General features: G+C 46.9%; 51 protein-coding genes and 1 tRNA gene (2 of these 52 running past the window's edge). 33 read left to right on the top strand and 19 right to left on the bottom strand.

Going from position 1 to position 57,671, the window contains the following annotated elements; translation table 11 throughout:
- A protein-coding gene (locus F8C67_RS04535) for a S46 family peptidase (RefSeq protein WP_151666624.1) crosses the window boundary here: on the top strand, positions 1 to 540 show its final stretch. It extends 1,614 nt beyond the left edge of the window; only the last 540 of its 2,154 coding nucleotides appear in the window; the start codon falls outside the window, past its left edge; its stop codon occupies positions 538 to 540.
- Positions 541 to 684: 144 nt separating this feature from the next.
- Here F8C67_RS04535 and F8C67_RS04530 read toward each other — a convergent pair whose 3' ends face one another.
- From F8C67_RS04530 to F8C67_RS04520, 3 genes are read right to left on the bottom strand one after another with little or no spacing between them, the layout of a single operon-like run.
- Positions 685 to 1,233 carry a DinB family protein gene (locus tag F8C67_RS04530; protein WP_151666623.1) on the bottom strand — a complete coding sequence of 183 codons (549 nt, stop codon included), beginning with the start codon at positions 1,231 to 1,233 and terminating at the stop codon, positions 685 to 687.
- Between the two features lie 57 nt (positions 1,234 to 1,290).
- Positions 1,291 to 1,812: a Crp/Fnr family transcriptional regulator gene (locus F8C67_RS04525; RefSeq protein ID WP_170266364.1), complete on the bottom strand. Its 522-nt coding sequence runs from the start codon at positions 1,810 to 1,812 to the stop codon at positions 1,291 to 1,293.
- A 13-nt stretch (positions 1,813 to 1,825) separates the two neighbouring features.
- Positions 1,826 to 2,479 (bottom strand): hypothetical protein, encoded by a 654-nt coding sequence (locus F8C67_RS04520; protein WP_151666621.1) that lies wholly within the window; start codon positions 2,477 to 2,479, stop codon positions 1,826 to 1,828.
- A gap of 117 nt (positions 2,480 to 2,596) precedes the next feature.
- Here F8C67_RS04520 and lepA point away from each other — a divergent pair, with 117 nt between their 5' ends.
- The 5 genes from lepA (at position 2,597) to F8C67_RS04495 (ending at position 8,492) form a co-directional block, all read left to right on the top strand.
- Positions 2,597 to 4,393, top strand: a complete 1,797-nt coding sequence (gene lepA, locus F8C67_RS04515) for a translation elongation factor 4 (protein WP_151666620.1) — start codon at positions 2,597 to 2,599, stop codon at positions 4,391 to 4,393.
- A 398-nt stretch (positions 4,394 to 4,791) separates the two neighbouring features.
- Positions 4,792 to 6,333: an acyl-CoA carboxylase subunit beta gene (locus F8C67_RS04510; RefSeq protein WP_151666619.1), complete on the top strand. Its 1,542-nt coding sequence runs from the start codon at positions 4,792 to 4,794 to the stop codon at positions 6,331 to 6,333.
- A 64-nt stretch (positions 6,334 to 6,397) separates the two neighbouring features.
- Entirely contained in the window at positions 6,398 to 7,375 is a 978-nt protein-coding gene (locus F8C67_RS04505) for a bile acid:sodium symporter family protein (RefSeq protein WP_223277510.1), read from the top strand.
- Positions 7,368 to 8,354, top strand: a complete 987-nt coding sequence (locus F8C67_RS04500; protein ID WP_170266363.1) for a 1-acyl-sn-glycerol-3-phosphate acyltransferase — start codon at positions 7,368 to 7,370, stop codon at positions 8,352 to 8,354. The genes F8C67_RS04505 and F8C67_RS04500 overlap by 8 nt, the downstream gene beginning before the upstream one ends.
- A 66-nt stretch (positions 8,355 to 8,420) precedes the next feature.
- Positions 8,421 to 8,492: transfer RNA gene (locus F8C67_RS04495), tRNA-Gln, on the top strand.
- A 321-nt stretch (positions 8,493 to 8,813) separates the two neighbouring features.
- On the opposite strand, the gene F8C67_RS04490 is transcribed toward F8C67_RS04495, so the two are convergent.
- Together F8C67_RS04490 and F8C67_RS04485 are read right to left on the bottom strand one after the other, a co-directional pair.
- Positions 8,814 to 9,128, bottom strand: coding sequence for a hypothetical protein (locus F8C67_RS04490; protein ID WP_151666617.1), 315 nt, complete (start codon positions 9,126 to 9,128; stop codon positions 8,814 to 8,816).
- Positions 9,113 to 9,370 carry a hypothetical protein gene (locus tag F8C67_RS04485; protein WP_170266362.1) on the bottom strand — a complete coding sequence of 86 codons (258 nt, stop codon included), beginning with the start codon at positions 9,368 to 9,370 and terminating at the stop codon, positions 9,113 to 9,115. Before F8C67_RS04485 ends, F8C67_RS04490 begins: the two co-directional genes overlap by 16 nt.
- Positions 9,371 to 9,721: 351 nt before the next feature.
- On the opposite strand from F8C67_RS04485, the gene F8C67_RS04480 reads away from it, so the two are divergent.
- Both F8C67_RS04480 and F8C67_RS04475 read left to right on the top strand, forming a co-directional pair.
- A complete protein-coding gene (locus F8C67_RS04480; protein ID WP_151666615.1) occupies positions 9,722 to 10,177 on the top strand; it encodes a helix-turn-helix domain-containing protein in 456 nt (151 codons plus the stop codon).
- Complete coding sequence (locus F8C67_RS04475; RefSeq protein ID WP_151666614.1) at positions 10,167 to 10,730, top strand: PIN domain-containing protein; 564 nt, start codon at positions 10,167 to 10,169, stop codon at positions 10,728 to 10,730. The genes F8C67_RS04480 and F8C67_RS04475 overlap by 11 nt, the downstream gene beginning before the upstream one ends.
- Here F8C67_RS04475 and F8C67_RS04470 read toward each other — a convergent pair.
- The 6 genes from F8C67_RS04470 to F8C67_RS04445 form a co-directional block, all read right to left on the bottom strand.
- Positions 10,727 to 11,782 (bottom strand): hypothetical protein, encoded by a 1,056-nt coding sequence (locus F8C67_RS04470; protein ID WP_151666613.1) that lies wholly within the window; start codon positions 11,780 to 11,782, stop codon positions 10,727 to 10,729. The genes F8C67_RS04475 and F8C67_RS04470 overlap by 4 nt on opposite strands.
- Entirely contained in the window at positions 11,782 to 13,233 is a 1,452-nt protein-coding gene (locus F8C67_RS04465; RefSeq protein ID WP_151666612.1) for an MBOAT family O-acyltransferase, read from the bottom strand. Before F8C67_RS04465 ends, F8C67_RS04470 begins: the two co-directional genes overlap by 1 nt.
- A gap of 33 nt (positions 13,234 to 13,266) precedes the next feature.
- Entirely contained in the window at positions 13,267 to 14,607 is a 1,341-nt protein-coding gene (locus F8C67_RS04460) for a hypothetical protein (RefSeq protein WP_170266361.1), read from the bottom strand.
- A gap of 296 nt (positions 14,608 to 14,903) precedes the next feature.
- Positions 14,904 to 16,193: a T9SS type A sorting domain-containing protein gene (locus F8C67_RS04455; protein ID WP_151666610.1), complete on the bottom strand. Its 1,290-nt coding sequence runs from the start codon at positions 16,191 to 16,193 to the stop codon at positions 14,904 to 14,906.
- A 70-nt stretch (positions 16,194 to 16,263) separates the two neighbouring features.
- Positions 16,264 to 16,920, bottom strand: a complete 657-nt coding sequence (locus F8C67_RS04450; RefSeq protein WP_223277509.1) for a response regulator — start codon at positions 16,918 to 16,920, stop codon at positions 16,264 to 16,266.
- Positions 16,913 to 18,826, bottom strand: a complete 1,914-nt coding sequence (locus F8C67_RS04445) for a tetratricopeptide repeat-containing sensor histidine kinase (RefSeq protein ID WP_151666609.1) — start codon at positions 18,824 to 18,826, stop codon at positions 16,913 to 16,915. Before F8C67_RS04445 ends, F8C67_RS04450 begins: the two co-directional genes overlap by 8 nt.
- Positions 18,827 to 18,946: 120 nt before the next feature.
- Here F8C67_RS04445 and F8C67_RS04440 point away from each other — a divergent pair, with 120 nt between their 5' ends.
- The 4 genes from F8C67_RS04440 (at position 18,947) to F8C67_RS04425 (ending at position 23,349) form a co-directional block, all read left to right on the top strand.
- Entirely contained in the window at positions 18,947 to 20,677 is a 1,731-nt protein-coding gene (locus F8C67_RS04440; RefSeq protein ID WP_151666608.1) for a M28 family peptidase, read from the top strand.
- Positions 20,678 to 20,935: 258 nt separating this feature from the next.
- Positions 20,936 to 21,343 (top strand): response regulator, encoded by a 408-nt coding sequence (locus F8C67_RS04435; protein WP_151666607.1) that lies wholly within the window; start codon positions 20,936 to 20,938, stop codon positions 21,341 to 21,343.
- Positions 21,344 to 21,499: 156 nt separating this feature from the next.
- Positions 21,500 to 22,615 (top strand): hypothetical protein, encoded by a 1,116-nt coding sequence (locus F8C67_RS04430; protein ID WP_151666606.1) that lies wholly within the window; start codon positions 21,500 to 21,502, stop codon positions 22,613 to 22,615.
- Between the two features lie 38 nt (positions 22,616 to 22,653).
- A complete protein-coding gene (locus F8C67_RS04425) occupies positions 22,654 to 23,349 on the top strand; it encodes a VIT1/CCC1 transporter family protein (RefSeq protein ID WP_151666605.1) in 696 nt (231 codons plus the stop codon).
- Here the strand turns inward: F8C67_RS04425 and F8C67_RS04420 are convergent.
- The gene (locus F8C67_RS04420) at positions 23,335 to 25,488 is read right to left on the bottom strand and encodes a hypothetical protein (RefSeq protein ID WP_151666604.1); all 2,154 of its coding nucleotides are present in this window, start codon (positions 25,486 to 25,488) and stop codon (positions 23,335 to 23,337) included. The two genes, F8C67_RS04425 and F8C67_RS04420, sit on opposite strands and share 15 nt — an antisense overlap.
- A gap of 127 nt (positions 25,489 to 25,615) precedes the next feature.
- Between F8C67_RS04420 and F8C67_RS04415 the strand changes: the two genes are divergently transcribed.
- The 7 genes from F8C67_RS04415 to F8C67_RS04385 all read left to right on the top strand — a co-directional run bounded on the left by F8C67_RS04415 (position 25,616) and on the right by F8C67_RS04385 (position 33,715).
- The gene (locus tag F8C67_RS04415; protein ID WP_151666603.1) at positions 25,616 to 26,041 is read left to right on the top strand and encodes a hypothetical protein; all 426 of its coding nucleotides are present in this window, start codon (positions 25,616 to 25,618) and stop codon (positions 26,039 to 26,041) included.
- A 14-nt stretch (positions 26,042 to 26,055) separates the two neighbouring features.
- Positions 26,056 to 26,757, top strand: a complete 702-nt coding sequence (locus F8C67_RS04410; RefSeq protein WP_151666602.1) for an SIR2 family NAD-dependent protein deacylase — start codon at positions 26,056 to 26,058, stop codon at positions 26,755 to 26,757.
- A gap of 74 nt (positions 26,758 to 26,831) precedes the next feature.
- Positions 26,832 to 27,293 (top strand): ribosome assembly cofactor RimP, encoded by a 462-nt coding sequence (gene rimP / locus F8C67_RS04405; protein ID WP_151666601.1) that lies wholly within the window; start codon positions 26,832 to 26,834, stop codon positions 27,291 to 27,293.
- Between the two features lie 13 nt (positions 27,294 to 27,306).
- Positions 27,307 to 28,545, top strand: coding sequence for a transcription termination factor NusA (nusA, locus tag F8C67_RS04400; RefSeq protein ID WP_151666600.1), 1,239 nt, complete (start codon positions 27,307 to 27,309; stop codon positions 28,543 to 28,545).
- 54 nt (positions 28,546 to 28,599) lie between these two features.
- Positions 28,600 to 31,575, top strand: coding sequence for a translation initiation factor IF-2 (infB, locus tag F8C67_RS04395; RefSeq protein WP_151666599.1), 2,976 nt, complete (start codon positions 28,600 to 28,602; stop codon positions 31,573 to 31,575).
- A 334-nt stretch (positions 31,576 to 31,909) separates the two neighbouring features.
- Positions 31,910 to 33,031, top strand: coding sequence for a BamA/TamA family outer membrane protein (locus tag F8C67_RS04390; RefSeq protein ID WP_151666598.1), 1,122 nt, complete (start codon positions 31,910 to 31,912; stop codon positions 33,029 to 33,031).
- A gap of 3 nt (positions 33,032 to 33,034) precedes the next feature.
- The gene (locus tag F8C67_RS04385; RefSeq protein WP_151666597.1) at positions 33,035 to 33,715 is read left to right on the top strand and encodes a hypothetical protein; all 681 of its coding nucleotides are present in this window, start codon (positions 33,035 to 33,037) and stop codon (positions 33,713 to 33,715) included.
- On the opposite strand, the gene F8C67_RS04380 is transcribed toward F8C67_RS04385, so the two are convergent.
- A complete protein-coding gene (locus F8C67_RS04380) occupies positions 33,712 to 34,245 on the bottom strand; it encodes a methylated-DNA--[protein]-cysteine S-methyltransferase (RefSeq protein WP_151666596.1) in 534 nt (177 codons plus the stop codon). The genes F8C67_RS04385 and F8C67_RS04380 overlap by 4 nt on opposite strands.
- Positions 34,242 to 34,937 carry a potassium channel family protein gene (locus F8C67_RS04375; protein WP_151666595.1) on the bottom strand — a complete coding sequence of 232 codons (696 nt, stop codon included), beginning with the start codon at positions 34,935 to 34,937 and terminating at the stop codon, positions 34,242 to 34,244. Before F8C67_RS04375 ends, F8C67_RS04380 begins: the two co-directional genes overlap by 4 nt.
- 502 nt (positions 34,938 to 35,439) lie before the next feature.
- Here F8C67_RS04375 and pdeM point away from each other — a divergent pair.
- Positions 35,440 to 36,078 carry a ligase-associated DNA damage response endonuclease PdeM gene (pdeM, locus tag F8C67_RS04370; protein WP_151666594.1) on the top strand — a complete coding sequence of 213 codons (639 nt, stop codon included), beginning with the start codon at positions 35,440 to 35,442 and terminating at the stop codon, positions 36,076 to 36,078.
- Here pdeM and F8C67_RS04365 read toward each other — a convergent pair.
- Positions 36,075 to 36,947 (bottom strand): fructosamine kinase family protein, encoded by an 873-nt coding sequence (locus F8C67_RS04365; protein WP_170266360.1) that lies wholly within the window; start codon positions 36,945 to 36,947, stop codon positions 36,075 to 36,077. The two genes, pdeM and F8C67_RS04365, sit on opposite strands and share 4 nt — an antisense overlap.
- A gap of 62 nt (positions 36,948 to 37,009) precedes the next feature.
- Here F8C67_RS04365 and F8C67_RS04360 point away from each other — a divergent pair, with 62 nt between their 5' ends.
- Both F8C67_RS04360 and F8C67_RS04355 read left to right on the top strand, forming a co-directional pair.
- Positions 37,010 to 37,984, top strand: a complete 975-nt coding sequence (locus F8C67_RS04360; RefSeq protein ID WP_151666592.1) for an HU domain-containing protein — start codon at positions 37,010 to 37,012, stop codon at positions 37,982 to 37,984.
- 29 nt (positions 37,985 to 38,013) lie between these two features.
- Entirely contained in the window at positions 38,014 to 38,535 is a 522-nt protein-coding gene (locus F8C67_RS04355) for an acyl-CoA thioesterase (RefSeq protein WP_151666591.1), read from the top strand.
- Here F8C67_RS04355 and F8C67_RS04350 read toward each other — a convergent pair.
- The gene (locus F8C67_RS04350) at positions 38,532 to 39,476 is read right to left on the bottom strand and encodes a DUF6427 family protein (protein ID WP_151666590.1); all 945 of its coding nucleotides are present in this window, start codon (positions 39,474 to 39,476) and stop codon (positions 38,532 to 38,534) included. The two genes, F8C67_RS04355 and F8C67_RS04350, sit on opposite strands and share 4 nt — an antisense overlap.
- A gap of 46 nt (positions 39,477 to 39,522) precedes the next feature.
- Between F8C67_RS04350 and F8C67_RS14280 the strand changes: the two genes are divergently transcribed.
- The gene (locus tag F8C67_RS14280; RefSeq protein WP_170266359.1) at positions 39,523 to 39,693 is read left to right on the top strand and encodes a DUF6341 family protein; all 171 of its coding nucleotides are present in this window, start codon (positions 39,523 to 39,525) and stop codon (positions 39,691 to 39,693) included.
- Between the two features lie 29 nt (positions 39,694 to 39,722).
- Here F8C67_RS14280 and purD read toward each other — a convergent pair whose 3' ends face one another.
- On the bottom strand, positions 39,723 to 40,991 hold the full coding sequence (purD, locus tag F8C67_RS04345; protein WP_151666589.1) for a phosphoribosylamine--glycine ligase: 1,269 nt from the start codon (positions 40,989 to 40,991) through the stop codon (positions 39,723 to 39,725).
- A gap of 136 nt (positions 40,992 to 41,127) precedes the next feature.
- Between purD and F8C67_RS04340 the strand changes: the two genes are divergently transcribed.
- Genes F8C67_RS04340 through F8C67_RS04325 form a run of 4 tightly spaced genes read left to right on the top strand, consistent with a single transcriptional unit; the run spans position 41,128 to position 43,441 of the window.
- On the top strand, positions 41,128 to 41,988 hold the full coding sequence (locus F8C67_RS04340; RefSeq protein ID WP_151666588.1) for a hypothetical protein: 861 nt from the start codon (positions 41,128 to 41,130) through the stop codon (positions 41,986 to 41,988).
- A gap of 9 nt (positions 41,989 to 41,997) precedes the next feature.
- Entirely contained in the window at positions 41,998 to 42,456 is a 459-nt protein-coding gene (locus F8C67_RS04335; protein WP_151666587.1) for an SRPBCC family protein, read from the top strand.
- 2 nt (positions 42,457 to 42,458) lie between these two features.
- Positions 42,459 to 43,007, top strand: coding sequence for a hypothetical protein (locus F8C67_RS04330; protein ID WP_151666586.1), 549 nt, complete (start codon positions 42,459 to 42,461; stop codon positions 43,005 to 43,007).
- The gene (locus F8C67_RS04325; RefSeq protein ID WP_151666585.1) at positions 43,004 to 43,441 is read left to right on the top strand and encodes a carboxypeptidase-like regulatory domain-containing protein; all 438 of its coding nucleotides are present in this window, start codon (positions 43,004 to 43,006) and stop codon (positions 43,439 to 43,441) included. The genes F8C67_RS04330 and F8C67_RS04325 overlap by 4 nt, the downstream gene beginning before the upstream one ends.
- Before the next feature lie 415 nt (positions 43,442 to 43,856).
- Here the strand turns inward: F8C67_RS04325 and F8C67_RS04320 are convergent, their stop codons facing one another.
- Complete coding sequence (locus tag F8C67_RS04320) at positions 43,857 to 44,948, bottom strand: T9SS type A sorting domain-containing protein (protein ID WP_151666584.1); 1,092 nt, start codon at positions 44,946 to 44,948, stop codon at positions 43,857 to 43,859.
- A gap of 886 nt (positions 44,949 to 45,834) precedes the next feature.
- Here F8C67_RS04320 and F8C67_RS04315 point away from each other — a divergent pair.
- The 6 genes from F8C67_RS04315 (at position 45,835) to F8C67_RS04290 (ending at position 54,303) form a co-directional block, all read left to right on the top strand.
- Positions 45,835 to 46,446: a redoxin family protein gene (locus F8C67_RS04315; protein ID WP_151666583.1), complete on the top strand. Its 612-nt coding sequence runs from the start codon at positions 45,835 to 45,837 to the stop codon at positions 46,444 to 46,446.
- A gap of 562 nt (positions 46,447 to 47,008) precedes the next feature.
- Positions 47,009 to 48,958: a sodium:solute symporter family protein gene (locus tag F8C67_RS04310; protein WP_151666582.1), complete on the top strand. Its 1,950-nt coding sequence runs from the start codon at positions 47,009 to 47,011 to the stop codon at positions 48,956 to 48,958.
- Positions 48,959 to 49,045: 87 nt separating this feature from the next.
- Positions 49,046 to 52,144, top strand: a complete 3,099-nt coding sequence (locus F8C67_RS04305; protein ID WP_151666581.1) for a protein O-mannosyl-transferase family — start codon at positions 49,046 to 49,048, stop codon at positions 52,142 to 52,144.
- 91 nt (positions 52,145 to 52,235) lie between these two features.
- Positions 52,236 to 52,772, top strand: a complete 537-nt coding sequence (locus F8C67_RS04300; protein ID WP_151666580.1) for an FKBP-type peptidyl-prolyl cis-trans isomerase — start codon at positions 52,236 to 52,238, stop codon at positions 52,770 to 52,772.
- Complete coding sequence (locus tag F8C67_RS04295; RefSeq protein ID WP_151666579.1) at positions 52,765 to 53,412, top strand: hypothetical protein; 648 nt, start codon at positions 52,765 to 52,767, stop codon at positions 53,410 to 53,412. Before F8C67_RS04300 ends, F8C67_RS04295 begins: the two co-directional genes overlap by 8 nt.
- A 6-nt stretch (positions 53,413 to 53,418) precedes the next feature.
- On the top strand, positions 53,419 to 54,303 hold the full coding sequence (locus tag F8C67_RS04290; RefSeq protein ID WP_151666578.1) for a DUF72 domain-containing protein: 885 nt from the start codon (positions 53,419 to 53,421) through the stop codon (positions 54,301 to 54,303).
- A gap of 51 nt (positions 54,304 to 54,354) precedes the next feature.
- Here the strand turns inward: F8C67_RS04290 and secA are convergent, their stop codons facing one another.
- On the bottom strand, positions 54,355 to 57,671 hold the 3' portion of the coding sequence (gene secA / locus F8C67_RS04285; protein ID WP_151666577.1) for a preprotein translocase subunit SecA. 49 nt of this gene lie beyond the right edge of the window; 3,317 of the gene's 3,366 nt are visible here — the last part of the coding sequence; its start codon lies beyond the right edge, outside the window; it ends in the stop codon at positions 54,355 to 54,357.

The raw sequence follows: 57,671 nt of genomic DNA, 5'->3' as shown, positions 1-57,671 counted from the left end.
AAAGGGTACAGACTATGGACTGCCGGTATTCGCGAAATGAACAGCGACAAGATGTACGCTCCCGACGCGAACTCAACCATGCGCGTAACATACGGTAATGTATTGCCTTACGAACCACGCGACGGTGTATACTACGATTTCTACACCACCATGGAAGGTGTTATCCAGAAGATGGACAACGAAGACCGCGAGTTCATCGTGCCAGATCGCTTGTACGAACTTTACAAGAACAAGGACTACGGCCAGTACGCTAACAAAGCGGGTGAACTTCCTGTTGGATTCATCAGCAACAACGACATCACAGGGGGTAACTCTGGTTCACCTGTAATCAATGGCGATGGCGAGCTTATCGGCTGTGCATTCGACGGAAACTGGGAGGCAATGAGTGGCGATATTTTCTTCGAGAAAGATCTCCAACGCACCATCTCAGTTGACATCCGCTACGTACTCTTCATCGTTGACAAGTACGCAGGTGCAGGTCACCTTGTAGACGAAATGACACTTGTTTATCCACGCAAGAAATTCCTCGGAATCTTCTAAGTGAAACGTAAACGAATTAGAAAGCCCCGGCCAGCTGGTCGGGGCTTTTTGGTTTATGAGCTAGGAGGCTTGACGGTTATTCAATCTGTTTGATTGTGTTTTTACAGCTCTCTCACAAGTTGGCAGAAAGACCACTTTAGAGATTTAAGCTCGCAACGCCTTACTCCCTTGCACCATATGACGTTCATTGTGATAGATCACCACCCTATACGTATCTCCAAGGCGTAATCGAATCCACTTACTAATGCTAATGGCCGTTTTAGTTTTTTGAATATTGATATCGCGTGACCTTTCCAGCAAGCGTATCATTCTCTTTTGCTGTTGAATAAAGTCTTCCAAAACGTCCGCTCGAACTCCGCTCAGCGAAGGATTCATATTCTTGAACGTATTCATCTTGTTCAATTTTTCTTTTGGAAGCATTGACTGGGCAAAATACTCTCCGAGCCACGAACTTACGAAGGTGGATTTCGGTTTTCCTTTCTCCGCATGCGAGATTTGATTTTCAATCTCAGGCAAGTAGAAGTCGCCATACCTATTCAAATGCTCTAGGCATTCCAAGGCGCTCCAGGATTCAGGTGAAGGTTTTTTATTCAGCTTATCAATTCCCAGTTGACGCCATTCCTCAGCTTGAGAAATAATGGCCTCAGTTCTACTGATAAGATCGGTTATGAGCAACTCTGCATTTCCTTTCATGATGTAAATCTTTGATACAAAGTTGCGCTGGGCGAGCTTCTGATTACTTGATTCAAATCAAGATTTTAGGATTCTTGATAACGTCTCAGGTGTCATTCTCAAGTAAGAAGCAATATACTTCAGCGGGACCTCTTGAAAGAGTTTTGGGCTTCTCGCTACTACTCTCTCATATCGAACAGCGGGCGATGGAATCAACAAATCACGCTCTCGTTCCATTTGTTGTGTAACAAGTTGACCAAGCATGAAGTCCCACATTTCGAGCATTTCGGCATCCGTTTTCATCAACCCCAGATAATCCTCTACCGTAGCTTTGCGAACCGTAGTAGTTCGAATAGCTTCAATGTAAAACTCCGTTGGCTTTTTTGTGATGAAACTATCGAGCGCAGTGATAATATCTCCAGAGTACGCTAATCGAGTAATGTACTCCTCGTCTTCATGCACGAAGAAAATCCGCATGGCCCCGTCCTCAATGAAATAGATATGTCGTTCCATTTCACCAGGACTGATAATACGTTCACCTCTACTGAGGGTCTCCGGTTCTTTTAGTATTCCCGCACTTTCAAGTTTTTCCAAAAGCATACTCGAAGATACATCATTGAACGCGTTGAAATTGAAAAGTAGATGCTGGCATTCCTCCTGGGGCGAAATCAATTTCTCTGTATTGATAAAGCTCATCAGCAGTAAAGAAAATAGAAGCTCGCAGCGTGTCACTTGGACCGAGCATGATAGGATTCAATTGTTGTTCGAAAGAACCTCTCGACACGGGGGCAGGCACCTCTCCAAACCCCGCCTGCGTATTTGGATCACCCGCTCCATCGATAATCAAATACAGGGCTCCCAAACTGAGAAGAAACAAGAGGACATCTCCTCCGCCACCTTTAGATCTCTTGTTCATTTCGAAGACTGCAGAGCTTGTAAGAGGAGAGCGCACTAGGCTTGAATCCACCCCAGGCAGAGCTGATCTGCGCATTGTAAATTGAAGCGGATCAACTTTCATCCACTTAGGTGACTTGTTTACAAGAAGAAAACTGAATTGCTCATACTTTTTGGTGACGGTATGAACTTGCATCATCATGTAATAGTCAGGATGCGATTCAAAGGCTTTGCCGTTGAATGCTGGACTCAAGAGATAGTTTGATTTATTCGGCTGAACGACCCAGCGGGTGCTGACATATCCATTGTTCGAAGAGCCACAAGATGCCAAGAGAAGAGATCCAGCCGTAAGCAGAGAGAGTACTTTTTTCATAACGTTTGGGTTTAGAATGAAAGAGACAATCATCATGCCGAACCCTTTTCAAAGAATATTCGTTAAGGCACTGAAAAAGCGTACTTTTGCGCACTTAGTATACGCTGAAGGAATACGATGAAGAACATTCGCAACTTTTGCATCATTGCACACATCGACCACGGTAAGAGCACCTTGGCCGACCGCATGTTGGATATTACCGCTACTGTAACCGAGCGCGAGAAGCAAGATCAGCTACTCGACAATATGGATTTGGAGCGAGAGCGCGGCATCACCATTAAGAGCCACGCCATTCAAATGAACCACAACTACAATGGCGAAGCGTACAAGTTCAACCTAATCGATACTCCAGGTCACGTTGACTTCAGCTACGAAGTATCTCGTTCAATCGCCGCTTGCGAAGGCGCACTTTTGATTGTTGATGCTACTCAGGGTATTCAGGCACAGACCATCTCTAACCTCTATTTGGCATTAGAGCATGACCTTGAAATCATCCCGATCCTCAATAAAATTGACCTCCCATCTTCGAACCCTGAAGAAATTGGAGATCAGATTATTGATTTGATTGGCTGTACCAGAGAAGATATCCTATTAGCCAGTGCAAAAACCGGTGAAGGCGTTGCGGAAATTCTCGATGCTATCGTAGAACGCATCCCCGCTCCTGAGGGAGATCCCGAAGCGCCACTTCAAGCTTTGATCTTCGACAGCGTGTTCAATTCATACCGCGGTATCGAAGCCATCTTCCGCGTGAAGAATGGTGTGATTAAGAAAGGCCAGCGCGTGAAATTCATGAACACCGGCAAAGAGTACGATGCCGATGAGATCGGGACACTCAAGCTTGTGAAAGATCCTCAGAAGCAAATTTCAGCGGGCGATGTAGGCTACATCATTTCGGGTATCAAAGAGGCTAAAGAAGTGAAAGTAGGTGATACTATCACCTCTAAAGAAAGCCCTGCAACCACTGCTATTGCCGGTTTCGAAGAGGTAAAGCCAATGGTTTACGCTGGTATTTATCCTGTTGATACCGACGAATTCGAGGAACTTCGCACTTCACTTGAAAAGCTTCAACTTAACGATGCATCTCTCACCTTTGAGGCGGAAACATCAGCCGCTCTAGGTTTCGGTTTCCGCTGTGGATTCTTGGGCATGCTTCACATGGAGATCATTCAAGAACGTTTGGAACGTGAATTCAACATGACCGTTATCACAACGGTACCAAACGTGTCTTACTACGCATACACGAAGAAGGATCCTGATGAGCGACTCATCGTAAACAACCCTTCAGACTATCCTGACCCGGCTATTCTCGAGCGAATCGAGGAGCCTTACATCAAAGCTCAGGTTATCACCAAAAGTGAGTTTGTTGGTGCAGTTATGACTCTTTGTATCGAGAAGCGCGGCGAAATAGTTGGTCAAACTTACCTCACTTCGGAACGAGTTGAACTCACCTTCGACATGCCTTTGGCCGAGATCGTGTTCGACTTTTACGACCGACTTAAGACCATCTCGAAGGGTTATGCGTCATTCGACTATCATCCAGTAGGATACCGTGCCTCGAACCTAGTGAAGGTCGATATCCTTCTCAACGCCGAACCTGTAGATGCATTGAGTGCGTTGATTCACAAGAGCAAGGCAGAAGACATCGGCAGAAAGATGTGCGTGAAGCTCAAAGAATTAATTCCGCGTCAGCAATTCTTGATCGCTATTCAGGCGGCTATTGGTGCAAAGATTATCTCCCGTGAAACCCTTTCGGCCCTAAGAAAAGACGTTACAGCGAAATGTTACGGTGGTGACATCTCACGTAAACGTAAGCTACTAGAAAAGCAGAAAGCAGGTAAAAAGCGCATGCGCCAGCTGGGCAACGTAGAAGTGCCTCAACAGGCGTTCTTGGCGGTGTTAAAATTGAATGATTAGGGTTCTGGCAGCGTTGCTGGCCAGAAAAGGATTGCTCTCCTAACGTCGAGCAAAAGGGTCATTCGCTTGCTGGCGAATGAAAGGCCTCGCTTTTTACTACAGCACGGCCTCATTCCTCGGTGGGCAGAACCAAGTTTGAAATAACTGCATAACAGCTCGGCTCAATCTCAGCTACCCAGTCCAACCCTCTAACCCTCTAACTCTCTAACCCTCCAACCCTCTCCCGAATCGGCTGCGCCTCTCGGGATTCCTCCCTTCGGTCGGAACATTTGTCCAAAAGTTCCATCAGTCTACAGGTCCATCAGTCTATAAGTCCATCAGTCTATAGGTCCAACAGTCTAAAAGTCCATAGGTCGGCAAGCCCCTATTTTATATCTTCGTCCCTCAATCCTATGACCATGAGTGAAAAATTCGATACCCTCAAGAAAATTCAAGAGGAGTCGCAGGTTGGCGGCGGCGAAAAACGAATCCAAGCACAACACGATAAAGGCAAACTAACCGCAAGAGAGCGCATCGAGCTTTTGCTCGACAAAGGTTCGTTTGAGGAAATTGGAGCACTCGTGCTTCACCGCTCAAACCTCTTCGGTTTAGATAAAATGAAGTTCTACGGCGACGGTGTGGTAACCGGCTATGGAACCGTTAACGGAAGATTGATTTATGTCTTCGCACAAGACTTCACCGTTCTCGGTGGATCTCTTGCCGAGGCACACGCCGAAAAAATCTGTCGCATCATGGACCTCGCCATGGAAAACGGTGCTCCCGTAATTGGATTGAATGATTCCGGCGGCGCTCGCATCCAGGAGGGAGTTGTTTCCCTCGGTGGCTATGCAGATATATTCTATCGAAACACACAGGCCTCTGGCGTGATCCCTCAAATCTCCGCGATTATGGGACCTTGCGCGGGCGGTGCAGTTTACTCGCCAGCATTGACCGACTTCATTATGATGGTGGAGAATACGAGCTACATGTTCGTTACTGGTCCAAACGTTGTAAAAACCGTAACCCACGAAGAAGTTACGAGTGAAGAACTCGGCGGCGCAAGTGCCCACGCTTCGAAGTCTGGTGTTACGCACTTCACCTATGCCAACGAAGTAGCATGCATCGAAGGAATCAAGAACCTTCTTTCATACATGCCTCAAAACTGTGAGGAAGACGCACCAGCGCTTCCTTACGAAGCACAAGACGAAACACGTCCGAAGTTGAACGACCTCGTTCCGGACAATAGCAACCAACCTTACGATATGCGCGAGGTAATTGGTGAAGTTGTTGACGGCGGCTCTTTCCACGAAGTGCACAAAGACTACGGCGAAAACATCGTTGTAGGATTCGCACGCCTCGGGGGAAAGTCTATCGGAATCGTTGCCAACCAGCCGGCATTCTTGGCTGGAGTACTCGATATTAAAGCCTCTCAGAAGGGCGCGCGATTCGTGCGTTTCTGCGACAGCTTCAACATCCCACTTCTCGTATTCGAAGACGTTCCTGGATTCCTTCCTGGCACCGACCAAGAGTGGAACGCCATTATTACCAATGGCGCTAAATTGCTCTACGCATTCAGCGAAGCCACTGTTCCGCGCATCACGGTTATTACACGTAAGGCCTACGGTGGCGCATACGACGTGATGAATTCGAAGCATATTGGTGCCGACATGAACTATGCTTGGCCATCTGCTGAGATTGCAGTGATGGGTGCAAAAGGTGCAGCTGAAATCATCTTTAGAAAAGAGATTGCCGCAGCTGATGACCCTGAAGCAAAGCTCGCTGAAAAGGAAGCTGAATATGCCGACAATTTTGCGAATCCATATCGGGCGGCTGCGAGAGGATATGTAGACGAAGTGATCCTTCCAGAACAAACCCGCACAAAGCTGATCAAGGCATTTAAGATGCTAGAGAACAAGGCGGTAAAGCTTCCGAAGAAGAAGCACGGCAACATTCCATTGTAAGCACACATTTGCGGTTGAGGAATAAAGTTGTTTTCTTGGAGAGAATCTACCAAGCAAGCTGACTGTGCCCCAAACTACCGGTACCCCATCTCTGGAGTCGTTGGATCAACTCCAGCTCAACCTCGATTCAGGAAATTTACTTCTCCTAAATCTAATTCTGGGGTTCGTGATGTTTGGGGTGGCTATCGGCATAGACCCATCCGACTTCAAAATGGTCATTAAAAAACCAAAGGCTGTGTTGGTAGGCCTTTCTGGACAATGGTTGATACTTCCCTTCCTAACTATACTACTCATTGCCCTCATGGGAAGTTACATTTCCACCGGTATGGCTATGGGGATGATTCTCGTCGCAAGTTGCCCAGGCGGTAACATTTCGAATTTCATGGTCCATCATGCCAAAGGAAACACCGCACTAAGCGTGAGCCTTACGGCATTTAGCACAGTGGGATCAATAATACTCACTCCACTTACCTTTCTCTTCTGGGGTACGATTTACACCTCGTGGATTGCGACAGACGCAGAAAACCCACTCCTACGTGAATTGAGTATAAATCCGATAGAAGTTGGAACAGCAGTATTCCTCCTCTTGGGTTTACCCTTGCTACTCGGCATGGGTTTACGAAGAATCGCTCCACATCTAGTTTCTCGATTGCACACACCCATGCGATGGGCGAGTATACTCGCATTTCTAGCCATTATCATCGTTGCTTTTAGCAAGAATCTTGAATCGTTTCTCGCATATATCCACCTCATTTTCGCCATTGTTTTAATTCACAATGCGGCGGTTTATTTAGGTGGATACACCTGGAGCAGAGCATTTAAACTGAAGCGAAGAGAGAGGAGATCAATCGCCATTGAAATGGGCATTCAGAATTCCGGACTTGGACTTGTACTCTTGTTAAATCCTACCATTTTCCCTTTGGAACTCCCCATTGGCGGTATGGCGGCAATAACCGCTTGGTGGGGCATTTGGCATATGGTAAGCGGACTCAGCATTTCGAGCTATTGGCGAATGCGCACTCAAACCGATGCCCATGAATAAGCCGAGTTTCGGATATCAAATACTATACGGCTACGTCAAGTGGATGTACCGTAAGTGTTACTGTAGGCATTACGAGGTTCATGGATTAGAGAACGTACCAAAGGAAGGAGCAACCTTGTTCGTCACCAATCACCAGAACAACCTTCCGGACGCCCTCTCTATTCTTTTTGCTTCCTCACGTAAACCTGTTTTTGTAGCACGGGCGGACTTCTTCAATCACCCTACGGCTAATAAACTTCTGCGGTTCCTGCGCATACTTCCAATGTATAGGGCCGATCATGGCAAGACGGCTATCAAGGAGAACTTACCTGCAACCATGAAAGAGTTGCACAATCATTTGCGTGATGGCGGCGCTTGCGTCATTATGGGTGAAGGGAGTTCAGCGCCGGAACGCAGCATTCGTCCGCTTAAGAAAAGTTGGGCACGCCTTGCCAACAGCCTAAAAGAGGATGGCATCCCCATTTGCGTCATACCCGCGGTAATGGAGTACAACGACTGGCAAGATTGGGGTCCGGATGTAAGCGTAACCTTTGGTGAACCGCTTGACATAAACTACACGTCAGACTTAAAAGAAGGTCAGCAATTGAGGTTGATGAAAGACGCTGCGGAAGAACGATTGTCGAAGATGGTCCGCAATGATGGTGAAATTGAGGCTTGGAGCAGAAAGGTTGGCGGAAAGTACAGTGGCTCCAGATGGACGTGGAAGGCATTGAGTTTAGCACTATTACCCCTTGCTTATCTCTACCTCGCGCCAATCCTACTACTAGCGAAAAGCAAAGTGAAAAACCACTCTAGACTCGATTTCAAATCTACGCTAGAGCTAGGTTTTATAGGCTTGGGCACTCCACTCTGGGTTATCTTCATGTGTGTGTTAGTAGCGCTTATTTGGACATGGAAATACGGTTTGCTAGCACTAATCGCCAGCCCTGTATTCCTATGGGCAGCGTGCAGGTCGTACATCGCCAAAACGAGGGAATAAAATTCCAATTCAAAAAACCTTTTTGGAATTGACTGTTTGTTTTATATTTGCCGTCCCAATCGAGGATGCCCGATGGTGTAATTGGCAACACAGCTGATTTTGGTTCAGTCGTTCTAGGTTCGAGTCCTAGTCGGGCAACAAGAAAGAGCAGCCGCACGAAAGTGTGGCTGTTTTTGTTTAGTACCATCGGGCCAAGCTCGCTTGAGCGAAGAGGGTGATAAGCAAAAACATAGCCTGAGCGGAGCGAAGGATGCTCTTTGTTGGGTACAATGCCCCAGATAAGGCCCTACCCATCCGACGCCAGGAGGATCGGGTTAATCCTAGTCAGGCAACAAGAGAAAGCAGAAACCCTGATTATCTCACTGATAGTCAGGGTTTTTCATTTCAGCGCACTTTTTATCGTGTCTTATTGGTGTCAAAATTTTGAATCAATCTGACACTTTTGAAGGCTCAAAACAATCAGATATACCATTCCAGGTGCCCTGACCTCTCCACACATAGAGGTATACCCAACTTCCCGGAGTCATCAAATGCAACAACAAGCTCAATAGCACCGTCTTCATAATTGAGCACTGGATAACGTTCTCTCAAAAGGTTGAAATTGTGCTTTAGCGATTCTAGATCCTCCATTGCCTTTGTCTTGCTGACATCCTCAAAATTCTGAACCTGAGTCCACCATGTGACAATTAAATATTCAGAGGAAGAAAGTCGAATGGTCATTGCATCCCATTTAAAAGGAACACCTTCGAATATCAAGTTTATTCTAGATTCCATAGAACTCCACCATTGGATTGAAGAAAACCATCGAGAAGGTCACGCTCGGCTTCCGACAAAGAATCTAAAAAGCACGAACCTTTGTCCGTACCTATCAGGTTGTAGCTAGGCGACTGCTGATAGCTCCAATTTTCCATCAAGCTCAGGACATCCATAATTTCTTGTCCAGTAACTTTTCTGATTGGCTCAATGCTTGAACTAATCTCATACTCAAAGAGGTTTAGACACTCTCTTTCAATCAAATCAAGGACAAGTTCAATTAAGAGAGAGTGTTTTTCCCCTAAGCCCAAATCTACACGTGTTATCTCGACAAAATAATCCGCCAAACAAATTGTGCCTTCTACTATCGAGACATAGAGAATGGAATTACTAATTGTCCTTTTGCTACAGAGAGATTGCATTTCATAAAACTACCAAAAACGAGTAACGAAAGAAAAAAGGTACAACGCCTCACTTTCTCTTGCTATTCTTGGATCGAATTTGCTCGCCCTCATCTCAACTCCTATCACCTCATTCCTTTAACCTGACAAATCGAAACCTGAAATATTCGTTTCGTTTATTTCGTTTATTATCTTTGATTCAAAGCCAGAGAAATGACCACTACAACAAGTTATCACAAACCCACGAAGGCTGAGCAAAAACTTGCACAGGCGTCGTATCAGACCTTAGCCCAATCACTTAAAGAGATGAAAACAAAGTCTCCCGAAGTTGAAATTGAGGAAACTCAAGAGAAAATGAAGATTCCGTTGTACGCACTTCAACTACTCGCTGAAATCCTCGATTCTATGAGCAAAGGGAAACCGATTTCCATAGTGCCTCTTGCAGCGGAGCTAACAACACAGGCAGCGGCGGAACACCTCGGGTGCTCAAGACCCCATCTTGTGAAATTGCTTGAAAATGGCGAGATCCCTTTCACGCTCGTAGGTAGACATCGCAGGGTGAAATTTGATGATGTCATGAAGTTTAAAGAGAAGATCAAGAAAGAACAAAAGGCCAAGTTGATAGAAATCATGAAGGCTGACGAAGAGGCTGGTCTTTATGATTCATAGTGTTCGATTTACATGTATTCTAGACGCAAATGTGCTATTCCCAATTGATGTGCGTGACGTCCTATTCTGGTTTGCACATTACGACATGTACACACCTAAATGGGGAATTCATGTTACCAAAGAGTGGGAAAAAGTGATGCATGAAAAAGGCCTTAGCGATGAGCAAATCCTGAATGCCATTCACCGCGCAAACGCAGCATTTCCAGATGCACTTGTAGAACATTATCACGAGCTAATCGATACAATCAGTTTACCGGACCAAAACGATAGACATGTTGTTGCCGCAGCCATTAAGACCAATGCCAATGTGATTGTCACGAATAACTTGAAGGACTTTCCAAATGAGTACCTCGCTCAATTTGGTCTTAGTGTAAAATCACCAGATGACTTCATAACAGACTTAATCGACCTCAATCATGAGCTTGCGTTACAAGCCTTCAAGGAAATGGTTCTCCACAGAACAAATCCTGACTTAGACGAATATGAGGTCCTTGACATCCTCAGAAATCGTGGACTAACACAATCCGCAAACTACCTACACTCGCTGATCTAATCCTTCCTAACCCCCTCCAAATCCGCAGCTCTCAAAAACACCATCTCCGCAACACTCTCCGACCCGGCCTCTGACCAATGCGTGTTGTCAAACTTGTAAAATGGCACCTGATCGATTTGCGATTGTATGAAGCTTAAGGTTGGGAGATATCTCGGATGATTCATAGCTTCAAGGTTAGACAACAACGGAGTAGTCGCCGGATACGAATCATCTAACATGTAGGGCCGATAGACCGTAAATTTATCTGGAGCTGGCAGGAAGTAGAGCGCAATCCCCCGTCGATCAGCCTTGTCCATCAACACCTTCAAACACTTCACAATGGAGTCTTCTGGCGACTCAATATTCTCCCACCAAACACGCTCATCCAACTCTCCTTCGTAGAACATCAATGTTGTAGGCTCATGCATAAAAAGTGGCCTATCAATCTGAGTTACGTAGGTCTGCGACCACAACGGCTTGTCCGAGAATAAATACATCAAATTGGTAAGCGGAACTTTTACCGTATTGCCAGAGAAGAATTGCACAGGGTCGCGCCGAACGGCCGTGCGTGCTCGAGTAAATTCGGCATGAACATCTGAATAAGTGCGCGTCATGGAGTCTGGAGCGAAGCGAACGGCGCGCTGAATCAACATGCGCTCAACACATTCTAGAATGATATAATCCACCTTTACTGAGTCGAAAAAGTCGCCATTAAGCAGATTATCTAACTCCTGAAATGGACTTCGCATCTCAGAGTGCTGATAAGTCAACGTTGTAACTCGACCCTCCATAAGCTCGCCCATCTTCTGCTGAAATCCACTCCTCTTCTGACGTGTAAATGAATCGCCGATAATGAAGTAATCGAATTCCCTTTCGCCTCGATTGAAAACATTAGAGAGCTCGCCGTACATCTTTGGAACTCCCGCTGTATCAGGCGCATGTCTTGCCGAACTATAAATCAACCCAATCCGCTCTAACTCGTTGCTGGTATCAGCATAATAGCGCTCATTTACCAAGTGTAAAATCACAAATGGCAACACGAACAAGGCCGATTTCCAAACCAGTTTTATCATCAGAATTGAAAATAAATAAACTGTTGATCTTTACCCGCGAAGGCGAAAATGAATGCCATGAGCGCGAAGTAAACCGCATACCTCAATGCGGGATTCTTAAGCCGGTTGGACAATTCCTCAATCGCATACTTCCGCCTTCTTCCGATCCATTCAACCCATACGAAGGTCAAGACCAGAGGTACTAACCAAACAAGATCTCTATAACCCGAATAGTGTGGCACGTCAATCAGACTCACATCAAACAGACTCGTGAAGTAGGCGAAGGCCTCGCCGATGGTATCCGCCCTGAAGAATATCCATGCCAAGGTTGTAAGCACAAAGGTTCCCATCATCGATAAGAGTTCCGTCAGAGAGGGAAAAACCGACCCTTCTGCCACTACATTCAGGTGGCTGCGGTTCTTGTTCGACAATAGCAGAGGTATGAAAAGGATTGCATGAAGTGCACCCCAAGCGATGAATGTCCAATTAGCTCCATGCCAAAATCCACTCACCAAAAAGATGATGAACACGTTCCGTATTCTCTTACTCCTCCCCACCCTGGATCCTCCCAGTGGGATGTACACGTAATCTCGAAACCAGGTTGAAAGTGATATATGCCAACGCCTCCAGAACTCAGCAATATCTCTACTGAAATATGGGTTAGCAAAGTTTTGCATCAAATCGAAACCGAGTAGCCTCGCCGTCCCAACAGCAATGTCGGAGTAGCCTGAGAAGTCGCCATAAATCTGAAAAGCAAATAGAATGGCACCTATCGCAAGCGAACTACCCTCCAAATTGGCAGAGTTCGCAAAGATGATATCGACATACTCACCACATGTGTCAGCGATCACAACTTTTTTCACCAACCCCCAAAGTATCTGTCGTAAACCGTCTACTGATTTCGAGTAATCAAACCTACGCGCCTTTCCAAATTGCGGGAGTAAATGAGCTGCTCGTTCAATCGGGCCTGCCACCAATTGTGGAAAGAAGGCCACATAGGTGGCAAAGGAGATGAAGTCACTCGTGGGTTCAATCTTTCTCCTGTACACATCAATGGTGTAGCTCAAAGTCTGAAACGTATAGAAGCTAATTCCAACCGGCAGGATGATATCCAACGTTGTGGATTGGACATCTAATCCGATTAGGGCGAAGGCATCGACGAAACTCTCGATGAAAAAATTGAAATACTTGAAGAAGCCGAGTAATCCGAGGTTAACTATCAAGCTAACCCAGAGCCATTGTTTACGTCTGGAATTTGAGTGCGTTGACTTCATCCCCTGACCCGCAAGAAAGTCTACAACTGTGCTAAGTGCGATTAACGCTAAAAACCGATAATCCCACCATCCGTAGAAAATGTAGCTGGCAATCAACAAGAGGACATTCTGAGCTCTCATATTCTTCCCAAAAACCCACCAATAGAGTCCGAAGACCACAGGCAAAAAGATGGCAAACTCAAGGGAATTGAAAAGCATCCTGAAAGATAGAATTATTACGCCTTGCGCAAACTACAAGTCGGTAGCCACAAACAAGGCAACTCCATATGCCGCGCCATACCCTTCTACAGTATGACGAGTAAGTGAGCCTATGTCGGAAAACTCGTGAAACTCCATCCTTGTGGTATAAAAGCCCGTTAGGCCATAGCTGCAGTTCCTACTCAGAATCTTGGCGGGCAACTTTAATCGTACACCGCCTTCAGCGATGCCCACTAAGGCAGAATACATCTCTGGAGTTTGGGCTTCCATTCCGGAATATCGGTGCTCGGTCCTCCAACCCGTTCTCAAACTCACATAAGGTAGAATTTGAAATTTGTTTTTGATGGCAAACGGGGTGACCTGAAATCCTCCACTAAACTGCCGATCGTGACCATGCGCTTGAGGAAATCCATCAAGCCTTTTCCACGTCATAGACCAAAACTGATGATGAATATCGAATGAGAAATATTTTGAGCCGAAGGCAGGAATCAAAAACCTTTGATAAAGTCCATTTTGATGACTTACCATTCCTAACTCAAATGTGAAACTCTGTTTTGAGAATTCTCCAGACAACTGGTTTGGTTCAAGTGCAAAGCCCAAACTCCCGGTTGAGAAACTCATATTCGGATAGACCTCAAACTTGTAGAGTACACCACCGATTTGAGTAGAAACCCCATAAAAGAAACCGCGTTCCAGCCTCGAAGTGTAAACCTGGGTGAGATACTCACTTTCTGATTGATAATTGTAGCCTGTAGAAATCAGCACTCGATCCGCCCATTTACTTTGGATGTAATAGGAAGCCTCGGCTCTAAAGGACTGAATATAACCCGGCACGTAGTGATAGTTGACAGAGCCTTGTAGACCGGATGAGATGTTTGACGAGTAATCGCCGAGCGGTATGGTGCCTCTAACCTGCAGCCCAAATAGCGGGGAGTTCAAGTTGGCATCCTCATATTCGAGCTCTACCGGTCTCGTTCCAACGGCATCATGAACACTGTTTTGAATGGCACTCAAGCCTCTATTTCCAAAGGAATAGAGTCCAATCAACCCGTGCACTTGAAGTCTTTCATCTATAGAATAGAGCGGAACCCCTACACTCAAACTCAGCTCATCCACCCTACTTTGCTTGGCATATCGTTGTCGTGTGATTCCCGAAAAGCTCGCGTCAAACAGCCACATGGCGTTGGCCATTTCCGATTGTGCGACGAACCGCATTCCCATCGATCTTCCGTCATCATGAATTTCGGAAAAGCCTCCTCCCCAACCGTCGTTGAAAGAAGTCAACTCGTATGATGTTCGGAAATAGGGAGACTGCGCTGATGCAGCCTTGGATAAAGAGAATAGGCAGATAGATACGAGGACAATGCGAAGCATCGACGCTCGTGGGGCAAATTGAGTGGTCATCGTTAGTTAGGTCGGTCACTCAAATTTACCAAAAACAAAATGATGGGAATCTCCAGAAAGAAAAAATCCCCACCGTTGGAGGACGATGGGGAAATTTCGTTGAAAAAATGGTCGTTGACTTCATTGAATGTCTGAACTTATTTCAACCTATCCTATGCAAGATGAGTGAGTGACAACTTTCAACGATTTACCGCAACCTTCTAAACTTCAAACAAAAAGAGCTCCTCCGAGGAAGAGCTCATCAGAAACCTCACTCTCAGATGCGGCTACTGAACAACCAGTTTAGTGGTTTGGGTTCCGCTTTCGGTTTGCAATTGCAAGCAATACAATCCGGTCGGATACTGGGCTATGTCAATCACTCCCGTTCCCTCGAGATGTAGATGATAGCTTCTACCATTCATATCAATAAGTGATGCGCTCAAAATTTCAGTTTCAGATTGAATGATGATACGGTCTGACGCAGGGTTGGGATACACTTGGATGTCGCTCACATCGCTCTCAATTACCGAAACACTTTGACCCTTTCGGTACACATCGAAGAAATTGCTCCACGCGAACAAGTACCCACCCGCTTCGAAGAACTCCACTATCGTGGTAGTACCGTATGGATCAAGTGCCAACCCAAGTGTGTCGGTAGACCAGCTTGCACCCGCATCTGCACTGTACCAAATGTTAGGCGGATCATTCGTTGCATTATTGGTTGCCGAGATGTACATCTCTTGTCCATCCACATACATAGCATTCACACTTGAGGGTTGATTAAGCCAACTCATTCCCAAGCTGTCGCTCAGTGCTGTGAGCTGGGTCCATGTTGCTCCGTTATCTGTGCTGCGCATGAGCTTGTCTGGATTCCCAAATCCACCGCCACCAGCTAGATAGATGGTGTTTCCTTCTTTGTGCATAAAGCCTGGGGCAAAACTTGGAATATTATGCGGAGTTGTTGTCCAGGTTTTACCGTAATCAATCGAATAATACACGTTGAAAATATTGTACGTCCATGCGGTATCATTCTTCACATACCATCTCGGGCAGCCTTGATTGTCGAAAATGGATAGTGAATGCCAATCGGTAGAATCGATGTGCTTCCGATAGTATGGCTTGAGAGGAGTTCCCATTTGTGCCAACATATAATCGCCAACAAATGCGATATCGATAAAATTAGCGGGATAGCCCGCAGTTATAGCACTCCCCGGCATTCCGGCGGTATCGAGCGTCCAGTTCAAACCATCGTCGGAAGACCGATAGTACATTCCAGCCACCAAGCCATTTATGTGGCAAAAGGCGTGCAGCTCGCCGCCATATGAAATCATGTCGGTTACGTAGTGATTCAAACCTGATTCGTGTAGCGAATCCCAAGTGGTGCCGAGGTCATTTGATACGAGATGGCCACGTAAAAACGTGTTCGCATACAGTTTTCCATTGTGATACTCTACCCCTTCAATGGCTTCAATTGTTGGGTTGTTGAGCGTAGCGCTTATGCCTGTGGAAGTCCACTGTGCCGACACGGCAGCCGCGGCAAGCGCTAGAAGAAATAGGAGGATATACTTCGTTTTCATAGCATGTAGTTTTCTTACCGGCAAGGTTTAAAACACACATGCACCGAACTATACGGCAGATGACGTATTTCTAGAAGAGGCCCTTTCTTCGGGCAAGGTCGATTGCTTCAATCTTGCTGTGTACTTGAAGCTTCTTGTAGATATTTTCCACGTGCTTTCGGACAGTGGAAGGAGCAATAAATAGGGATTCTGCGACTTCCGTGTAGACGGATCCTTTGCTAAGTTCCTTTAGGATTTCCGTTTCTCTGGAGGACAACAAATCTCGATCGGAAGAATGCCTTTCGGGCTCTGCTCCCGTGCGAAGAAGAGTGAGCGCTTTGCGGGCGACATTCGGGCTCATAGGAGCGCCTCCCTCCATTACTTCGAGAACGGCGTCACGCAACATGCCTGGATCAGCGTCTTTGAGCAAGTACCCATCGGCCCCGGCCTTGATTGCATGGAAAATATGCTCGTTGTCGTCCATGACCGTGGTAATTATCACTTTCACGTGAGGCGCAAATGACTTGACTTGAAGCGTAGCATCTATCCCATCCATATGAGGCATTTGGATGTCCATCAGCACCAAGTCTGGATTCTCCTGCTTGATCATTGCCACGCCTTCCACTCCATCCGGGGCGTGCCCAACGAGCTCGAGTTCGTCGAAGAAGGAAATCTTCTCGGTCATAGCCGCGGCCATATTCGGATTGTCTTCCACAATCACCACTCGAAGCGCAGGTTTCTTAGTCACTCTCTCGAATTTCTATAGTGGTTCCGGAACCGGATTTAGAATCAATTTGGAAGAGCAATTTAGCACCTTCAGCACGAAGTCTCATGTTCTCAATACCGTTACTTGCTGATTTCGAACTCAGATCAAAACCTCGGCCATCATCCGATATCTTCCATACCCAAGCAACGCCAGATTTTGTAGCGCTCACCTTCACATTGGAGGCATCAGAGTGCTTTCGAATATTCGTTAGTGCTTCCTGTAAAATTCGATAGATGGCCATTGCTTTGGCGGCCTCAATCTTTTCAAAATCATCTCCTTGGGTAGAAAACTGAACCTCAATTCCATCGAACGCCTCTCGGAACTGTACAATTCCATTTTCTAGTCTGAGCAGTATCTCTGCAACCGTAAGATCAGAACGATTCATGGCCCATACTGTATCTCTCAAATCCGAAACAGTTTTCTGTGCAATTCCTGAAACCTCTTCTAACCGATCTAATGTATTGGAGGACGGTTTATTCTGATTCCTCAAGGCCCAAGTTAGGTTCTTCAAAGTGCTTGAGAGGAAGGTTAATTGCGACCCAATCGAATCGTGTAAATCTCTAGAGATTCCCTCCCTTTGCTGATGTAATTCGGATTCGTGCTGGGTTTCTTGGAGTTGTTCTTGCAACGCATGTTCCTCGGCAAGTCGTTGTCTGCGTTTCTCCAATCGCCTGACGATAACAACGATTAATACCACGAGCAACCCAGCGGCAATGGACAAATAAATGATCCATTGAGTTCTGGATTGAAGCCGTATTTGATCGAGGGCACGCCCTTCTCGCTCTTCGGCTAGGTCGAGATCCTTTCTCGCTACATCAAATTTCTCTTGAAGCGCAATAATCTCCTCTTCGCTTTCTTCATCGCGCCACTGTTGATAGAGCGAGGCGTACAGCTGAGCATGGTAATACGCCTTCTGGAATTGCTCCATATCGGCATACAACTCAGATAGCCTGGAGTGAATACCCCAAAGTGTTTTAAGCTCTTCTTCCTTTTGAGCTAGCTCAAGCGCTTCGAGAAATAAGGCCTCTGCCTCACTTTTTCTTCCGGCGCGTTCATACCTATTACCAAGTGCAGATAAATGTTGAGCCATATAGCTCTGAAAGCCATATTCACGGTCGATATCTAAAGCCATCTCGTAGCTGTGGATCGAAGAATCCAGCATCCCACTTTTATCGGCGATTATTCCAATGTTGGCATAGCACATCGATATTCCCCTCGGATCATTCAGTTCTCGCTTCAAAGTAAGAGTCAGGTCGATGTACTTCCATGCCGAATCTAGCACGTTTGTTTCCTCATATATTCTGGAAATATTCATGTAGGCTGCACTCCGGCCATAGGTGTCATCTAAGTCCTTGAATTCTTTTTGCGCCCTTCTGAAATACTCCAACCCTTCTTCGAGACGCTTTTGTTCGGTGTAGATAAGTCCAATATTATTGAGAGTATTCGCAACGCCAACGTCTACCCCTAACTCCTCAAACAGCTCAAGGCTTTCTTGAAAATTGAGAACGGCATTGACATAATCGCCTTGCTGCCATTGAATGAGGCCAATGTTATTCACAGCACTGGCATACAAGCGTTCTTCTCCGAGCGAATCTGCCTTCGATTTAGCAATGGCGTAGGCTGCAAGTGCCGCTTCGCGTTGCCCCTTCACGTCATGTACGATCCCCTTAAAATTGAAAGAGCGAGCGATGAGCACGGGCTCGTCTAGCGCATAGGCGGAAGCCATTGCCTGCTCCACCATTTCCATCGCACTATCAGGATGCGCGTACACCACACCAAGGGAACTTTGAAGGGTTTCCCAAACCGCGGTAGAATCGAGATTCTGTGCGGTTACACTTGTAGAAAAAAGCAGAAGAAGCGCTAGTCTGTTCAGATGTCTTAGGTGCATTTCAGGTGGCTCAATGATGATAGAAATGTAGGAAAAGTCTGAAGATTGAGAGGCTTAGACGAAAAAGGTTTCATTTTAAACCAATCTCGTAAATTGGGGTTACCTCAGAAATTCTCGGTTATGAAACAACTCCTACTCACGCTACTTTTTGGTTCGTCGATTTTTGTCTACGGACAATCCAATATGCAGCTCAAAGTGCCCAACGGGTTAAACGTTCTTCAAGGGAATTATGACCCTTCCGCCTACGCTTCTACTAACCCAATTACTGCACCTTCAACCATTTTGAACGGCATTCAATCGAATGTTGAAGCTGACAGTCTGAAGGCACTTTTGGTGGAATTGGAAGCTTTCGGCAATAGAAACACAGGTGCGGATACTGTGTCAACTACTACCGGGATTGGAGCGGCGAGAAGATGGATATTGAGCAAGTTTGAAGAATACAGTGCCGCGAGAGAAAATCGCCTACTCACTGGCTACTTCCAGTTTGACCAAAACGTTTGTGGAATGGGACAGCATAAAAATGTGGTTGCCATACTTCCGGGTTCCGACACATCCAACAGTGCGTTCATTCTAATAGAAGGTCATTTTGACTCTAGATGTGAAGGTTCATGTGATGTGAATTGCGATGCTCCCGGGATGGAGGACAATGGCTCTGGAACAGCCTTGGTAATGGAATTGGCAAGAGTGATGAGCGAGTACACTTTTCCTCAAACCATAGTATTTATGCCTACCACAGGCGAAGAGCAAGGCTTGATAGGAGCGACAGCCTTTGCCGGATTTGCGCTTCAGAATCAACTTCAGATTGAGGCCGTTTTAAACAATGATGTCATCGGTGGAATCATTTGCGGACAAACCGCATCGCCTCCGGGATGCCCTTTCCCAGATCACATCGACTCCACGCAGGTAAGGTTATATTCCTTCGGCGGTTTCAACAGCACAAGTAAAATGCTTTCTCGCTTCATTAAAATGGAATACATGGATGAGGTCTACCCGAATGCCGCCGTTCCGATGAACCTCAGCATAATGAGTGCAGAAGATCGCACAGGGCGAGGTGGAGATCACATTCCCTTCCGAGTGCGGAGATTCCCCGCTATGCGATTCACATCTGCCAACGAACATGGAGATGCGGGTGTTTCGGATAGTGCATATCACGACAGGCAACATACAACGGCCGATGTTCTGGGTGTAGACACGGATGGTGACATGGAGCTTGACAGTTTTTACGTGGATTTCAACTATCTCCGACGAAATGCCATCATCAATGGAAATGCAGCTGCTGTGCTTGCCCTGGGACCGGAGCAACCTTCCTTCACAGCTACTTCCCAGCCCAATGGTATACAGATACAAGTGACAGATCCGAATAATTACGGAACGTACCGACTAATTGTACGGTCTACCTCCCCAGACTACGATACTACGGTTACATTCTCAGGGACTAATGCAACGGTTGACCCTGGAGTCGGCGGATCTCTTTTTGTCTCCTTGGCGGCGGTTGACGCCAATGGATTGGAAAGCCTCCCGGATGAAGAGCTCTCGCTGATGTCTGTAGGCATCGAAGAGGAAAGTAACACTGGCCCCAGCATGCCCGAATTGCTACAAAACCGACCGAATCCGTTTGACGATGCGACTATAATCGGGTTTAACGCACCATTGAATTACAACGGCCGATCGGCAATTATTCGAATCTCGGATGCAAACGGTAAGGTATTGGCCGAGATTCCCAAGGCCATTGAGGATGGAATTAACGAAGTGCTCTATCAACATGGATTTGGGGTTGAAGGCATCTTTTATTACACTTTACTCGTAGAGGGAGAAGTGATTGACACCAAGAAAATGGTATTCGCCTATTAAGCCAAAACGGCTAAAACGGTCATTCATCGAGAAAATCTGCCATTCGTCGAATACCCTCGTAAAGAGTGGTTGAATCGTCGGATGTTTGTATCAGCAAATTGAGAGGTTGCAGAGTTAATCTGTTGTGAGTTCATTTAGCTCTTCGGAGCACAACGTAAGAGAGAGCGAGAGAGATTATCGTTGTAAAATGACTCACAGTTGAGAAAGGGCGGTCCCTCCGCCCTTTTTTGACACTTTTTTTCAAGGCGCACTGAGTACATGAAGCAAGCATCCACAAAAGTTCTCATTGTTGAGGCCAACGATCTGTACCGCTTTATCATTGAAAAGATGATGAACAAGCGCGGCCTTACTCCTATTTCTGTATCGAGCTTTGACGCTGGTGTGTATGAATTACAACGCCACGATTTTGCTTTGGTGCTGTTCGACATGAGACTTGCCGAATTGTCGGATCAAACCTTCGCTACAGATTTCCTGAAGACTCTTAAAGATCGCGGTATATCGAACGTGGCACTTTCTGATAGCGCCTACAATCCGAACCAACTTGCTTGGCAAGATTTAGGTTTTGTGGATTGCCTAGTGAAGCCTTTCCGTTTCGAATGTCTAGACCGCGTTTTGAACGCTCACCTTTTCAACAAGGTGAACTCTGTCTTCATTCCTGCTCGATAGAATAGAGCAAATCCAAACCTACATTTTCACCGTACATAGGAAAGTGATGTCAGAAACATATGACACCACTCGGCTTCACAATCACAGGATTAATGCCGACTTTTGATGTCTAACCTATGTCCACCTCACCCCCAGAGATGGCGGAAAACTATTAGAATGCGCAACTTTGGTTTCGTACTTCTGTTCCTTTTCGGTACCTCTGCCTTTGCTCAGGTTTCCGAAGATTTCGACGCGAACTCACAGTCTTCTATAGAAGCAGGCTGTTGGGAATTCGACGGCGTGGGCATTTCTAAACCGCCTACGAGTAAGGCTCTGAACGGTGGCAATGATAGGCCTCTTGCAGATGCAGACCTCGACGGTACTGGTTCGGCATCTTTGGCTTCCCCTTATATCAAGTTTGACGGCAGCAATACACTCACTTTTCAACACAAACTACTCGCTGCAAATGGTACATTCAGCGAGTTAGAAGTATTCTTGGAAGACCCGACCGGAGTTCGGACATCAGTATTCTCTCATACCTATAGATCAGGAGGGTCAAACGCAAATGGCAATCCAACAAACAGTAATTCCGAATCTGTTAGCACCTCTTTCAGTGGGTATGCAAGAGTAATCTTTGTATGGACTTACACCAGTACGAGTACAAATGGCTATCTCGATGAATTCTCACTTGACGGTGAATATGCTGCTGACGCATCTAGTGAATCCGACGGGTATTGTCCGGCTCAATTCGACTTCACCGACACAGTTTGTGCGGGAGATCAAAACGTGCTTTATACGGCCTTATACAACCGCTCCACAGAGAGTTACACTTGGTCGTTCACTAGCGCATCTGCTGGAACCATCGATGATAATATTTCCACGAACGACTCTACTGTAGAATTGGATTTCGATACAATTACAGGCGACTTTCAACTAGTTGGTACCGAATCGAATACGGGGCATCAAACCATTTACGACATTCATGTGCACGCTCTTCCGAGTGTGAGCCATACCATTGATTCGGTTTGTTTAGATGAACCATATGACATCGAACTCACGCTCACAGGAACCGGCCCTTGGGAGCTTCAATACCAATACACGGGCAGCTCAACCCAGACCGTGACAATAAATAGCTCGCCTTATACATTGTCGCTACCGGCAGAGGCGGACACCTTCACCTTTATCTCTTTGTCCGACAATAATGGGTGTGAAATAGATGGAGGCTGGCTGCCAACTGTAACCGTTCCTTACTTCGACAAACCTGCTCCTGTAGAAATCGAAGTCATCGAGTAATCGATTCGAAGATGTGAGAATGTTTCCGATATTGAAGCATGTCACACCACGATCACAAAGAAGAACACTTTCAGGGTTCACAAGCCGTTCGCGATATTGTCATAGGCATGGCCGATGGGCTCACCGTTCCATTTGCGCTTACCGCTGGTCTTAGCGGCGCAATTGATTCCAACACCATTATCATAACCGCTGGAATGGCCGAAATTGTAGCGGGCTCCATTGCCATGGGTCTGGGTGGATACCTCGCTGGAACAACCGAATACGAACACTATCACTCCGAACGCAAACGCGAATATTGGGAGGTAGATCACCTTCCAGAAAAGGAGAAGGAGGAGATTCGCGAAATCATGGAAGAGTACGGCATCAGCAAGGAACTGAGCCAAAGTGTGGCCGAAGACCTCGCAAAAGACAAGGACAAATGGGTCGACTTTATGATGCGGTTCGAACTCGAGCTTGAGGAGCCCCACCTTCATCAGGCGAAGCGAAGCGCCGGCAATATCGCGGGGGCCTACATCGCAGGCGGATTCGTTCCATTGGCCGGCTACTTCATTACCGATACTCCTGAAGACGGACTGATCTATTCTTCAATTTTCACGGTATTCGCCCTTTTCACCTTTGGTTATGTGAAAAGCAAGCTGACAGGTCAAAAGCCACTCAAAGGAGCACTCAAGACCACATTGGTTGGGGTTATAGCATCTGCGGCAGCGTACGGAATTGCCCTATGGATTGCCTGAGTAGTATACCTTCTCAACACATTCACCGCATTTCCAGAAATACAATCCAGAGAGATTATAATACGCTACAGTTTCGCCTGGAGCGATGCTCAATAAGTGCGCTCCAGACGCGGTATAGAGTTCCCAAGTCAAACCGCTAGAATTGGTAATTATTCCCTTCTCGTGCACGGGAACTTCACAACGCTCGTGTTCTACACTTACTTCCCTTGTCAACGCCTTGCGACGCCAAAGTCTGAACCGACTTTTTCCATTTGGGGAAGCCAACACCTTGTGACTCGACTTCAAAAGGTTCACCCATTTACCTGTGGATATATCTTCTAACCACCACTGTTGATCTGATTCCAGTGCAATTTCAACCACTGTGTATTTGTCAACCTTCACTTCCAACGGGATTCCTCCCTTGTGACCTTTGTCTAGTACTTTCAAGGATAGTGGGAACTCATCTCGACCAGAGAAACCAACCAAATTCGCGGAAAGCACACCTGAATTCTTTTGCTTGTGATCTCTCTGATAATCCCATCGCACATCACCTCCCGGCATGTCGGCAACTACGAGTCTAACTTCTCCTGAATCACTTCGAACAACAAAGTCATGGGTGGAAACAGAAGATTTGCGCAATTGATCTCCTTCGGGCAGGGCTCTATGGGATTGCTTGATGTACAGGGGTTGCAATCCTCCTGGGTTTGAATCAAACTGCATCCAGAATCCTTGCCACGGTGCAACAACTGGCGTGGCCGACCCAATAGCTCCTGAGGCGACGTTGTAAGACCTGTATTGCTGCTCCTCAGTTGACCACAGATAGGCAGTTGGCGCGAGCAAAGTCGGTAAATCAGCATCGCTCAGTAGCAACTCGAGATCTAAAGGGAACGGATATGGATTTCCGATGAAATTCCACCCCTCGTTTCCTACTGAAACAGCAAAGGGAGATTGAGCTGTCGGCGTTGAATAATCAAGCCAAATCGTATCGACTATTGGGGCAATTTCGCCGGAGACTTTCATTCGGTTTGTGGAATCAATCCAACCTTGTCCACCAAAAAGAACGACCGGCTGATGCTTCGTGATCGAAGTCCCATCATAAAAGGAATACCACGAAGAATTGCCGGCATCCCAAGCAAAAATTGAAGGACTCGCCGACGGGCCGTAATTCACTTGAGTGAGGTCTTCCGATAAATCGCCATAGGTTGTTCGGACCGGGACAGACAGGTGTCGCCATCCACCCGAACTTAGTGCACGACGTTCCATTGACAAGGAACCAAGGACCATCCCATTCTTTATAAAAAGCTGTCCGCTTCCCAAAGAGTCTGTTAGGGTCAAGCCAGAATCGACGGCGAGATTCCCTGCAAGCTGAATCCAAGTTCCCGTTGTGAGTGCTTTATTCTGAAAAAGCGTAGTTCCAGAACTGGAGGCAATTACACCGGCACATGCATGCGCTCCGGACGGAAATCCGAGCGTATCATTAAGCAAGACATAATCAGATTGGGCGAGACTACCACCATTGCTCCACGTGACGCCATCCCAGTATTTGGGTGTAATCAAAGCTAAATCGTCTACGCTCCAAACTTCATTAGTGCGATCAGAATGCATCTCAACCTGGAAGACTACGGCAGAATCTGATGGCAGATTAAACAAGGTGACTGTCCCGGGTGCACCGTACTTAATTTCACCACCCTCGTATGGGCTTGCAACAGTTGTGGACTGGGCATCAACGATGAGGTTTTGATGAACAGAATTGATATCCCATTGTGCGTTGCTATACCCTTTTATTCGAAGCACTTCGGTTAGTGTTGAAACGGAGGTGCCGACACGAACAACGACATAATCCGAACTAGCATCCATGCCCCTACCCGATCCCGAGAGTGCGTTGGCTCCGAGTTTAAATGTGAAAAGGGAACCATGTGAAGGAATAGTCGAAATTGTATCGAGTGTGAGTAAGACGGAGCCACCCGAGGCAGCTAGCCCGTTCGAATTCTCGATTCCGAATGTTGCACCTGTGGGAGAATAAGGTGAGCTGGAAGAAATCGTTGCTGTTCCGTTTCCGCTCAATTGATACGCCCAATTCGGACCATCGAAATCGCAAATCTGTGCATGGGTGGTGGAAAGAAGACACACCGCCCCCATAAGAAGTAGCATTTTGCTCATTTACTTCTGATTTTGAAGGTGGTAGATGCGGATGTTGGAATGAAACGTCGCTATATGACTGAACGACTTCTGCGAAGATATGGCAACCTATTTCCCTAAGCCGTTTGTAAACGTTTAATGACGGCTTATGATTCATCCTGATTTCACATACACTTCCGACTGGCTATATGAGCAGGATGGAGTACGACCACTCTTCAAGGTAGTCGATGAGGCGCTGAACGACACCTCATTGACTGAGACCCAACTTTGCGATGCCATCTTTTCGGCCGGCAAGGCATATCATTTGAGTTCGGAGGACAAACACGCATCGGCGTTGGAATCGCTATTTGATGCCTTGGCGATTTGTGAGTATGTGTTGACCGTCAGGTTTGACAAAAACAAGGTTGCCAAACATGCGAAGCTGGTGCTCATCTGTATGGAGCTCTATCTAAAAGCTTCATTGTTCAAGTTGGATGAGTGGGTGAACCCGGGACGACTATCGGAAGCTCAATTGCGTCAGCTTGAAACAGAAGTTCCACTTATTCTCAACAAGTTGAATCTCGTTCGCCCGTAGCCTATCTTCGGGGTATGGGGAAACAACACATCGTAGTACTTACAGGCTCGGGCATTTCCGCTGAGAGCGGATTAAAGACCTTTCGGGATAATGGCGGACTGTGGGAAAACCATAGTGTGTATGACGTTGCGACGCCCGAAGCGTTTGCGAAAAATCCGGACATGGTTCAACGTTTCTACAACATGCGAAGAGAGCAACTTGGCACAGTTGAACCCAATGAAGCGCACTATTCCTTGGCCCGATTAGAGGAGCAATTTAAGGTCACCATCATCACTCAAAATGTGGATGACTTACACGAGCGCGCCGGCTCGAGCAACATTTTACACTTGCATGGGGAACTGCGCAAAGTTCGAAGCGTGCGAGATTCAAACTTGATACTAGACTGGGGGTATAACCCCATCAAACCGACAGACAAGGCACCGGACGGGTCGCCTCTAAGGCCGCATGTAGTCTGGTTTGGAGAGGCTGTCCCGACGATTCCTGAGGCGGCACAAATCTGTTACACGGCAGATCATTTGTTGGTTGTAGGCACGTCATTGGTTGTGTATCCAGCGGCTGGATTGGTGCATGAAATTCAGCCTGGTGTAAACATCACGGTGGTGGATCCTGGTGAGATGGAAGATTCTCCGATTCGGCACGCGGAACACATTCGTGAATCTGCAGCGGTGGCATTACCCGAACTCATTGATAAATGGATAGATAAAGGGGTGGTCTGATGGCAATTAATTTGTATATTTGCCGCGAAATGGAAGACAGTGGAGGGGACTAGGGTCCCCTCTTTTATTGCCCTATGACGGAAGAAAAGATTCGTCCTTTAGTTGAGACCGCCTTAGAAGAACGCGGTGCATTCCTGGTAGAACTCCACGTGAGCTCTGGTGGGAATATTATGGTTTATGCTGACAAAGACGACGGTATAGACTTAGGGGACTTGAAAATGATTAGTCGTCATATTGAAGGAGCGCTCGATCGAGAAGTTGAAGACTTTTCTTTAGAGGTATCCTCTCCTGGGGCGTTCAGTCCATTCAAACTCCATCGTCAGTATCTGAAGAATAAAGGCAGGTCTGTAGAGGTAAGACTCGAAGATGGGACAAAGCACAAGGGGATGATGGTTGAAGTAACTGAAACCGGCATCACCTTAGAAACGCAGAAACGCGTTCCGAAAGAAACAGGTAAGGGAAAGAAAACCATTACAGTGCGAGAAGATCTTACGTTTGATCAGATCGCCGAGACGAAATTGGAATTTAAGTTTTAACCGGGTTGTAGCAATGGAAAATCACGCGATCATCGAATCCTTCTCGGAGTTTAAGGATGAGAAGAATATAGATCGAGTAACCCTGATGGCATTCATCGAGGAATCGTTCCGTAACCAATTGAAGAAGAAATTTGGTACGGATGAGAACTTTGATATCATCGTAAACCCAGACAAGGGTGACTTGGAGATTTGGCGTAACCGTATCATCGTTGCTGATGGTGAGGTAGAAGATGAAAACATGGAAATCCAGCTTCACGAAGCGCTCAAGATTGAGCCTGACTTCGAAGTTGGTGAAGAAGTGTCTGAGGAAGTGAAGCTCATCGACCTCGGTCGCCGTTTCGTTCTCGCTTTCCGCCAGAATTTGGTTTCGCGCATTCAGGAGCACGACAGTGGCGAGCTCTTCAAGCGCTATAAAGACATGGAAGGTGAAATCATCGCCGGAGAAGTACACCACGTACGTCACCGCGAGATCATCATCTACGACGACGAACAGAACGAACTCATTTTGCCAAAGAGCGAAATGATTCCAGATAAAGACTTCTTCCGCAAGGGCGATACGGTTCGCGCGGTAGTAAGTCGTGTTGATTTCAAAGGCACGAAGCCGGTGGTGATTTTGTCGCGCACCGACGGACGATTCCTCGAGAAGTTGTTCGAGCAGGAGATTCCTGAAGTATTCGACGGACTTATCGTGGTGAAGGCTGTAGAGCGCGTGCCAGGTGAAAAAGCTAAGGTTGCTGTTGAATCTTATGATGACCGCATTGATCCAGTTGGAGCATGTGTTGGTATGAAGGGTTCACGTATCCACGGTATCGTTCGCGAACTTCGCAATGAGAATATCGATGTGATCAACTTCACAGCGAACACGCAGTTGTTCATTCAGCGTGCGCTTTCACCAGCAAAGATCACTAGCCTCACAATCAACGAAGAGGACAAAAGAGTTGACGTATTCCTCAAGCCAGACCAAGTATCATTGGCGATTGGTAGAGGCGGACACAACATTCGCCTGGCGGGTAGACTTACCGGGTACGAAATCGATGTGTACCGCGATGACGAGGAAGAAGAAGATGTTGAATTGACTGAATTCGGTGACGTAATTGAAGGTTGGGTTATCGAAGAATTTAAAGCGATTGGTTGTGACACAGCCAAGAGCGTGTTGAGATTGTCGGTTGAAGACCTAGTTAATCGTACTGACCTCGAGCAGGAGACGGTTGAAGAGGTTATGGCCGTACTGCGTCAGGAGTTTGAAGACTAAACTGACGTAAGCGGAAGACAAACTCAAATTAGAATTAGAGAGACAAGTATTTATATGAGTGCACCTATTCGGATACGTAAAGCCTTAACCGAGCTAAACATCTCGCTTGATCGAGCTGTGGAGTACTTGGCTGAGCACGGGCATGAGATTGATCGCAATCCAAACGCCAAGCTTAGTCAGGAACAATACGGCATTTTGGTCGACGAGTTCCAGGCTGACAAGTCCAAAAAAGAGGCTTCTGAGCAAGTAAGCCAGCAGAAGCGCGAAGAGAAGGAAGTTCTCCGCGCTGAGAAGGAGGCTAAGCGCCAAGCAGAAGAAGAGGCCAAAGAAGAAGCTGTAGCTGAAGAAGCACCAGCTGAGGAAGCCAAAGAAGAGTCAGGTGACACTGCCCCTGTTGCAGAAGAAGCCCCTGCTGAAAAGCCAGCAGAAAAAGCTGAAGAACCTGCACCAGTTAAAGAGAAAGCTCCTGAACCAGAGGTGAAGGAAGAAGCAACAGACGATGGCGTAATTCGCGCCAAAGCCAAGCTCGGTGGCTTAAAGTCAGTTGGAAAGATCGACCTCGAAACAAAGAAGAAGCCTGCCGCTAAGAAAGAGGAGGCTCCTGCAAAAGAAGAAGCAAAACCTGCAGCCAAAAAGGAGGAAGCTCCTAAAGAAGAGCCGAAGGTAGAAGCTCCTAAGAAAGCTGAAGAGCCTGCAAAGCCTGCAGCTGAAGAGAAGAAGGCCGAACCGAAGAAGGAGGAGCCTAAGAAAGAGGAAGCCCCGAAGAAAGAGGAGGCGAAACCAGCAGCTAAGAAGCAAGAGGCCAAGCCTGCAGCTAAAAAAGAGGAAGCTCCGAAGACAGAGGAAGCAGCCGCTGAAAAGAAGGACGAGAAGCACGAAACGAAATACGTTAAGCTCGACGGACCGAAGTTCACCGGTGAAAAGGTTGACCTCAGCAAATTCGATAAGCCGAAGAAGAAGAAAGTTGCTTCTTCTACAGAACCTGTAGGTGGCAATAAAGGCAAGCGCAAGCGCATCCGCACTGGCGGACCTGGTGGTCCGGGTCAAGGTGGCGGACAAGGCGGAAACCAAAACCGTCGTGGTGGTGGAAACAACACCGCTCGCAAGAAGCAGCCTAAAGTAGAGCTTACTGAAGAACAAATTCAGCAGCAGATCAAGGAAACCCTTGAGAAGCTCACTGGAAATAAAAAGTCTAAATCTTCCAAGATGCGTCGCGAACGTCGTGCAGAACGTCGTGAGCAAGAAGCCTTGGCAGAAATGGAACGCGAAGAGCAAAGCAAGGTGCTTAAGGTTACTGAATTCGTAACTGCAACCGAGCTTTCTAACATGATGAGCGTGAACGTCAACGAAATCATCTCTACCTGTATGTCACTAGGTATGATGGTTACGATGAACCAACGTCTCGATGGTGAAACCCTCCAAATTGTTGCCGAAGAATTTGGCTACGAAGTAGAATTCGTGGATCAAGAAGTTACCGAGGCAGTAACCATGGAAGAGGATAATCCTGAAGACCTCAAGCCACGCTCACCTATCGTAACCGTAATGGGTCACGTTGACCACGGTAAGACCTCCCTACTCGACTACATTCGTCGTACGAACGTAATCGCCGGTGAGGCAGGTGGTATCACCCAGCACATTGGTGCTTACCACGTGACTTTGGAAAGCGGACAAACCATTACTTTCCTCGATACACCTGGTCACGAAGCGTTTACCGCCATGCGTGCTCGTGGTGCTCAGGTTACTGACGTTGCCATTATCGTGGTAGCGGCCGACGATGCTGTGATGCCTCAGACGAAGGAAGCCATCAGCCACGCGCAAGCAGCCGGTGTTCCTATCGTATTTGCCATCAACAAGGTCGACCGCGAGGCGTCGAACCCTGAGAAGATTAAAGAGCAGTTGGCTGGAATGAACCTCCTTGTTGAAGATTGGGGTGGTAAGATTCAAAGTCAGGATGTTTCTGCTAAGAAGGGAACAGGCGTTCAGGAAATCTTGGAGAAAGTTCTCCTCGAAGCTGAAATGCTCGACCTGAAAGCAAACCCAGAGCGTAACGCACAGGGTACAATCGTTGAAGCCATGTTGGATAAAGGTCGCGGTTACGTAACCACTATCCTCGTTCAAAACGGTACACTCAAAATTGGCGATTACGTACTTGCTGGACAATACAGCGGTAAAGTGCGTGCGTTGCTTGACGAACGTGGACATCGCATTGATGAGGCAGGCCCAAGTACTCCGGCGGCTATGCTAGGTCTCGATGGCGCTCCTCAAGCAGGTGACACATTCGTTGTGATGGATGACGAGCGTGAAGCGAAGCAAATCGCTCAGAAACGTCAGCAGCTTGCTCGTGAGCAAAGCGCACGTTCACAAAAGAACCTTACCCTTGAAGAAATCGGTCGTCGTTTGGCGGTGGGTGACTTTAAGGAGCTCAATATTATCTTGAAAGGTGACGTAGACGGCTCGATTGAGGCATTGTCTGATTCACTTCAGCGATTGACGACTGAAGAAATTCAGGTGAACATCATTCACAAGGCCGTTGGTCAGATTTCAGAGAGCGATGTACTACTCGCTTCAGCATCCGATGCGATTATCGTTGGATTCCAGGTTCGCCCTAGTCCAACCGCACGTAAGCTTGCTGAGAAGGAAGATATCGACATCCGCCTCTACTCTATCATTTACGACGCGATCGATGAGATTAAATCGGCTATGGAGGGTATGCTTTCTGCTGAAATCAAAGAAGAAGTTACTGGTAACGTAGAAGTACGTGAAACCTTCAAGATTTCCAAGGTTGGTACAATTGCGGGATGTATGGTACTCGACGGTACAATCAAGCGTAATTCGATGGTTCGCATTATCCGTGACGGTGTAGTAGTTTACACCGGTGAACTAGGTTCATTGAAGCGATTCAAGGATGATGTGAAAGAAGTATCGAAAGGGTACGAATGTGGTCTTAACATCAAGAACTTCAACGACATCAAGGTGGGTGACATCATTGAGGCGTACGAAGAGGTTGAGGTACAGAGGACTTTGGATTGATAGACCTTTGGACTTATGGACCGTTAGACTAATGTTCCGACCGAAGGGAGGAATCCCGAGAGGCGCAGCCGATTCGGGAGACTGATAGACTTATAGATAAGAGGCATGCGGGAAACTGCGTGCCTTTTTTTGTTGTGGGTTGAACTTTTCGTGATTCACTTCGCATGGTTTCACAATCCGAACCCCTCAAGAAGCGAAAAGACTAAACACAGGTTAGGACTATACCAGCAGAATAAAGGTGGTGTGATGGCCCATGTTATTTGAGCTGTTTCGACACCTCAGTTCCAGGGGAACTTCTCCGTACAGCATAAACTGAAAGTTGTAGTTTTAGAAGATGCTTTTCAAGAGTCTCTCATTCGTGCTATTGTTTATGATTCTCGGTCTCAAAATGAGTGGTCAGGAATCAATGCGTGATACGCTAGATGGAAAGCTGGATGCAAGTGAATTCCTAAAGAGCGTACACGGGTTTTTACCGCTGCCTCAAATCATTACCGAGCCTGCTTTGGGAAGTTTTGGATTGGGCATTGCACCTGTTTTTATCAAACCAAATTCCGCCGCGACCTCTGAGTCCTACGTTCAGCCAACTATCACGGCTGGAATCGTTGGATACACCGCTAACAAATCATGGTTCACTGGGCTCTTTCGAACGGAAGCCCTTGCCGATTATGGGTTGAAATATCGTGTTGGCGCGCTGTATGCATCCATCAATTTGGACCTCTACCGCGAACTTCCAATCGTAGGGGAGAAAAAATTCTCATTCAACTTTCAAACTGTTCCAGTCTTTGCTTCAATTACCAAGAGACTCGGAAACTCTAATATTTACGCAGGCTTTCAGTATACCTTGCTCTATACCAAAGTCGATCCGCTATTCGACCTGTCAAACCTTTCAGAAGAAATCCAAACCGCCGCCTTCGAAACTGTGCAGAGCAATCCTGGATTGTTAATCGAGTACGATGGCAGAGATAACTTCTTCACACCAAACAAAGGGAATTTGGTCAGGTTGCAGTATCGCGTGAGTGCTGAGTGGACAGGCAGTGACTTCTATTATCAAAACATCGAATTCACAGGATACCAATTCTTCAAACTAGGGAACAACTTGGTGTCGGGGTTCAGAGCGCATTACATCGGTCAATTAGGGGATGCTCCATTCTTTCTTTTACCCAGCGTGAATATGCGTGGCGTGCCTGCGGCAAGATACCAGGGAACGCAGATTGGAGTTTTTGAAACTGAACAGCGATACGATTTCAATCTCAGGTGGAGTGGTGTTGTCTTTGGAGGAATGGCGACGGCCCTTTCGAAAAGGGAATCATTTGCCGACGCCGACCTGATCTACAACTATGGGGTTGGATTTCGCTATCTTTTGGCACGTCAGTTTGGACTCAGAATGGGTGTCGACCTCGCCGGGTCTAATGAAAACTTCGGCTATTATTTGACATTTGGATCAGCTTGGAATTGAACTATGAGATTATCTGCTCTTTTGCTCTCTGCACTCATACTGTGTTCTTGTACGGAAACGTCGAACTCTACAGATGTTGAGCACAACACATGGACAACATCCAATCAGTACGAGCTGGATTCATTCATAGGAACAACGGGAAGCCTTAACGCTACGCTGCTGTATGTTTGGGACTCTGACGAGGAAGAAATTCGCGAGAGCAATGACCTATTCACACTCCAAAACGTAAGTCTGCTAAATAGAGTTTCAGAGGTCATGATCAAGAATGACAAGCTTTATTATATCAAGGGAGACTTGCAATTAGAACTCACTTCGAATGGAGTGATTGAGTGTGAAAAAGATACTGGGGGTGGTCGTCAGCTGGAAACATTAAAATTCGGGTCCATGGAGCTGGGCAGCATGGACACTACTTTGAATACATTTGATTCGGACACCATTTACGAATGGAGTGAATCAATGTTCAACGGAATGCTCAGCATTAAAAGTCAGAGTTGTTGTTGTGTTCACAAGGGTCACCATGAGGTGAGATTTGTCAATGACCATGGAACCTTCCGACTATTGGGCAACAAATTCACTTTTGAAATTTTCGAAGATCCTATAAGTTCGGATTTGATTGTCATACAATATTCCTACTGTGACCTTAAGTTCGTCGCTCTTCGAATACAAGATTCAAGCAACGGCTAGAATTCCAACACCATCTGCGAATCCGTAATCGCACCTTCAAGCTCAAGTAACTTCTTCTTGGCACGCGTTCCTCCTGCGTAGCCAACTAAGCTACCATCTGATCCAATAATGCGGTGACAAGGAACTACGATAGAGATGGCGTTCGCGCCATTGGCAGAGGCTACCGCTCGTATGGCGTTTGCATCACCCAATCGCTCAGATAATTGAAGATAGGAGACCGTTTCACCAAAAGGGATTTTCATCAATTCATTCCATACTCTCTCTTGAAAGGAAGTCCCTGCAAAAATCAATGGAATGTCAAACTCCTTTAAAGAACCATCGAAATATGCATCAAACTGGGAAATAACCTCCTTGAGAAAAGGAGTTTCTTCGGTTTCAAAACGAGCGTTTAGAATCTTCTGAATCCTAGTATCAACTTGGCCTCTTTGTGTTCGATACTTCCAATCACACAAGCACAGTTGTTCGTTGTAATCTCCCAGAATCAATTCTCCAACCGGAGATTGGTATTCGATAACCCGTATTGAGCTCATGAGTTGGAATCGTCCATTCGATGGCCAGCGTAGCGAGAAATAATCACACCAACCAACATTACGATGTAGAGTTGTCCAACCGCAGCGATAAACGCCGAGGCTAGCTTGGGAGCATAGTGAACAGGGGTGATATCTCCGAAGCCCACCGTGCTTTGTGTTATCGTTTCAAAATAGACAAAGTCCATATACACGGTAGCGATACTTGTACCGTCGACACCCGTGAACGAATCCGGGTTTCCGGCGTAGAAGAACATCATCAAAAATGCCGCTATTTCAATGAGGAGGAAATAACCCGATGCCGAAGCAAAGATGATTTCATTGGTCATAGACCTTGGTCGAAACAAGCAATCCTTAATTCCCCAAGCGATATAGAGGAAGAACATCAAATATGCAATACTGATGAACTGAATGACTTCTGGCGAATACTTGAATGCTGGAAGAATAAGTGGTGTTGCGAAAACAACTAATAGAAGTGCGATACCTAAAATCTTGGCCCAGCGTTTTGTTCGATTAAACACACCAAGACTTGCAATGCCTAGAACCACCATATTGATTGGCCAAACCACGGTCTCATACAGCCCAGTATCAAGGCCGGTCATTCCGATGTACAAATGTTGAATCAATCCGAAGAGCAAAAATGCAAAGCGACGCTCGCGGATGTAGATGAGGGATTTGTAGATGTAGGAGGACATGAGGGTGAAGATAGGGAAATAGACTGTTAGAGGGTTGGAGGGTTGGAGGGTTGGACATCATAGCCAAAGTTGTTCGCTCTCTACTGCCTCGAAAGCACATCCAAATAGCACGTGACTTTAGTCCGTGCGGGCTTACGGGACGATTAGGCTGTTAGAGGGTTAGAGGGTTAGAGGGTTGGACATCATAGCCAAAGTTGTTCGCTCTCCACTGCCTCGAAAGCACATTCAAATAGCACGTGACTTTAGTCCGTGCGGGCTTACTGGACGATTAGACTGTTAGAGGGTTAGAGGGTTGGACATCATAGCCAAAGTTGTACGCTCTCTACAGCCTCGAAAGTGCCTTCAACTAGCACGTAACTTTAGTCCGAGCGATCTGGATAAACAGCGGCGCCTCAGTTCGACAGCCGGCTTAGCTGCTCCAGACGAAAAATACCTTTCCGTTCGGTCGGACGGTTAAAAGGGAATCCTTTTGTTTCGGCGAAACAACCTCTACCTTCGCCTCATGCAAATCCAACTTGGTGGAGAAAATGTAGAACTCAGCGCTGAACGCACCCTGTGGTGGCCTCGAAAGAAGTCACTATTCTTGAGTGATGTTCACCTCGGAAAGGCAACACATTTCCGGAAAGCCGGGATGTACATTTCGGGTAAAACCGGGCAAAAAGATTTGGATAGAATTGCCTTTCAAATTCGACATCATCAACCTGAACGACTCATTTTTCTAGGCGATTTGTTTCACTCCGAATACAATCTCGAATGGGAAGCATTCTGTGACTTGAGAACCTATTTCAAGGAAGTCGATTTTATTCTGGTGGAAGGTAACCACGACATCATGGACCGTGCTTTCTATGATCGCGCTGGTGTCCGCGTGCTAGAAGAAGGCTACGTGGAAGATGGATGGGAATGGCGTCATCATCCATCCGATGAACCCAAGGGCTTGCAATTATGTGGGCACCTTCATCCCGGGGTACGCCTAAAAGGCAAGGCGAGACAATCCATCAGCCTCCCGTGCTTTGTTCACGAACCAAACCGCTTTATTTTTCCAGCCTTTGGAAGACTCACGGGAAAGCGCACCTACATTGGTCCGGAAGGAACGACCTACTACCCCATTGCTGGGACCGAAATCCTAGAGCTTCAACCCTAAGCATATCGTTTGGCTATCCCTCGAGCCTCTGCGATATAATGACCCCCAAAGAGAACAGCATGTACCAAAATGGGATAGAGCTGAGCAAGTTTAACCCTTTCTTCAAAGCCGCCTTCTAAAGGGTACTCTCCTGAATACGCTTCAAAAACATCTTGTGAGAACCCTCCAAACAACCTCATCATGCCTAAATCCATCTCACGATGACCAAAGTAGACAGCTGGATCAATGAGCCATGTAGAACCTCTCTCATCTACCAACGCATTGCCCGACCACAAATCGCCGTGCAAGAGTGCCGGCTGCTCCGACGGAAATAGGTATTCAATACGAGATTCTAGTGAAGCGAAAACACGTGTTTCTCCAGAGCCCAGACTCCCGTTATCCCGAAGCTTTTGGACACACGGAATCAATCTAGATTCAACAAAAAATTCAGCCCATGTGGCTGTGAAAGGGTTTAACTGTTCAAGAGAGCCGATGTAATTGTCGGAATGCCACCCAAAGCGCTCGTTTGATGCACGATGCATTCTGGCTAGCTCTGATCCAAAAGACGCCTTCATCCCTGCCCCTTTTGAAATGTACTCCAACAACAAATACTGTGTTCCTTCCCACTCATCAACTTCAAGTACTCGGGGCACATTTACTACGCCGGTTTCCCGTAAGGCTTTTAATCCATCAGCCTCCTTCAAGAAGACGTCTTCAGGCATGTTTTGATTGACCTTAATCACATAGGATTCATCGCCTACTGCGAAGGAAAAGACCTCGTGAATATCTCCACCCGAAAGACGCCTTGGCGTTATCGTCTGATTCTGACGGAACTTACCCTCAAAAAAACTGTTGAAAAAGTTGTAACTCACCATGAAAATTTCTTTCATTGTAGGATGGAACAGGGCATTGCTCTCTAAGCCCATCATCCTTACATTTGCTGAAGATAATAATGACACTCGAACGTCACATATCACGCCTATTATTCTCGCACGACCTCGTAGTTGTGCCGGGCTTTGGTGCCTTTGTGGCTAAGTCATTTTCAGCTGAATTAAATGGCGCTACGCAGATGTTCGTCCCTCCCGGGCGACGTTTGAGTTTTCAGCCTGCACTTCGCAACGATGACGGCCTCCTCCTCAACGCGGTTTCTAAAGCCGAAAATCGTCATGTTGATGTAGTAAGGTTGGAGATAAGCGACATCGTGAGCCATTGGCACTCGAAGTTGCACAAAGGCGAGCGCATTCGATTGGATGACCTCGGGTTGTTCTACATCGATCGCCAAGGTGAATTGCAGTTTAAGCCACAAATCGACCTGAACTACGATTCGGAATTCTTCGGACTAGGAGTGTTCAGGGCTTCGCCTCTTGTTTCTATTCCAAAAGAATCCCGTGTTGTTCCGTTGCACGAGAGAAAAGACCGCAAAGCGTTCCCATTGTGGAGGGCAGTTGCTGTAGCCGTTGGTGTAACCGGCTTATTGACCATTGGCGGAATCAAGTCGGAGATTACTCCAGACCTCGCAAGCTTCAATTGGTTCGGCTCGGATAGCACCGACACCGAAGTTCCGGAAGAATCTGCTTCAGAAGTAGCAGCGGAAACCGAAGCAGTTTCAGACCGTGAAATTGAAAAGCCTGTTTCCACTCCGGAAGCTAGTACCCCAGCTATCGAGGTAAATGTTGAACCCGTAGCAACATCGCCTGTGGAGCGCGGAACCTACTACGTGATTGTAGGCTCGTTTGTCGAAAAGGCGAATGCCGACGACCTTTACCGAGAGCTTCGTCAGAAAGGCTTCGAACCTGTAATTTTGCCTTTCGATGGCAAGTACAGCAAAGTGGCTGTACAATCCTTCCCTAGCCGTCAAGCTGCGGTTGAAGGCCTCAGAACCTACAAGAAAGAGGTGCAACGCGGAGCCTGGATTTATCGCAAATAGGCTACCTTTGCGGGCAAATAACACCCGCCATGAGGACCAAAACTCCAAGTGACTCACTTACTGTAATGACCGAAATCGTTCTCCCGAACGATACCAACAACTTGAACAATTTGTTCGGTGGACAGCTCCTATCGTGGATGGACCGCTGCGCCGCCATTGCCGCTCATCGTCATTGCCGTCGTCAAGTAGTAACTGCGAGTGTAAACAACGTGTCATTCAACCACGCTGTGCCTCAAGGCTCAATTGTCACATTGGAAGCGTCTGTTTCAAGAGCATTCACGAGCTCAATGGAAGTTTTTGTGGATGTCTATATCGAAGATCAGCGCTCTGGCTCTCGCATCACGGCCAATGAGGCTATTTACACTTTCGTTGCGGTAGACCAACTCGGTAATCCAATTGAGGTTCCAGGAATTGAGCCTGAATCAGAAACAGAAAAAATCCGTTTCGAAGGCGCTCTTCGAAGAAAGCAACTCGCACTTATTTTAGGCGGAAAGATGAAGCCAGAAGATGCTCACGAGTTGAAGAAAATCTTCTTCCCAGAGGAAAACTAAGGCTGTACGGCCGGAAACAACATCAACACATACGCTGCGATGAAGGTCCAGAAAACCACATCGCGCCACCAATACTTTTTGCGATACTGTAAGTCGTTCGTGATAAACACGAGCGTTCCTATGGGTAGCATCGCAAAGTAAACGGTATCGCTCCAAATACCCGTAAGCGCTAGTGAAGCGAGAATAATGGTGAAGAAAAGGAGCGCCGACATGCTTTGTCGTTTCACAATATTCGCCGTCGATAAGGCCTTGATGTAATTCCCAAGCGAGAATACCCACCAGACGAATGCTGTGATAATCAGCACCCATAGGGCTGTATCTACAATCTCAAATGTACCTGGACTCCATTCCCAATAAGACAGATATGCTTCATTTCTACTTAGCAGATAGAATGTGACCCAGGTGAGAATATGAATAGTAACCCCACCCCAGATAGAGGCGAATATGACTCTCCATCGGAGGCGAGCGAAGGTTAGTGCAAGGATCCAACTAATGGGAATGAGCGCTAGAAATTGAAGATTGAAAAGAGATAAAGCGCCGATGATCAATCCGACATCCAGTGCATCTGGTATAACGCTGCTTGATTTCTGAATCCTCAGAATAGACGCGAACCAGAAAAGAGAAAGAATGGAATAGACTCCAATTTGGAAACCACCAAGGATGATTAGGAACAAGCCCCAAAGAAACCCGACGTAAGAATAGCGCTTCAGAACTTGAAAACGCTCGACAAGAATGAGATTTGCCAACAAACCTGAGATTGTCCATATCACTGGAGAAAGCCATTTGAGCCATGATGACAGCTCGTACTCTACGCCTAAAAAAGACCAATCAATCGAACTTGATGGAGCCATACCGATACGGAGATATCCAAGTCCGAGAAGCAATAGCGCATAGGCCATTACAGTTCCTGGACGAATATCTTCAAGACGCTTGCTCCACATTAAATCTTTGGCTTAAATTTGTTCCCGAATCTACAAATAAGCAGTCATGCCACTAAGATCTTTTTTCGAAGCACTAGGAGATTTCTTTGAATGGACGTTCCAAATTCTTCCTTTCTTGGGCAACTCCGTGAACTATCTCTTCATGCTTGTCATGACCGCGTTCACTATTTACTGGTTCCGTCAGATGAACATGCAGCGCAAAGCTGGCGAGAGGTAAACCTCTCATTCATCTAGCTTCAACCTCGTTTAGAGGTCGAAGCCGATATCACTTCTGAAAGTAATTCCTTCAAAGCATACGCGCTTGATGCCTTCGTAAGATCGCTCAAGCGCTTCTTTTTTGTCGGTACCGTAGGCCGTAAACGCCATGACACGTCCACCTGAAGTTACGAGTTGGTCTCCTTCCATCTTCGTCCCAGCGTGGAACACGGTACAGTTCTCTACGTTCTCCAATCCAGAAATTGACTTGCCCTTTGGATACGAGCCAGGGTAGCCACCCGAAACCACCATTACCGTAGTTGCGGCTCTCTCGTCAAATTCTATCGTCTGCTGATCAAGCGTTCCATTGCCTGCTGCTTCTAATAGATCCACGAAATCAGACTTCAACCTAGGCATCACTACCTCGGTTTCCGGATCGCCCATACGAGCGTTGTACTCAATAACAAAAGGGTTACCATTTACATTGATAAGGCCAAAGAACACGAAGCCGACATATGGCAGGCTCTCGCTATTCAATCCGTTGATGGTCGGCTCCACGATTTGGTCAACCACCTTCTTCATCATGGCATCATCCACAAAAGGAACTGGAGAGATGGCTCCCATTCCTCCGGTATTCAGACCTGTATCGCCTTCACCAATTCGCTTGTAATCTTTTGCTTCGGGGAGAATCACGTAATTCTTGCCGTCTGTTAAAGCGAATACGCTAAACTCGATTCCAGATAAAAACTCTTCGATGACCACGCGGCTACTCGCGTCGCCAAACTTGGCATCGGCAAGCATGGCGCGGAGTTCGGCCTTGGCTTCATCTAGATTATCAAGGATGAGCACCCCTTTTCCAGCTGCAAGGCCATCGGCTTTGAGCACGTACGGTGCGTTCATCGATTCTAGGAACTTCTCCCCTTCTTCGATTTGATCTTTTGTGAATGTGGCATAAGCCGCAGTAGGAATATTATGTCGTTGCATGAACTGCTTCGAGAAATCCTTGCTTCCTTCGAGTTGGGCGCCGCCTTTGCGTGGACCAATCACTTTCACATCGAGTTTGGCATCATCCACAAGGTAATCGTGAATGCCGTTTACGAGTGGATCTTCGGGTCCAACCACAACGATATCGATATTCTTCTCGCGCACAAGATTGGCGATGCCTTCGAAATCGTTCACTCCAAGAGCTACGTTTTCTCCGAGGCTGGCAGTGCCTGGATTACCTGGTGCGATATAGAGTTTGTCGCATCTATCGCTTTGAGAAATCTTCCAAGAAATTGCGTGTTCACGGCCGCCGGAACCGAGGACGAGAATATTCATGATACCATGTGTTTTGTGGAGGGGCAAAGGTATGGAACGTGGGGGTTATGGTAGGTACTCTAGTAAATTGAATTAACTGACCAATATCACCTACCTTGTATGCGTTTCGCTTTCAACAACCTTAAATCTCTCAACTATGTCTCGCCTCAATCTTTTGTGGATGCTGGTTATCAGCGCTCCACTTTTAGCACAGGAATTAGAACTACCAACTTCTAGGCTCGCGGATCCTACTGAATTATATGCCAATCTCAACATAACCGCTGGACTCAACTTCGATGGAGCATCCAATTTTCCGGGTTATGAAATTGATGGCTGGGAATTCAGGCTGCAAGGGGATCTACTGGCGTTCGATAAATTGAGATTCCGATTTACACTACCGGTATCAAATCAAGTTTACGGTGCGGTTGGTGTTTTTGATAATGCCGCACTAGATATTGGATTTCAAACTCACAATACCCAAAACTTCTTCAAATCCTCTCTATTGGAGGTTGGGATTACAACTCCGCTAACGGACGATAGGACCTTCTCTAGCTTTAGTCGAAAAAGTTGGGAACTTCGCGCTCGATACACGGCCGCCCTCAGACTAGAAAACTCTTGGATGATTTATCCCAGCATCGGATTCTATCAGAGAAATAGTCGTGAAAACTACACTTACGTGCCTGCCCCTTTGTATCCCAGCATGAATAAATACGGTTTGCGCACAATGGTGCTTAGCAGTTATGAAACGAGTGACCGCAGTTTCATTCAGTTTGGTTTAGAGTATGAAAATGGTTTCTGGTTCAGTGATGACCAAAATGATGCTACTGAGGAGTACCTGGATGACATTGATGAGCATAACTATCGCGTTAAATTCAAGTTTCAGTACGCGCTTACGGGCAACCATCACCTGTACTTAGATGTTGATGGATACTGGCAAAACAGCCGTTATCAAGACGTCCCCACCTTTCAGCGGCACATCTCATGGTACAGGTTGGGCTACTTGTATTTGATAGATTAGCATTGATTTATGCCCACCATCACCCTTCATACCAAAATCAACGCACCGGTCGAGGTAGTCTTCGACTTAGCAAGAAGTGTTGACGCACACCGTGATTCGATGTCTCACACCGACGAAACGGTAATTGCTGGAGTGACCTCAGGATTAATGGAACTGGACGACACCGTAACTTGGAGAGCCAAACATTTAGGAAGGTATCGCGAGCTAACCTCCAAAATCACAGAGCTAAAGTTCCCGCAGTTTTTTGTAGATGAAATGGTGGAGGGTGATTTTAAGTCGTTTCGACATGAGCATCGGTTCGTGCAAATTGACAGTGGGACAATCATGACTGATATCTTCGAGTATTCTTCTCCTTACGGATTCATCGGAAAAGCAGCAGATGCCCTATTTTTACGTGCTTACATGAAATCTTTATTGTCGAAAAGAAATGCTGCTTTAAAAGCAGCGGCCGAGCTTTCCCACTCCTAACCATGCCCCACTCCCAAGAATATATTGAGCAGCTTACAGAGCATGCTTTGCAAATCTTAACTCGGTTAGAGGAGGCAGGCAACAGAGGTGTCTATCGTCGAAATCTAATTGAAGGTGGGTTTAGTTTGAATGATAATTTCGCCATCCTCGAGGTTCTCGTCGAATTAAACTTAGTGGAACTAGAAGGTGAGCTTTACTGGCTCGAACCTGAACAGTTTGATCTATCATCCAAAAAGGTGGAGCTCATTCGAGATGAGGTTGAAACCGCACTCCTCTATAGGTTTGAAGTCTCAATATCGCAACCAACCACTTCAATCGACTTCTCAGAAAGGGAAAAACCAACGAAGGGTAAGGTAAAAAGGTTTCATCTGTTGGCTTATCCACTCACATTGGTATTCGGATCATTGTTCTTTTCCAACCAAATTATGGATGGAGATTGGGACATGCCTGCAGATGACGAGATGTATATCCAAGATTTAAAGTTCAAAATGGACAGTTTGCGTGCGTCGAGACCAACGGAGCGCGATACCATGACGTTTGATTTACAATGACACGGTTCTCCACATATCTTTTTGGAATCTTCTTCATGCTGACTTCCATTACATCGACAGCTCAGGTCGGGGGTATTGGAGGATATGTCAAGACCGAAACATACACCGACAATCTTGAGGGAATACCGAACGCTGAGGTTCGACTGATGCAAGATGGAGAGTTCATTCAGGGCAGATTAACTGACATTGACGGGTATTACAGATTTGAAGAGGTAGAGCCTGGAGAGTATCAACTCATTTTCTCGAATTTGGGATATGAGAACGACACGGTACAAGAAGTACGTGTTCAATACGGGCGGATTACGCTGGTGGATGTTGAGCTTGAAGAAGTGGAGGATATGGTGGAAACTTTGGATTGCCTTTTCAAGGCAAAAGGATCCTGCTCACACGGGAAAGGGTTCTTGGTCTTGCGACGAATAAAAGCCTCCAGCTAGGTCGCACGGACTAAAGTCCGGTGCTATTTGAATGTGCTTTCGAGGCTGTAGAGAGCGAACAACTTTGGCTCTGATGTCCAACCCTCTAACCCTCTAACAGCCTAATCGTCCCGTAAGCCCGCACGGACTAAAGTCCCGTGCTATTTGGATGCACCTTCGAGGCTTTGGAGAACGTTCAACTTTAGAGCTGCCGTCTAACCCTCCAACCCTCTAACCCTCTAACAGTCTAACCCTCTCCCGAATCGGCTGCGCCTCTCGGGATACTTCCTTTCAGTCAGCACATCAGTCCATAAGTCTGACCATCCAACCCTCTAACCCTCTCCCGAATCGGCTGCGCCTCTCGGGATTCCTCCCTTCGGTCGGAACATCAGTCCAACCCTCCAACCCTCTGACCCTCTAACAGTCTGACCCTCCATCAATCCTTAATCACCCTCCAAACTTTCGTACGTTCATCCGAAAGCAAGCGAAGAATGTAGCAACCTTCATCCCAAGAAGTGGCATTGATCTCTAGCCGATCGGAGGAAATGTTGGATGAAAAAACAACTCGACCAAGTGCATCGATAACTTGAACTTGCCCTCGTGCTGTTTCCAAGAGTTCCAAAGTGAAGTAATCGCGTGTAGGGTTTGGGAAAACTATACCCCTATTGAGAAGAGGAGGTGGTGGATCTGTATAGTAATATGTTTCTCTTCGACTTGGATTTGATGACCCTTGAAAATAGGAGTACTTGTGTTTTACTCTTCCTTCATCATCGTATTCAAAGATATAATCCCATTTAGGTAGCCACCCTGCATATTCGTGAAATGTAGTTGCCACTTCTCTCAGAACATTTCCGTTAGAATCCAGATATCTGACCAATCGATCTTTCTCGTACCCACTAATTGTGGTTCGGTAGGTGGTGAGTTGATCTATCACTGTATCCGTGTAGCTAATTGTTATATATCGGTGATTACCGTTCAAACACGTAATACTATCATCAGAATGACAAAACCCAATACTGATTAAGCGTCCTTCTGCATCATAGTCGAATTGTTTTAGCATTCCGTCCCATCTATTATAGAATGCGATATAGCTTAGTCGATACACATAGGTGAGCTCTTCTCCAGAATAGTGTCTCCAATAAAAGGCCCCTGAGCTGCCCGAACCATTTTCATAATAAAAGTCCTGATACCGAACTACACTTTCATCTTCTCTATTGAACTCGCGCCGCTCTACCATTTTCAATTCTGATTCTCCTCCACGTCTTCGTAGCTTAATTATTTCAAGAGTATCGGAAGCTCCGTTGTAGGTATAGATAGTGCGGGTCCAAAGGACTCTACGGCCAGTTTGACCTGTTCGTCGGCCATACCCTTTTAGTTCAATCAATAGGGAATCCTGATAGGAATATCGCCAAAGACTTAAATCTTCCCAAGATGAATCGACTGGATTGAATTCTTCAACAAGGACGGAATCTGGTTGGCCCATCAAGGAAAGTGGAAGCCATATTAAAGAGAGTAACACTCGATTCATAAGAGAGAGGGTTAGGTCGTGAAAGAGAAACGATAGAAGAACAGTTTTATTGGTTCTTTTCTAAACCTACATGCAATCACATCAAAAGCTTGGGAACAATATTAAGCTATGCTCTGCTGGCCAGTAGTGCAACCATCTCTCGAATCAGCTCCTCCCCTCGGGATTCCTCCTTGCAATGGGAACCTCAAACCCTCAAGTATTCTTTCAATATTCACCGCTATACCATGGGTTCATTATCCCCCACCACCCAACTGACAAGATCGGACTATTTGCGCGATTAAGTCGTGTGGTAAACGTTTACAATCGGCTAGTTTTCAACTCACAAAATTGCCTGTTGAGATTCAAGCTTTTGAAAACTCATCTCGTAACTTGAGACCGGGGAGGGGCTAACTGCCCCCTAGAAGAAGCAGCTTTCAAGCCTTAAGCCTTCTATCGATCTGTAGCTCTGCTGTCTGACCATCTCCCGAATCGGCTGCGCCTCTCGGGATTCCTCCCTTCGGTCGGAACATCAGTCCAACCCTCCAACCCTCTGACCCTCTAACAGTCTGACCCTCTCCCGAATCGGCTGCGCCTCCCGGGATTCCTCCCTTCGGTCGGAACATTAGTCCAACCCTCCAACCCTCTGACCCTCTAACAGTCTGACCCTCTCCCGAATCGGCTGCGCCTCTCGGGATTCCTCCCTTCGGTCGGAACATCAGTCCAACCCTCCAACCCTCCAACCCTCTGACCCTCTAACAGTCTGACCCTCTCCCGAATCGGCTTCGCCTCTCGGGATTCCTCCCTTCGGTCGGAACATTAGTCCAAAATTTCTGACAGCAACACCGTACAACATTATTGAACACCAATTAGTTATCTTAGTCTTGTTAATCACACAGACTTAGAAAACATGAAATCGATTACTTATTTGTTGACCGTGATTGGCATTGGCGTAGGCCTCACAGCCTTCGACTTCTCCACCCCTCTTGAGATTGGCGACGTCGCTCCAATGGCCGATAGAATGATGGAAAATGTTGATGGGACAAGCTCATCTCTCGAATCACTGAAAGAGGAAAACGGACTTCTCGTAATCTTCTCGTGTAACACTTGCCCTTACGTTATTGCCTGGGAAGAAGAGTATCCAAAGTTGGCCGAACTAGCGGATGACAAGAACATCGGCATGGTGCTAGTCAATAGCAACAAAGCTAAGCGCGAAGGCGACGATAGCATGGAGCGCATGAAGGCCCACTACGAAGAAGCTGGGTATACATGTCCGTATGTGGTAGATGTGAACGCGGAACTTGCCAACGCCTTCGGCGCGCAAACCACCCCTCACGTGTACTTGTTCGATAGCGACATGTCACTCGTCTTCGAGGGTTCCATCAATGATAAATTCGAAAATCGCGAAAAGGAAGCCACGCAAGAATGGCTGCGCGAAGCGATGAATAAACTAGCTGCTGGAGCAGCTGATGAAATTGACCCTGCTGACACTCGCCAAATCGGCTGCAGTATCAAAAGGTAAGTAAGACTCACTCCAAGTCTCAGCTCCTCATAGAGCGGAAGGCCTTCTCGGGAAACTGGGGAGGCTTTTTTGTCTTAAGACTAAGGTGATTCGCGCTACGCCGCTCATCACAAGGCTTCGTTCCTCAGCAAGTCATCCGCCATGCGGCGGACGAAAGGCCTCGTTCCTCGGCAAGACTCCTAGCTCACCTGCAAGCATTCTTTGTCTACCGCGGGACTCTTGCTCAAAACCAGTGAGCCTTGCACGTAGTGCCTTAAGCGAAGCTTCTTGGCGAAGCCCTTAACCCCTCAACTCACGATTACTTCATCAACTCTCTTCGCGTGTTCAACACCTTCGCCCCCCTTGCTCACGGCCAGTGAGCCTTGCACGTAGTGCCTTAAGCGAAGCTTCTTGGCGAAGCCCTTAACCCCTCAACTCACGATTACTTCATCAACTCTCTTCGCGTGTTCAACACCTTCGCCCCCCTTGCTCACGACCAGTGAGCCTTGCACGAAGTGCCTTAAGCGAAGCTTCTTGGCGAAGCCTCAATTCCCTATCTTCCCCTCCTCAACAACAATCTCCCATGCAACAACTCGACTGGATTCTTTTTGGTCTGCTTGCAGCGCTCATGATTGGTGCTGGACTCTGGGCCTCGAAGAAAAGCGGTAAAGACTTGAATTCGTACTTCCTAGGCGGACGAAACCTTCCATGGTGGATGGCCGGAATTTCTATGGTGGCGACCACTTTTGCAGCCGATACTCCACTCGCAGTAACCGAACTCATTCACGATAACGGCATCAGCGGAAACTGGATCTGGTGGAACCTTTTGGCCGGAGGAATGCTCACTACCTTCTTCTTCGCTAACCTTTGGAGACGCTCAGGCGTGCTTACAGAAGTTGAGCTGATACAACTGCGATACTCTAGTCCCGCCGCCCGATTCCTTCGCCCCTTCAAGTCGATTTACCTCGGTTTATTCATGAACGTACTCATCATCGGATGGGTCAATCTGGCCATGGTTACCATACTCGCCGGGTTCTTCGGAATGGATGAACAAACCGCATTCCTATACACTGGACTTACCATGCTGGCGGTAACGCTTTACTCGGCCTTTTCTGGACTTCTCGGTGTGGTAATCACAGATAATATTCAGTTTGTCATTGCCATGGTAGGCAGCATTGCCCTCGCCTACTTTGTGCTTGATAGTCCTCAAATTGGCGGCATAGAAAACCTTAAAGCTCAACTGCCCGATTCCGCATTTTCATTCTTCCCTTCCGTTGGCGAAGGCGAAGGACAAGTGTATTCCATCACCGCAACAGCCTTCTTCGCTTTCTTTGGAATGATGTGGTGGGCAAGCTGGTATCCGGGTGCCGAACCAGGTGGTGGCGGGTACATCGCACAGCGAATGATGAGTACCAAGGACGAGAAAAGCGCAGTTTATTCCACCCTCTTCTTCCAAATTGCACATTATTGCATCCGCCCTTGGCCCTGGATTCTCGTAGGCCTTTCAGCACTTGTGCTATTCAATGTTCCCAATAAACTAGATGAATCTTCCGCAGCGCAATGGAACACACTGGCAGAACATGGCCCGGTAGCTGAATGGATCGACAATGCCAACGAAGCCCCTGAGGAGCTTCGTCCCGATGTACTTCAACTCGCCGGACAACTCGAAGTAGCCCGAAGCACAAACCCTAGCCTGGACGAGTCGATTCGCTACGAAAGCGATTCGCGATTCGGATACATTTTCGCACTTAAAAACCATGTGCCCGCCGGTTGGATGGGCGTACTCCTCGTCGGTTTCTTTGCCGCTTACATGAGTACGATTTCTACCCAGCTCAATTGGGGTGCATCCTACCTTGTGAACGACTTCTATCTTCCCATCAAAAACAGAAAAAAAGAGGATCAAATTCTCGATTCGACCAATGAGCAATCCGGGCGAACACTTGTCAATATTTCGAGAGTAACCGTAGTTCTCCTCGCCGTTGTTGGGCTTACCATTAGTTTCTTCATCGAAAGCATCTCCAGTGTTTGGTCTTTCATCATGGAATGTGGCGCGGGCCTCGGACTTGTACTAATTCTGCGGTGGTTCTGGTGGAGAATTAACGCATGGAGTGAACTCAGCGCCACAATTGCACCTTTCATTGGCTATGCCATTTCAAAATTTGGTTTAGGACTGGAATTCCCAGATTCCTTCTTCGTGACCGTTTCATTTACCACCATCGTCTGGCTTGTGGTCACTTTTCTCACCCCAGCCGAATCCGATGAAACTTTGCAGAAGTTCTACAACAGAATTAAACCCGCCGGAAACTGGGGTCGCTTTGCAGAAACGCAATCTTCTGACCTCCAGAACGCTGGACATCTTGCTCGCCTTGCCGTTTGTTGGATAGCAGCGGTGAGCATGACCTATTCTCTACTCTTCATGATGGGGAAAATCATCTTTATGGAATGGCAATGGGCGGGGATTTATGGAGCAATCGTTTTGGTTTCTGGATTGATTCTGAACGTTCAACTCAAAAAGACCAAAATCCTAAAATAATGTTGACGGGGGTTCTTTAACCTTTCAACAACAAAGGCGGTATCTTTCTTTTCTTAAATTCGCCCAATCTGATTGAAATACGCGGACATGCAAACTTCGAATTACACGAAAATAAACAACATCCTAGGCTGGGTGATTTGGATCATCGCAAGCGCTACTTATGTGGCGACAGTTGCACCAACTGCAAGCTTCTGGGATTGTGGTGAATACATCGCCACCTCGGTGAAACTTCAAGTAGGTCACCCTCCAGGTGCACCGCTCTTCCAAATCGTAGGTAACTTCTTCTCACAATTTGCGGGAGACGTCACCGGACAAGCCTACATGGTCAACCTTTTGTCCGCATTCTCTAGCTCTTTCTCTATTCTATTCCTTTTCTGGACCATCACTCACGTGGCAAAGAAGCTTATTCTTAGAAATGGATCAGAGTTCGACAATCAGAAAATGCTCGCCGTATTTGGCGCTGGTATCGTAGGTGCACTCGCATTCACTTGGAGTGATTCATTCTGGTATTCAGCTGTTGAAGGTGAGGTTTACGCCATGTCAAGCTTCTTCACTGCAGTAGCCTTTTGGGCTGTAACCAAGTGGGAGCGCGCATACGACAACGACCCATACGCCAACCGATGGTTGGTGCTCATCGCATATCTCATCGGCCTATCAGTAGGTGTACACATCCTCGTATTCTTGGCTATTCCGCCAATCGTAATGGTGGTGTATTACAAAGTGAAGCCCGATGCTACCATCAAGGATTCTATCGTGGGAACCGTCCTCAGTGTCATCATTCTCGGCGCTGTATTCAAAGTGATCATTCCACTTCTCCTTAAAATGTTCGGTTTCCTCGAAATCACATTCGTGAATTCACTTTCACTTATGAAGAACTCAGGTACCGTTTTCGCTATCATCCTAATTATCGCAGGCGCTTACTTCGGTATCCGATATGCCAAGAAAAAGAGCTTGCCTTTCGTTAGCCAAGGTATCTTCGCAGTCCTCTTTATTTTGATTGGATATTCAAGCTTTGTAATGCTCGGTATTCGCTCGAATGCAGGTACTCCAATCGACGAGAACAATCCGGAAGACGCATTGAGCATGCTCGCGTACTACAATCGTGAACAGTACGGCGACTGGCCAGTGATGTATGGTAAGGTGTTCAACTCTCAGTTGGACCGCAGCGAACCGTTTGTTGACGGATCGCCAACCTACACTTACGACGAAGAGCAAAAGAAATATGTCATTACAGACGATAAGAAGTTTGCTGTTCCAAACTACGATCCAGAGTGGACGATGTTCTTCCCACGAATGTGGAGCGATCAGGACAATCACGTTCAAGGTTATTTGAAGATTTCAAGCCTCACTAGCAAAGAGCAGAAGCCAACTTTTGCAGATAACTTTAAGTTCTTCATGAACTACCAAGTTGGGCACATGTATTGGCGCTACTTCTTGTGGAACTTTGTAGGCCGACAGAACGACCTTCAGCACCATTATGAGCGTACACAAGGAAACTACATGACCGGTATATCGGCTGTAGACAATGGTCGACTAGGGAATCAAGACCTACTTCCCGACTACATGAAAAACAACCCAGCGCGAAATGCCTACTTCGCCATTCCGTTTATACTCGGATTGATAGGACTGGGATATCAAGCCTTCAAGGACGGCAAAGACGCTTGGGTCATCGGAATGTTCTTCCTCTTTACCGGTCTCGCCATCGTCGTCTACACGAATCACAAACCGTTTGAACCTCGAGAGCGTGATTATGCCTTCGTCGGATCCTTCTACGTATTCGCCATCTGGATTGGACTAGGCGTAGTGGCTATCTACGATTTGATTCGCGAAAGACTTAATGTACCAGGATTGGCCGGAATTGTTACCGTAGTAACGCTCGCAATTGTGCCATTGAACATGGTTGCTCAAAACTGGGATGATCACGATAGATCTCAACGCTACATGGCTCGCGATACGGCAAAAGCATATCTCGACTCATGTGCGCCAAATGCCATATTATTCACGAACGGTGATAACGACACCTTCCCTCTCTGGTATCTACAAGAAGTGGAAGAGTACCGAACCGACGTTCGTGTTGTTAACCTCTCCCTCCTAAATACGGATTGGTACATCGATCAGCTCAAACGATCTGCATACGTCGATGGCAACAACATTCCATTCTCGTTTGAAAAGGACCAATACCGAATGGGTACGCGAGATGTTTTGTATCTCAACCCTCAGAAATTCCGTCAAGATTACGGTCGTAATCCGGGCGCCCGCTGGTCTACAGACGACTTCATCAAATTTGTGAAGCAAGACGGCGCGAACTTCCAATTCAAGCCACACGGAATTCAGAATTCACCTTCGTACTACTACTATCCACAGACAAACTTGCGAATCGATATCGACAAGCAGCAGGTAATTGACCAAGGCGTAGTTGGTGTTGAGGACAGTGCTAAGATTGTAGACTACATCGACTGGGACTTCAAGGGTCGTGCGATGTTGAAGCGTGACCTTATGGTGATCGACCTCATCAATCAAAACGATTGGTCACGTCCAATTTACTTCGCTATCACCGTAGGTAGCAGCCCTAAGTCTTTCTTCTATCTGCAAGACTACTTCCGTCTCGAAGGTCTAGCCTATCGTTTCGTACCGGTGAACACACCTCGTCAAGACAACCAATCTATCGAGTTTGGGTATGTTGACACAGACATCCTCTTCAATAACCTCATGGCAATGGAGTTTGAAGGTATCAGCGATCCAGACGTTTATTATGACGAGACGTGCCGCAGACCGACTTACAACCTTCGCACCATCTTCGGAAGATGTGCCAGAGCTTTGGTTGCGGAAGGTAAAGACGACAAGGCGGAGCAAGTAATCGATAGAGCGATGGAGCTCATGCCGACGGAGAAGTACGAGTATAACTACTTCATCACTTCTCTCATCGAAGGATATTACCAAGCAGGCGCAATGGACAAGGCAGACGCCATGGTAGTTGAATTCGCCGACCAATTAGATCAAGAAATTGCGTACTTCCAGTCGTTTAGAAAACAAAGTGAAGTACGTGCAGAAATGGGGAACTCACTCTCTCTTTACAGAATGCTTAACGGTATGTCTATGCAATACCACATGCAATCTCAGCAAGGAGGACAGTCACCTATTGCGCAACGATATAGAGAGGTAGCACAGCGCTACGGACTGAGATAATCCGTTCCTTCTCTACCCCATGAAGCCCTTCTCCTGCTGGAGAGGGGCTTTTTCTTTTTGAACCATCTGGGAGGCAACGCGTTATAAGTACATGGTCAAACGAATTGCTCCCCACACAATAGTTGAGCTGAAGTATGATATGAGAGAGGGTGGGCCCAAAGGTGATTTGCTTGAAAGGATGGATGCCAATTACCCTCTGAAATTCTACTTTGGCGCAGGCACAATGTTGCCCGCATTTGAACAAGCCCTCGATGGACTTCGAGAAGGCGAACAGTTCTCCTTCTCCCTCATTCCTTCAGAAGGATATGGAGAAATGGATTCTTCTAAAATTGTCGAAGTTTCGGCTAAATACTATCGTCGTGACCCTTGGTTTAACGAAGAAAACGTGAACATTGGAGACCGCATGGTATTCCTCAACCCTACCACGGGAAAAGAAGAATTAGGAACGGTTACAGAAGTGCTTTCCGACTCGTTATTGGTTGACTTCAACCATGCCCTTGCTGGAAAGGTTCTGCATTTTTCCGGAACTATTCTATATGTGCGGCCTCCGCGCAAAGAAGAAAAAGATAGCAAGCGGTACGTGGAGCCAGACGGGCTTCGCATGAATCAGAACCCACAGGATGAGTAGCTTTTCATCCTTCAACGCTACACACTTTTATCGCGGACTCATTCCGAGCTTCGAGCAGTTTGGTTACACCTGGCACTCGCCAACACAACAGTTCCGCTCCAGCTTCGAAAGTGGCTTCAAGAACATCTCCATACAACCAATCTCTTCTCGAGAAGGCATTTCTTTTAATATTCAATTCGGTACAAGGCTTCACGCTGTTGAACGCACCGCATTGATGTTTCTACCCACCTCGGTCAATTACCTTCACGAGAGCAATACCGCCATCATTCAATTGAATCAATTCTTGGCAGAAGATGAACAATCCTTGCTCATCACAACCCAACAAGAATTGGCAGATATGTCGGTAAGAATCCTAAACTTCTTTCAAGAGCGAGGCTTCAATCACCTCGAAATGCTGGCGGATTCCGAAAAACTTGAAGCGCTTTTCAACCGTCATCCCAACTTGCCCATTAGGGTAAACACAAATCAAACGTATCGTTGTTTCAGGGGAATCACACTCGCCCGCATGATGAATAATCCGAGGTGGAACGACGTGCACAAAGCCTACTTACATTACCTCGAGGCGAACAAGGTTCCGCAAGTTCAATTTGAAGCATACATGAGACTCGTAGAATTTCTCAATAGCTTTGGATTGAATTAAGAGAGAATGAAATTCGGAAAAGTCGAACCATCACGTGAGTACCTTGCACCACTTCCCAACGACCATGCAATCGTTATGGAACTCGAGCCTTCTCCAGGGCTCACTGTTCATTTAGGGGGCACACAATGGGGAATGAAGGAATGGGTTGGACAATGGTATCCACCTGGCACCCCACAAAAGGGATATCTTTCCGCTTATACACAACAGTTTAGCTGCACAGAACTCAACGCTACTCACTATAGAACTTTTGCACCCGAGCAAGTTGCCGAATGGGCAAAACAGAGCGCATCAGAATTTAAATTCCTTCCCAAGCTGCCTCAAAGCATTTCCCATTACCGGAGGCTGAAGAACGCAGAAGAACCCACTGCCCTTTTCGCTGAAAGTATCCGCCCGTTAGGGGAGCATCTAGGGCCGTGCTTCTTGCAAATGCCCGAAAATTATAAGGCTGAAAAAGCGCGGGACTTATTCGACTACCTTGAGGCTTGGCCTGACGATATTCATCTAGCGCTTGAGCTACGCCATCCGTCATGGTTTGACGATCAAACGCTGTTTGACGACATCACAGCAACCCTACACAACAAGAACATGAATTGGGTGCTTACCGATGCTCCTGGACGCCCTGATGTGCTCCACATGGCATCTGCGAGCAAGCAGCTCATGCTTCGATATGCGGGATGGGATTTTCATCCGCTAGAAGTGGAACGGATAGCACAATGGGCAGAGAAGTTTGCGCAATGGGAGTCGACCGGAATAACAGATGTGTATTTGTGTATTCATCAGCCGAGCAGTCTGCGTACACCAGAGTCTGCCATCCAATTTGCTGCAGAAATAAAAAAGGCGAAGAGTTCCATTCGAGTGACTGGAACACCTTCGCCTTTATCGCTTTTCTAGTTGTAGGAATCTTCTCGTGAAAGTACGTGAAGACTTCTGTCAATCAACAACTTAATCTTCTACAATCACCCACTGATTTCCACTCAAAAGTGGCTCAGCCTGCTTGTATTTCACTTCCTTCTTTTCACCACTCATCATGTTCTGAATGGTGACTCTATCGTTTCGACTGTACGACTTCCCTTCTTTAACGACGGTCTGAGGTTTCTGTGGTCGAGCTTGCTGAGGCATCGCTCCTGCACCTTGAGGAACACCGCCCCGTCCGGCCACTTGATTCTCCGCTCCGCTGCCAGGTCCGCTTGTTTGAAGCTTTTCTTGTTGCTTAGGCTGAGTAGGCGCTTGACGCATTTGAGAAGGATCAGGATGTGGCAAATGTGCCTTGAACAAGAAGCTCAAGATTTCACGGTTTTGCTTATCCACCATATCCTTAAAGAGCTCGAAAGATTCAAACTTGTAGATCAAGAGTGGATCTTTTTGCTCGTAGGATGCCGACTGTACGTTCGTACGGAGGTCATCCATATTGCGAAGGTGAACCTTCCAGTTGTCTTGAATAAAGGCAAGAGTAACACTCTTCTCAAAGTCGCGAATCATTCCCTCACCCTTGGTGTTATAGGCATTCTCAAGATTCGTTGGAATCTGAAGTGCCTTGATACCATCTGTAAACGGAACTACAATGTTCTTGAACTGCTCACCCTGGTTCTCGTATACGTTTTTCACAACTGGGTAAGCTGATTCCGCAATACGCGTATTCTTTTCCTTGTAGTGTTTCAGAGCTAGCTCATACAAGCTGCGTGTATGTGTCGCTTCATCGCCTTTGTTGAACTCTTCTTCAGACATCTGGATATCCATTCCGAAGATGCGAAGCACATCCATCTTCAAGCCTTCCAAGTCTTTCGCTGGCTTGTATGCATTCACTAATCCTTCAACCGTGTCCCAAGCCATGTTGGCAATGTCTACCTGAAGGCGCTCTCCGTAAAGGGCGTGACGTCTGCGTTTGTAAATCACTTCACGCTGAGAGTTCATCACGTCATCAAACTCGAGAAGGCGCTTACGAACACCAAAGTTGTTCTCCTCTACTCGCTTCTGTGCGCGTTCAATAGAGTTTGAAACCATTTTGTGCTGGATGTGCTCCCCTTCTTTGTGGCCCATGCGGTCCATCATCTTGGCGATTCTTTCGGAACCGAATAGGCGCATCAAATTATCTTCGAGTGATACGAAGAACTGAGATGAACCCGGATCACCTTGACGACCTGCACGACCGCGTAGCTGGCGGTCAACACGACGAGAATCGTGACGTTCCGTACCGATGATGGCAAGACCACCCGCAGCCTTTGATTCTGGAGTAAGCTTAATATCCGTACCACGACCCGCCATGTTGGTAGCGATGGTCACCGTACCTGGACGTCCAGCTTCAGCTACAACCTCAGCTTCCTTGGCGTGCAACTTCGCATTCAACACCTGGTGAGGAATTTTGCGCATCTTAAGTGCGCGGCTCAGTAGCTCAGAAATTTCCACATTCGTGGTACCGACCAAGATTGGTCGACCGGCTTCGCGGAGCTTTACAACTTCGTCGATAACCGCGTTGTACTTTTCGCGAGCTGTCTTGTACACCAAGTCTTCACGGTCATCTCTTTGAATAGGACGGTTAGTAGGTATGACTACAACCTCCAATTCGTAGATTTCCCAGAATTCGCCTGCTTCCGTTTCGGCGGTACCGGTCATACCACTCAACTTGTTGTATTTACGGAAGTAGTTCTGTAGCGTAACGGTCGCATACGTTTGTGTGGCGGCCTCGATCTTTACGCTTTCCTTGGCTTCGATAGCTTGGTGCAAACCGTTCGAGTAACGGCGACCGTCCATGATACGACCCGTCTGCTCGTCGACGATTTTTACCTTCCCGTCCATCAAAACATACTCCTTGTCTTTTTCGAAGAGCGTGTACGCTTTGAGGAGCTGGTTCATCGTGTGCACGCGCTCACTTCTCACTTGGAAGTCGCGCATGATTTGATCTTTCTTCTCGGCCTTTTCGTTGGTAGGAAGGTCCTCTTTTTCAAGATCAACCATCATGCTACCGATATCTGGCATCACGAAGAAGTCGGCATCTTTATCTCCAGAAAGAAGTTCAATGCCTTGTTCGGTAAGCTCAACTTGGTTGTGCTTCTCATCAATGGTGAAGTAGAGATCTTGGTCAATCTCATGCATGCGTTTCCCTTGTTCTTGCAAGTAGGTGTTCTCCGTTTTCTGAAGAAGTACCTTCACACCATCTTCGCTGAGGAACTTGATGAGCGCTCGGTTTTTAGGCAGGCCGCGGTACGCTCGCAATAGCGCAATACCGCCTTCTTTCGTATTTCCTTCGCCAATGAGTTTCTTGGCTCTGGTAAGTTCGTTCTGAACAATCTGCTTCTGAGCAGTAAAGAGTTTGACTACGTATGGCTTGAGTTCATCGAACTGCTGATCGTCGCCTTTCGGAGTAGGGCCTGAAATGATGAGTGGTGTTCGGGCGTCGTCAACGAGAACTGAATCGACCTCATCGACGATGGCGTAGTTGTGTCCGCGTTGAACCAATTCCTCTGGTGTGTTGACCATATTGTCGCGGAGGTAATCGAAACCGAACTCATTGTTCGTACCGTACACGATGTCACATTTGTAGGCTTCGCGGCGCTCGGCTGAACTTGGGCGGTGCTTGTCGATACAATCAATCGTGAGACCGTGGAATTGGAAGATTGGCGCCATCCACTCGGAGTCACGTTTTGCGAGGTAGTCGTTGACAGTTACTACGTGCACCCCTTTACCTGGAAGTGCATTGAGGTAAACCGGGAGGGTTGCCACGAGGGTTTTACCTTCACCCGTGGCCATCTCGGCGATTTTACCTTGGTGCAAAACCGTACCACCGATGAGCTGAACGTCGTAGTGAACCATGTTCCACTCAACTTCTCCTCCGGCGGCCATCCACTTGTTGGCGTATACGGCTTCGTCGCCTTCAATACTAACGAAGTCATGTTTGGCAGCGAGTGCACGATCGTGATCGTTTGCCGTAACACGAATAGGCTCTGCGGAAAGTCTACGGGCGGTTTCGCGCACGACAGCGAATGCCTCTGGACGAATTTCATTGAGCAACTTTTCGGTTTCCTCTACAGACTGTTTTTCGAGATCATCGATTTGGTCGTACAGGACTTCCTTCTTTTCGAAGTCTTCCTCGTTTTCAATTTGCTCCTTAAGTGAAGCAATATTTTCGGTGATAGACTTAACGTTCTCGTCGATTCGAGAGCGGAATTCAACGGTCTTATTACGAAGATCGTCGTTAGAGAGTGCTTGGATGGATGGTTCTACGGCTTTGATGGCGTCGACCAAAGGCTGAAGCGTTTTCATGT

The sequence above is a fragment of the Phaeocystidibacter luteus genome, from assembly GCF_008933115.1.
Lineage (GTDB): Bacteria > Bacteroidota > Bacteroidia > Flavobacteriales > Schleiferiaceae > Phaeocystidibacter > Phaeocystidibacter luteus.
The sequence above is the reverse complement of the archived record's forward strand: the minus strand, read 5'-3'. Positions and strand labels throughout refer to the sequence as shown.

Bases quoted from the DNA above. Each gene is read 5' to 3' on its own strand.
- F8C67_RS04425 (WP_151666605.1), top strand. From the start codon at position 22,654: ATGTCACACCACGATCACAAAGAAGAACACTTTCAGGGTTCACAAGCC.
- F8C67_RS14280 (WP_170266359.1), top strand. From the start codon at position 39,523: ATGCCACTAAGATCTTTTTTCGAAGCACTAGGAGATTTCTTTGAATGG.
- F8C67_RS04365 (WP_170266360.1), bottom strand. From the start codon at position 36,947: ATGAAAGAAATTTTCATGGTGAGTTACAACTTTTTCAACAGTTTTTTT.
- F8C67_RS04385 (WP_151666597.1), top strand. From the start codon at position 33,035: ATGAGATTATCTGCTCTTTTGCTCTCTGCACTCATACTGTGTTCTTGT.
- F8C67_RS04465 (WP_151666612.1), bottom strand. From the start codon at position 13,233: ATGCTTTTCAATTCCCTTGAGTTTGCCATCTTTTTGCCTGTGGTCTTC.
- rimP (WP_151666601.1), top strand. From the start codon at position 26,832: ATGACGGAAGAAAAGATTCGTCCTTTAGTTGAGACCGCCTTAGAAGAA.
- F8C67_RS04525 (WP_170266364.1), bottom strand. From the start codon at position 1,812: ATGCTTTTGGAAAAACTTGAAAGTGCGGGAATACTAAAAGAACCGGAG.
- F8C67_RS04455 (WP_151666610.1), bottom strand. From the start codon at position 16,193: ATGAAAACGAAGTATATCCTCCTATTTCTTCTAGCGCTTGCCGCGGCT.
- F8C67_RS04360 (WP_151666592.1), top strand. From the start codon at position 37,010: ATGACACTCGAACGTCACATATCACGCCTATTATTCTCGCACGACCTC.
- F8C67_RS04315 (WP_151666583.1), top strand. From the start codon at position 45,835: ATGAAATCGATTACTTATTTGTTGACCGTGATTGGCATTGGCGTAGGC.
- F8C67_RS04445 (WP_151666609.1), bottom strand. From the start codon at position 18,826: ATGCACCTAAGACATCTGAACAGACTAGCGCTTCTTCTGCTTTTTTCT.
- F8C67_RS04470 (WP_151666613.1), bottom strand. From the start codon at position 11,782: ATGATAAAACTGGTTTGGAAATCGGCCTTGTTCGTGTTGCCATTTGTG.
- F8C67_RS04330 (WP_151666586.1), top strand. From the start codon at position 42,459: ATGCCCCACTCCCAAGAATATATTGAGCAGCTTACAGAGCATGCTTTG.
- F8C67_RS04335 (WP_151666587.1), top strand. From the start codon at position 41,998: ATGCCCACCATCACCCTTCATACCAAAATCAACGCACCGGTCGAGGTA.
- F8C67_RS04380 (WP_151666596.1), bottom strand. From the start codon at position 34,245: ATGAGCTCAATACGGGTTATCGAATACCAATCTCCGGTTGGAGAATTG.
- F8C67_RS04420 (WP_151666604.1), bottom strand. From the start codon at position 25,488: ATGAGCAAAATGCTACTTCTTATGGGGGCGGTGTGTCTTCTTTCCACC.
- F8C67_RS04325 (WP_151666585.1), top strand. From the start codon at position 43,004: ATGACACGGTTCTCCACATATCTTTTTGGAATCTTCTTCATGCTGACT.
- F8C67_RS04310 (WP_151666582.1), top strand. From the start codon at position 47,009: ATGCAACAACTCGACTGGATTCTTTTTGGTCTGCTTGCAGCGCTCATG.
- lepA (WP_151666620.1), top strand. From the start codon at position 2,597: ATGAAGAACATTCGCAACTTTTGCATCATTGCACACATCGACCACGGT.
- F8C67_RS04490 (WP_151666617.1), bottom strand. From the start codon at position 9,128: ATGGAATCTAGAATAAACTTGATATTCGAAGGTGTTCCTTTTAAATGG.
- F8C67_RS04375 (WP_151666595.1), bottom strand. From the start codon at position 34,937: ATGTCCTCCTACATCTACAAATCCCTCATCTACATCCGCGAGCGTCGC.
- nusA (WP_151666600.1), top strand. From the start codon at position 27,307: ATGGAAAATCACGCGATCATCGAATCCTTCTCGGAGTTTAAGGATGAG.
- F8C67_RS04430 (WP_151666606.1), top strand. From the start codon at position 21,500: ATGCGCAACTTTGGTTTCGTACTTCTGTTCCTTTTCGGTACCTCTGCC.
- F8C67_RS04290 (WP_151666578.1), top strand. From the start codon at position 53,419: ATGAAATTCGGAAAAGTCGAACCATCACGTGAGTACCTTGCACCACTT.
- F8C67_RS04300 (WP_151666580.1), top strand. From the start codon at position 52,236: ATGGTCAAACGAATTGCTCCCCACACAATAGTTGAGCTGAAGTATGAT.
- F8C67_RS04350 (WP_151666590.1), bottom strand. From the start codon at position 39,476: ATGTGGAGCAAGCGTCTTGAAGATATTCGTCCAGGAACTGTAATGGCC.
- F8C67_RS04510 (WP_151666619.1), top strand. From the start codon at position 4,792: ATGAGTGAAAAATTCGATACCCTCAAGAAAATTCAAGAGGAGTCGCAG.
- F8C67_RS04435 (WP_151666607.1), top strand. From the start codon at position 20,936: ATGAAGCAAGCATCCACAAAAGTTCTCATTGTTGAGGCCAACGATCTG.
- F8C67_RS04320 (WP_151666584.1), bottom strand. From the start codon at position 44,948: ATGAATCGAGTGTTACTCTCTTTAATATGGCTTCCACTTTCCTTGATG.
- F8C67_RS04355 (WP_151666591.1), top strand. From the start codon at position 38,014: ATGAGGACCAAAACTCCAAGTGACTCACTTACTGTAATGACCGAAATC.
- F8C67_RS04415 (WP_151666603.1), top strand. From the start codon at position 25,616: ATGATTCATCCTGATTTCACATACACTTCCGACTGGCTATATGAGCAG.
- F8C67_RS04480 (WP_151666615.1), top strand. From the start codon at position 9,722: ATGACCACTACAACAAGTTATCACAAACCCACGAAGGCTGAGCAAAAA.
- pdeM (WP_151666594.1), top strand. From the start codon at position 35,440: ATGCAAATCCAACTTGGTGGAGAAAATGTAGAACTCAGCGCTGAACGC.
- infB (WP_151666599.1), top strand. From the start codon at position 28,600: ATGAGTGCACCTATTCGGATACGTAAAGCCTTAACCGAGCTAAACATC.
- F8C67_RS04440 (WP_151666608.1), top strand. From the start codon at position 18,947: ATGAAACAACTCCTACTCACGCTACTTTTTGGTTCGTCGATTTTTGTC.
- F8C67_RS04500 (WP_170266363.1), top strand. From the start codon at position 7,368: ATGAATAAGCCGAGTTTCGGATATCAAATACTATACGGCTACGTCAAG.
- F8C67_RS04305 (WP_151666581.1), top strand. From the start codon at position 49,046: ATGCAAACTTCGAATTACACGAAAATAAACAACATCCTAGGCTGGGTG.
- F8C67_RS04475 (WP_151666614.1), top strand. From the start codon at position 10,167: ATGATTCATAGTGTTCGATTTACATGTATTCTAGACGCAAATGTGCTA.
- F8C67_RS04390 (WP_151666598.1), top strand. From the start codon at position 31,910: ATGCTTTTCAAGAGTCTCTCATTCGTGCTATTGTTTATGATTCTCGGT.
- F8C67_RS04460 (WP_170266361.1), bottom strand. From the start codon at position 14,607: ATGCTTCGCATTGTCCTCGTATCTATCTGCCTATTCTCTTTATCCAAG.
- F8C67_RS04340 (WP_151666588.1), top strand. From the start codon at position 41,128: ATGTCTCGCCTCAATCTTTTGTGGATGCTGGTTATCAGCGCTCCACTT.
- F8C67_RS04410 (WP_151666602.1), top strand. From the start codon at position 26,056: ATGGGGAAACAACACATCGTAGTACTTACAGGCTCGGGCATTTCCGCT.
- F8C67_RS04520 (WP_151666621.1), bottom strand. From the start codon at position 2,479: ATGAAAAAAGTACTCTCTCTGCTTACGGCTGGATCTCTTCTCTTGGCA.
- purD (WP_151666589.1), bottom strand. From the start codon at position 40,991: ATGAATATTCTCGTCCTCGGTTCCGGCGGCCGTGAACACGCAATTTCT.
- F8C67_RS04530 (WP_151666623.1), bottom strand. From the start codon at position 1,233: ATGAAAGGAAATGCAGAGTTGCTCATAACCGATCTTATCAGTAGAACT.
- F8C67_RS04295 (WP_151666579.1), top strand. From the start codon at position 52,765: ATGAGTAGCTTTTCATCCTTCAACGCTACACACTTTTATCGCGGACTC.